This window comes from Pseudomonas entomophila, assembly GCF_023277925.1.
Taxonomy (GTDB): domain Bacteria; phylum Pseudomonadota; class Gammaproteobacteria; order Pseudomonadales; family Pseudomonadaceae; genus Aquipseudomonas; species Aquipseudomonas entomophila_D.
Window position 1 is genome coordinate 4,515,001 of the sequence record NZ_CP063832.1, and the last position, 57,671, is coordinate 4,572,671.

Annotated in this window: 39 protein-coding genes, 1 tRNA gene and 3 rRNA genes (2 of these 43 only partly in view); 23 read left to right on the plus strand and 20 right to left on the minus strand. The window is 63.6% G+C overall.

The genetic code is table 11. From position 1 onward, the window contains the following. From IM733_RS20070 to rrf (IM733_RS20080), 3 genes are all read left to right on the plus strand, one after another. A 23S ribosomal RNA gene (locus IM733_RS20070) occupies window positions 1-573 on the plus strand; it begins 2,320 nt to the left of the window's first position. A 133-nt stretch (window positions 574-706) separates the two neighbouring features. After that, window positions 707-822, plus strand: a 5S ribosomal RNA gene (gene rrf, locus IM733_RS20075). Between the two features lie 110 nt (window positions 823-932). Beyond that, a 5S ribosomal RNA gene (gene rrf, locus IM733_RS20080) occupies window positions 933-1,048 on the plus strand. 261 nt (window positions 1,049-1,309) lie between these two features. Here the strand turns inward: rrf (IM733_RS20080) and IM733_RS20085 are convergent. From IM733_RS20085 to IM733_RS20110, 6 genes are all read right to left on the minus strand, one after another. Continuing rightward, window positions 1,310-1,777, minus strand: a complete 468-nt coding sequence (locus IM733_RS20085; protein WP_248918176.1) for an SRPBCC family protein — start codon at window positions 1,775-1,777, stop codon at window positions 1,310-1,312. A gap of 31 nt (window positions 1,778-1,808) precedes the next feature. Then, a complete protein-coding gene (locus IM733_RS20090; protein WP_248918177.1) occupies window positions 1,809-5,240 on the minus strand; it encodes an amino acid adenylation domain-containing protein in 3,432 nt (1,143 codons plus the stop codon). Between the two features lie 10 nt (window positions 5,241-5,250). After that, window positions 5,251-6,180 carry a diiron oxygenase gene (locus IM733_RS20095; protein ID WP_248918178.1) on the minus strand — a complete coding sequence of 310 codons (930 nt, stop codon included), beginning with the start codon at window positions 6,178-6,180 and terminating at the stop codon, window positions 5,251-5,253. Next, on the minus strand, window positions 6,177-6,953 hold the full coding sequence (locus IM733_RS20100) for a DUF3050 domain-containing protein (protein WP_248918179.1): 777 nt from the start codon (window positions 6,951-6,953) through the stop codon (window positions 6,177-6,179). The genes IM733_RS20095 and IM733_RS20100 overlap by 4 nt, the downstream gene beginning before the upstream one ends. A 578-nt stretch (window positions 6,954-7,531) precedes the next feature. After that, entirely contained in the window at window positions 7,532-8,107 is a 576-nt protein-coding gene (locus tag IM733_RS20105; protein ID WP_248918180.1) for a hypothetical protein, read from the minus strand. 69 nt (window positions 8,108-8,176) lie between these two features. After that, window positions 8,177-8,875: a GntR family transcriptional regulator gene (locus IM733_RS20110; RefSeq protein ID WP_248918181.1), complete on the minus strand. Its 699-nt coding sequence runs from the start codon at window positions 8,873-8,875 to the stop codon at window positions 8,177-8,179. A 268-nt stretch (window positions 8,876-9,143) separates the two neighbouring features. Between IM733_RS20110 and lapG the strand changes: the two genes are divergently transcribed. Beyond that, window positions 9,144-9,845: a cysteine protease LapG gene (gene lapG / locus IM733_RS20115; protein WP_248918182.1), complete on the plus strand. Its 702-nt coding sequence runs from the start codon at window positions 9,144-9,146 to the stop codon at window positions 9,843-9,845. 10 nt (window positions 9,846-9,855) lie between these two features. Beyond that, the gene (gene lapD / locus IM733_RS20120) at window positions 9,856-11,802 is read left to right on the plus strand and encodes a cyclic di-GMP receptor LapD (protein WP_248918183.1); all 1,947 of its coding nucleotides are present in this window, start codon (window positions 9,856-9,858) and stop codon (window positions 11,800-11,802) included. A 122-nt stretch (window positions 11,803-11,924) separates the two neighbouring features. Here the strand turns inward: lapD and IM733_RS20125 are convergent, their stop codons facing one another. Together IM733_RS20125 and IM733_RS20130 are read right to left on the minus strand one after the other, a co-directional pair. Further along, complete coding sequence (locus IM733_RS20125) at window positions 11,925-12,266, minus strand: tryptophan synthase subunit beta (protein WP_248921205.1); 342 nt, start codon at window positions 12,264-12,266, stop codon at window positions 11,925-11,927. A 159-nt stretch (window positions 12,267-12,425) separates the two neighbouring features. Next, a complete protein-coding gene (locus IM733_RS20130; protein ID WP_248918184.1) occupies window positions 12,426-29,351 on the minus strand; it encodes an immunoglobulin-like domain-containing protein in 16,926 nt (5,641 codons plus the stop codon). 350 nt (window positions 29,352-29,701) lie between these two features. Between IM733_RS20130 and IM733_RS20135 the strand changes: the two genes are divergently transcribed. Genes IM733_RS20135 through IM733_RS20145 form a run of 3 tightly spaced genes read left to right on the plus strand, consistent with a single transcriptional unit; the run spans window position 29,702 to window position 34,606 of the window. Then, the gene (locus IM733_RS20135) at window positions 29,702-31,039 is read left to right on the plus strand and encodes a TolC family outer membrane protein (RefSeq protein ID WP_248918185.1); all 1,338 of its coding nucleotides are present in this window, start codon (window positions 29,702-29,704) and stop codon (window positions 31,037-31,039) included. 44 nt (window positions 31,040-31,083) lie between these two features. After that, window positions 31,084-33,240 carry a type I secretion system permease/ATPase gene (locus IM733_RS20140; protein WP_248918186.1) on the plus strand — a complete coding sequence of 719 codons (2,157 nt, stop codon included), beginning with the start codon at window positions 31,084-31,086 and terminating at the stop codon, window positions 33,238-33,240. A gap of 7 nt (window positions 33,241-33,247) precedes the next feature. Beyond that, complete coding sequence (locus tag IM733_RS20145) at window positions 33,248-34,606, plus strand: HlyD family type I secretion periplasmic adaptor subunit (RefSeq protein WP_240064090.1); 1,359 nt, start codon at window positions 33,248-33,250, stop codon at window positions 34,604-34,606. A 124-nt stretch (window positions 34,607-34,730) separates the two neighbouring features. On the opposite strand, the gene IM733_RS20150 is transcribed toward IM733_RS20145, so the two are convergent. Next, window positions 34,731-35,291 (minus strand): WYL domain-containing protein, encoded by a 561-nt coding sequence (locus IM733_RS20150; RefSeq protein ID WP_248918187.1) that lies wholly within the window; start codon window positions 35,289-35,291, stop codon window positions 34,731-34,733. Window positions 35,292-35,498: 207 nt separating this feature from the next. Between IM733_RS20150 and IM733_RS20155 the strand changes: the two genes are divergently transcribed. From IM733_RS20155 to rsd, 8 genes are all read left to right on the plus strand, one after another. Then, a complete protein-coding gene (locus tag IM733_RS20155; protein ID WP_248918188.1) occupies window positions 35,499-36,311 on the plus strand; it encodes a tetratricopeptide repeat protein in 813 nt (270 codons plus the stop codon). Between the two features lie 231 nt (window positions 36,312-36,542). Continuing rightward, window positions 36,543-36,980: a MarR family winged helix-turn-helix transcriptional regulator gene (locus IM733_RS20160; protein WP_248918189.1), complete on the plus strand. Its 438-nt coding sequence runs from the start codon at window positions 36,543-36,545 to the stop codon at window positions 36,978-36,980. Beyond that, the gene (locus IM733_RS20165) at window positions 36,977-39,064 is read left to right on the plus strand and encodes an FUSC family protein (protein ID WP_248918190.1); all 2,088 of its coding nucleotides are present in this window, start codon (window positions 36,977-36,979) and stop codon (window positions 39,062-39,064) included. Before IM733_RS20160 ends, IM733_RS20165 begins: the two co-directional genes overlap by 4 nt. Next, window positions 39,061-39,273, plus strand: a complete 213-nt coding sequence (locus IM733_RS20170; RefSeq protein WP_011531590.1) for a DUF1656 domain-containing protein — start codon at window positions 39,061-39,063, stop codon at window positions 39,271-39,273. The genes IM733_RS20165 and IM733_RS20170 overlap by 4 nt, the downstream gene beginning before the upstream one ends. Continuing rightward, a complete protein-coding gene (locus IM733_RS20175) occupies window positions 39,270-40,145 on the plus strand; it encodes an efflux RND transporter periplasmic adaptor subunit (protein WP_248918191.1) in 876 nt (291 codons plus the stop codon). Before IM733_RS20170 ends, IM733_RS20175 begins: the two co-directional genes overlap by 4 nt. Then, window positions 40,142-41,560 carry an efflux transporter outer membrane subunit gene (locus IM733_RS20180; RefSeq protein WP_248918192.1) on the plus strand — a complete coding sequence of 473 codons (1,419 nt, stop codon included), beginning with the start codon at window positions 40,142-40,144 and terminating at the stop codon, window positions 41,558-41,560. Before IM733_RS20175 ends, IM733_RS20180 begins: the two co-directional genes overlap by 4 nt. A 215-nt stretch (window positions 41,561-41,775) precedes the next feature. Continuing rightward, window positions 41,776-42,282, plus strand: coding sequence for a disulfide bond formation protein B (locus IM733_RS20185; protein WP_248918193.1), 507 nt, complete (start codon window positions 41,776-41,778; stop codon window positions 42,280-42,282). A 231-nt stretch (window positions 42,283-42,513) separates the two neighbouring features. Next, complete coding sequence (rsd, locus tag IM733_RS20190; RefSeq protein WP_248918194.1) at window positions 42,514-42,984, plus strand: sigma D regulator; 471 nt, start codon at window positions 42,514-42,516, stop codon at window positions 42,982-42,984. Between the two features lies 1 nt (window position 42,985). On the opposite strand, the gene IM733_RS20195 is transcribed toward rsd, so the two are convergent. Then, entirely contained in the window at window positions 42,986-43,645 is a 660-nt protein-coding gene (locus IM733_RS20195) for an FKBP-type peptidyl-prolyl cis-trans isomerase (protein ID WP_248918195.1), read from the minus strand. Window positions 43,646-43,869: 224 nt separating this feature from the next. Here IM733_RS20195 and IM733_RS20200 point away from each other — a divergent pair, with 224 nt between their 5' ends. Beyond that, window positions 43,870-44,796, plus strand: coding sequence for an AlgP family protein (locus IM733_RS20200; protein WP_248918196.1), 927 nt, complete (start codon window positions 43,870-43,872; stop codon window positions 44,794-44,796). Here the strand turns inward: IM733_RS20200 and IM733_RS20205 are convergent. Continuing rightward, window positions 44,772-45,251: a TIGR02444 family protein gene (locus IM733_RS20205; protein WP_248918197.1), complete on the minus strand. Its 480-nt coding sequence runs from the start codon at window positions 45,249-45,251 to the stop codon at window positions 44,772-44,774. The genes IM733_RS20200 and IM733_RS20205 overlap by 25 nt on opposite strands. Window positions 45,252-45,301: 50 nt before the next feature. Between IM733_RS20205 and IM733_RS20210 the strand changes: the two genes are divergently transcribed. The 3 genes from IM733_RS20210 to IM733_RS20220 all read left to right on the plus strand — a co-directional run bounded on the left by IM733_RS20210 (window position 45,302) and on the right by IM733_RS20220 (window position 48,584). Continuing rightward, entirely contained in the window at window positions 45,302-47,212 is a 1,911-nt protein-coding gene (locus IM733_RS20210) for an ATP-binding cassette domain-containing protein (protein ID WP_248918198.1), read from the plus strand. Next, a complete protein-coding gene (locus IM733_RS20215) occupies window positions 47,212-47,799 on the plus strand; it encodes a mechanosensitive ion channel family protein (protein ID WP_248918199.1) in 588 nt (195 codons plus the stop codon). Before IM733_RS20210 ends, IM733_RS20215 begins: the two co-directional genes overlap by 1 nt. 152 nt (window positions 47,800-47,951) lie before the next feature. Then, window positions 47,952-48,584: a LysE family transporter gene (locus tag IM733_RS20220; RefSeq protein WP_011531600.1), complete on the plus strand. Its 633-nt coding sequence runs from the start codon at window positions 47,952-47,954 to the stop codon at window positions 48,582-48,584. 89 nt (window positions 48,585-48,673) lie between these two features. Here IM733_RS20220 and IM733_RS20225 read toward each other — a convergent pair whose 3' ends face one another. Both IM733_RS20225 and IM733_RS20230 read right to left on the minus strand, forming a co-directional pair. Next, window positions 48,674-49,426 (minus strand): slipin family protein, encoded by a 753-nt coding sequence (locus tag IM733_RS20225; RefSeq protein ID WP_248918200.1) that lies wholly within the window; start codon window positions 49,424-49,426, stop codon window positions 48,674-48,676. Window positions 49,427-49,428: 2 nt separating this feature from the next. After that, window positions 49,429-50,772 carry an NfeD family protein gene (locus tag IM733_RS20230; protein WP_248918201.1) on the minus strand — a complete coding sequence of 448 codons (1,344 nt, stop codon included), beginning with the start codon at window positions 50,770-50,772 and terminating at the stop codon, window positions 49,429-49,431. A 96-nt stretch (window positions 50,773-50,868) separates the two neighbouring features. Between IM733_RS20230 and IM733_RS20235 the strand changes: the two genes are divergently transcribed. The 3 genes from IM733_RS20235 (at window position 50,869) to IM733_RS20245 (ending at window position 52,339) form a co-directional block, all read left to right on the plus strand. Next, window positions 50,869-51,327 (plus strand): aminoacyl-tRNA deacylase, encoded by a 459-nt coding sequence (locus tag IM733_RS20235; protein ID WP_248918202.1) that lies wholly within the window; start codon window positions 50,869-50,871, stop codon window positions 51,325-51,327. 60 nt (window positions 51,328-51,387) lie between these two features. After that, entirely contained in the window at window positions 51,388-51,630 is a 243-nt protein-coding gene (locus IM733_RS20240) for a DUF2789 domain-containing protein (protein WP_248918203.1), read from the plus strand. A gap of 70 nt (window positions 51,631-51,700) precedes the next feature. Then, window positions 51,701-52,339 (plus strand): NADH:ubiquinone oxidoreductase subunit N, encoded by a 639-nt coding sequence (locus tag IM733_RS20245; RefSeq protein ID WP_248918204.1) that lies wholly within the window; start codon window positions 51,701-51,703, stop codon window positions 52,337-52,339. Window positions 52,340-52,342: 3 nt separating this feature from the next. Here the strand turns inward: IM733_RS20245 and IM733_RS20250 are convergent, their stop codons facing one another. From IM733_RS20250 to IM733_RS20280, 7 genes are all read right to left on the minus strand, one after another. Next, window positions 52,343-52,780: a CBS domain-containing protein gene (locus IM733_RS20250; protein WP_248918205.1), complete on the minus strand. Its 438-nt coding sequence runs from the start codon at window positions 52,778-52,780 to the stop codon at window positions 52,343-52,345. A gap of 304 nt (window positions 52,781-53,084) precedes the next feature. Beyond that, complete coding sequence (locus tag IM733_RS20255; protein ID WP_248921206.1) at window positions 53,085-53,540, minus strand: DUF805 domain-containing protein; 456 nt, start codon at window positions 53,538-53,540, stop codon at window positions 53,085-53,087. A 27-nt stretch (window positions 53,541-53,567) separates the two neighbouring features. Then, entirely contained in the window at window positions 53,568-53,921 is a 354-nt protein-coding gene (locus IM733_RS20260) for a DUF4190 domain-containing protein (protein WP_213659106.1), read from the minus strand. A 178-nt stretch (window positions 53,922-54,099) separates the two neighbouring features. Then, entirely contained in the window at window positions 54,100-55,830 is a 1,731-nt protein-coding gene (locus IM733_RS20265; protein WP_248918206.1) for a dipeptidase, read from the minus strand. A 127-nt stretch (window positions 55,831-55,957) separates the two neighbouring features. After that, on the minus strand, window positions 55,958-56,809 hold the full coding sequence (locus tag IM733_RS20270; protein ID WP_248918207.1) for an alpha/beta hydrolase: 852 nt from the start codon (window positions 56,807-56,809) through the stop codon (window positions 55,958-55,960). 55 nt (window positions 56,810-56,864) lie between these two features. Further along, window positions 56,865-56,941 (minus strand) — tRNA-Arg (locus IM733_RS20275). Between the two features lie 235 nt (window positions 56,942-57,176). After that, window positions 57,177-57,671, minus strand: the 3' portion of a protein-coding gene (locus IM733_RS20280; protein ID WP_248918208.1) for an ABC transporter ATP-binding protein. The gene runs 369 nt beyond the window's last position; only the last 495 of its 864 coding nucleotides appear in the window; the start codon falls outside the window, past its right edge — the gene reads right to left on this strand; the stop codon is at window positions 57,177-57,179.

Consider the following 57,671-nt stretch of genomic DNA (forward strand, 5'->3'; position numbering starts at 1 on the left):
CAAAAGCGCGCTTGACTGCGAGACAAACACGTCGAGCAGGTACGAAAGTAGGTCTTAGTGATCCGGTGGTTCTGTATGGAAGGGCCATCGCTCAACGGATAAAAGGTACTCCGGGGATAACAGGCTGATACCGCCCAAGAGTTCATATCGACGGCGGTGTTTGGCACCTCGATGTCGGCTCATCACATCCTGGGGCTGAAGCCGGTCCCAAGGGTATGGCTGTTCGCCATTTAAAGTGGTACGCGAGCTGGGTTTAGAACGTCGTGAGACAGTTCGGTCCCTATCTGCCGTGGACGTTTGAGATTTGAGAGGGGCTGCTCCTAGTACGAGAGGACCGGAGTGGACGAACCTCTGGTGTTCCGGTTGTCACGCCAGTGGCATTGCCGGGTAGCTATGTTCGGAAGAGATAACCGCTGAAAGCATCTAAGCGGGAAACTTGCCTCAAGATGAGATCTCACTGGAGCCTTGAGCTCCCTGAAGGGCCGTCGAAGACTACGACGTTGATAGGTTGGGTGTGTAAGCGCTGTGAGGCGTTGAGCTAACCAATACTAATTGCCCGTGAGGCTTGACCATATAACACCCAAGCAATTTGCTCATGCGAATTGCGGTGGTGAAGACGAAACGAACCGAAAGTTCGCGACGAACCACAAGATCACATATCCGAATTGGCTGGAGTATCCATCTGGATCTTCTGGCAACAGAATTTCTTGACGACCATAGAGCATTGGAACCACCTGATCCCATCCCGAACTCAGCAGTGAAACGATGCATCGCCGATGGTAGTGTGGGGTTTCCCCATGTGAGAGTAGGTCATCGTCAAGATTCATTTCGCAAAACCCCTATCTGCGCGAGCAGGTAGGGGTTTTGTCTTTTAAGTAGAGAGTACAGAGATTCGCTGGCACGTCCCTCGGACGGACCGGCACACAGAATTTCTTGACGACCATAGAGCATTGGAACCACCTGATCCCATCCCGAACTCAGCAGTGAAACGATGCATCGCCGATGGTAGTGTGGGGTTTCCCCATGTGAGAGTAGGTCATCGTCAAGATTCAATTCCGAAGCCCCTGATCGCGATGCGGTCAGGGGCTTTGTCTTTTCCGATCCGGTGAAGATCAAACCCATTGATTGACCACGCCCTCTCTCGGAGCGGCATTAGCCGCGATCACCCGCGAAGCGAGGGGCCAGGCACCGCGTTGTCCGCATCGCGGCTGAAGCCGCTCCTACAGAGCGCAGCTCAAGGGGGCTGGGCAATTGTTAACAGGCACAAAAAAGCCGCTCCATGGGGAGCGGCTTTTTTATTGCGGATGGATCAGCTCAGCAGGTTTTTCACATTGCCCATCGCCTCATCGGCAAACCCCTGGAGAAACGCCTGGAAGCCCGGCAGCGCCTCGGGGCCACCCTCCCAGGGCTCGGCCTGAATGGTCCAGGTCGCGCGGCTGTGGTTGGCATCGATCACTTGCACCTCCATCGCTGCCCACAGGTTACCGATGTTCAGGCTGGTGTAGATCAGGCTCCAGGTCATGTGCATGGCCTGTGCATCATGTGAGTTGAGCTGCTCGATGACCACGTTACCGTCCTTGAACAGCTTCGTGCGCACTGAACGTACACCGCTGCCAGTCATGTCGATGTGCGCGAGCGCAGGGATGAACACCGGGAACCCGGCGAAGTTGCCGACGATGTTCCATACGGCGGCGGCGGGCGCGGTGATTTCCACGCTGGAGACCACCTCGCACCCTTCAGGGTTGCGGATCAAGGTATCGGGTTTGAGTGCTTGCATGCTGTGTTGCTCCTGTTGTGTGGAAAAGCGATCAGATGAAGCCGATGTCGGCCAGGTACCGGCAGCCGCGGCGCAGCAGCTCGGGGTTCTTGCTGGGGTAATGGGTGCCCATGCGCCGTACCCCGTCACGGGCGTTGGCGTGGGCGATCCCGGAGATGTCGCCGATGTCTTCCTCGAAACCGTCCAGGTAGAAACCCAGGACGTCGTACAGCGCGTTGTCACGGTCGACCCGGCGTAACTGGCGCTGCCACTGCTCGATGCTGACCAGCTCGAAGGCATGGCCCTGTTCACGAAACGAGGCCAGGTAGTCACGCCAGCGCAGTGGCTCGGGGTTGTGCAGGTTGAATACGCATTGCCCGGCTTGGTGGCGGCTGCTGTGGAAGGCGATGAAGCGCGAGAGGAAGTCCACCGGCATCAGGTCGAAGTCGATCTCCAGGCCAGGTACCTGCCCCAGTTGCAGCGAACCCTTGAGCATCAGCATCAGGCGATTGCGCTGGGGCTGGCAGGCACCGGTACGGCTGTCGAAGGTGATGTTCCCCGGGCGGAACAGGTTGACCCACACCCCCTGCGCACGGGCGCGGCTGAGGATGCGTTCGCCGATCCATTTGCTCAGGTTGTAGCCGTTGCGAATGTAGATCGGTGGAGTGCTCGCCGGGTCGTCCTCCAGTACCTGGCCCTGGCTGCCCACGGCACTGCAGGCGGAGAGGGTGGAGACGAAGTTGAAGATCTTCTTGCGCCGGCCCTCGCATAGGCGCAGGCACTCGAACAACGGCTCGATGTTGTCGGCGGCCAGTACCTGGTAATCGAGCACATGGTTGACCTGCGCGGCGTTATGCAGCAAGGCGCCGTACGTTTCATCGAGGTAGTCATAGTCAGCCTCTGCCAGGCCCAGGCGCGGCTTGCGCAGGTCGGCCTCGAACACCCTGATACGCGACAGGTCGAGGGTGATGTGGTTGTCATGCAGCGACTGGGCGAAGCGCTCGGCGGCACTCAGACCTTCGGCACTGCGTACCAGGCAGGCCACCTCGGTCGCTCCCCAGTCCAGCAATGCTTCGACCAGGTGCACGCCAAGGAAGCTGTTAGCCCCGGTGACGATCACCTTGTGCACATCACCCAGGCGCTCAACTGGCAGCACCTGGAGGCCGAGGTCGCGATTGGCATCCTGCTCAAGGCGCTCCAGCGTGTGCTGTTGCGCCGTGTCGTCACCATCGAGCAACGCCCCCAACCGCTGCAGGGTCGGTTGTTCGATGAAGCGATTGATCGCCACGCCCTGGCCGAAGCCTTCCCGCACCGCCAGTAGCAACCGCGACAGCAGGATCGAATGGCCGCCGAGGTTGAAGAAGCTGTCATCGATGGAAATGTCTGCTTCCGGCAGTTCCAGCAGTTCGCTCCACAGGCCACGCAAGCGATGTTCGGTGGCGGTGCTCGGTTGCAGGCGCTGGCTGCTGGGCAAGGCCAGTGGCCGCTGCGACAGCGCCTGGCGATCCACCTTGCCATTGGCGGTGTAGGGCATCTGCTCCAGCTCCTGATAGAACATCGGGCGCATGTAGTCGGGCAGGTGCTGCTCGGCGTGCGCGCGCAGTTGCTGTTCGGCATCTGCGCCGTGGCCATGGGCGACGAACGCAAGCACGCGGCGCTGGGCATCGATCACGACCGCCACCTGGGCGAACAACTGGCTGTCACGCAGGCAGTGTTCGATCTCTTCCGGCTCAACGCGAAAGCCGCGGATCTTCACCTGGTTGTCACGCCGACCGCACAACTCGATGCCCTGAGGGGTCCACTTGCCGATATCGCCCGTGCGGTAGGCACGCAGCGTGTGGCCATTGGGCAGGTACAGCTCAACGAAGCGCTCGGCGGTCAGCGCCGGGTTGTTCAGATAACCGAGCCCGACACCGGGGCCGGTGATGTAAAGCTCGCCTGCAGTCTGCTGCGTGACCGGCCGAAGGTCTTCGTCGAGGATCAGCACCTGGGTGTTGGCGATGGGCAGGCCGAGGTTGCGGTTGCTGTCGCCGCTGGCAAATACCCGGGTAGTTGCCAGCACGGTGGTTTCGGTCGGGCCGTAGATGTTGTGCATCCTGCATTGCCCGGATAGTCGGGCGATGACCTCCGGTTCGCAGACATCGCCGCCAGTGACAAGGTGTTTCAGACCCAGCGGCATATCGCGGGGCAGAATGCTCAATAACGCTGGTGGTAGGAACGCGTGGCTGACGTCCTGGCTGTGGATAACTCGCAGCAGCTGTTGTGGGTCGCGGCGCTGATCTTCGCTCGGCAGTACCAGTTCGGCACCGCAGGCGAAGGTAGGCAGGATATCCAGCAGGGAAGCGTCGAAGCCGATGGTGGAGAACTGCAGCACCCGGCTGTGTCGGTCCAGCGCTACATGCTCGCGGTACCAGGCGATGAAGTGCGCCAGGTTGCCCTGGCTGAGCAGCACGCCCTTGGGCTGGCCCGTGGTACCGGAGGTGTAGATCGCCACGCAGGCCTGGTCGGCGCAGGCCGGGCGCAGTGCCAGTGTGGGCAGGTGGGCGTCTTCGGCTTCCGGCAGCGCGCGTACATCCAGGTGCCTTATATCCACGGCTTCTTGGTCGTCGTGCAGCAGCACACAGGCATTGGCGTCCACCAGGATGCGCTGGCGGCGTTCGGCCGGGGTTGCCGGGTCCAGGGGCAGGTAGGTGGCCGAGCAGCCCAGGATCGCCAGCAGGCTGGCATAGAGTTCGGGCGATTTGGCCATGCACACGGCGACCACCGGAGGGGGCTCGCCGGACGATGGCAACAAAGGTAGCAGTGCACGCTGGATCGCGACTGCGCGGGCGTGTAGCTGGTGGTAGCTGCAGCGCTGACCGTCGCGACTTATGGCCGTGCGTTCGGCATGTTCGCGCAGGCTATGTTCCAGTTGCACGACCAGATCAGTCTCGGCCTGTTCCAGGAGGTCGGCGCGCAGCGTGCGGTTGAACGGATGCCGGTAAGCCAGCGCCTCCAGCCAGTGCAGGCTGTGCTCGCGCTCCTGCACGCTGGGGCTGACCGCGGGTGCCTCTTGCAGGTACTGCGGGTTGCGGGCGTAGCGGGTGACTTGCTGGGCGAGCAGGTCATTCAGGGCCTGTAGGGTGTCCTCACGCAGCTGCTGGCCGTTGCCGGAAGCTGGCGACGGCACGGGCAGGCGTTCGATCAACCGTTGGGCGCTGGCATTGCCGCACCAGCACAGGATTTCGAGGCGTGGCAGGGTTTCGGCGAAGCTGGCCCCCAGGCGCAGCCTCAGCAAGGGCGTCGCGTCCAGCGATTGCCAGTCGCTACTGTTGAGCGCCAGGCTGCCGTCCTCCACCACCAGGTGCGGCCGGGCGACCAGTTGTCGGCGCAAGGTGTCGGCGTCGTTGGCGAGGGTGATGCCATGGCCGTGTTCGTCGAGTTGCTGGGCAAGCTGCCCCAGGGCAGGGCTGTGGCCCACCAGAAGTATGTCGAGGCGTCTCATGCAGGTGTCCTTAGGGCAGGTAGTCGCGCAGGGCCTGCTGTACGCAGGCCGACTCAAGCATCGAACTGGCACGGAAGAAGCGCAGGATGTTGCCCAGCAACGGATGTTGGTGGTTGATCGGGTAGGCCAGCCCCTGAGCTTCTTCGCGCAAGGCCTGGCGTAGCGTCTCGTTCACCGGCAGTGCGGCGATCAGGGCGAAGTCGAAGGCCTGCTGGAGGTCGTTGGTCAGGTACTGGCGCAGGAACACTGGCAGCACCTCGGCGATCGTCTGGCGGTCGGCCTCGGATGCCGTCTGCCAGTAGATCCGCGTCAGGCGTGCCCAGAAAGTCGAGTGGCGACCTTCGTCGAGCAGGTGGTCGGCCATCAGCCCTTTCACCGAGGGCTTGACCGAGTTGTCGCGGGCGAACGCTGCCACATCGTCGGTCAGGGTGTTCTCGGCAATGCCCACGCAGATCAGCTCCACCGCATCGCGCAGACCCTCGGGTACCTGCGCCACGGCCGCCGGGATGGCCCGGCTGAGCTCGATCTCCTGGGGCAGGGCAATCGGTTCGACACCGGTCAGGGCAATGGTCTGCTGCAGGAAATCCATGGCCACCAAGGCGTGGTAGTCCTCATCCACCACTACGGTCATGGCGTCGTAGCGGCAGGCGAACGGGAAGCGCACGGCGAAGCGGTCCTTGGCGATGCGCCGTGCGGTCCGGTCGACGATCTCGGTCTCGAAGATCACTACGTCGTTGATGAACTTGTAGAGGCTCTGCACCAATACGAAGTCGCGTAGCTGTGGGCACTCGCGCTGGAAGGTGGCACCAAGCACCAAGGGCTGGCGGCTGAGCGGGTAGATCAGCCGCTGGTCGTCTTCGACCAGGCGCCGGGGCCGGGTGCGGATGGTGGCGCGCTCTTCCCAGGCCTCGGCGAAGGAGCGGTATTCATGGGCGTTCATGGGGTGACCTCGGCGACAGGGGTTTGCAGCGAGGCGCGCAGGCGGTCCCACAGGGCCATGCGGCTGTCCACCGCGGCGATGGCTGCGGCGTAGACGTCTTCCTGGCGCACCGGGTCGTGATCGACCAGGCGTGCCAGCAACTGCTCGGCGGCTGGGCCGTGGTCCTCGGAGTCGACCTCGATATGCCGCTGCAGGTAGTAGCGGAAGGTGGGGGCCTGCTCGCTGCCGATACCCCATTCGTCGAGGATCTGCTGGAACATCATCGGGATGACACTTTCACGGCCGTGCAGGAAGGCTGCGGCGACGCGGTGCGCGGGGGCGTGCAGGGCGACTTCGAGTGTGTCGCGCACGAAGTGCTGGGCCGCCTCGCTGGCTCCGGCGCGAGGCAGGGCGCTCAGCGCATCGACACCCTGTTGCTGAAGGCTGATGAAGCGTTCGATCGCCTGGGTGCAGGCGCCGACCTCACGCATGGCGTCCAGGTACAGCTCGAAGTGGCTGTAGTGGCCGTGGTCCAGGCGGTCGTCGGACTCCTCACCCAGCACGATCTCGTTGATCAGGCGGGCAGCGGCCGGGTCCTCGGGTGGGAGCCAGGGCAGGCTGACGCACGTCAGCTCCTGTTGCAGGCGTTTGGTCAGCGACATGAAGTCCCAGACGGCGAAAACGTGGGTTTCCATGAATCGGCGCAGGGTGTCGAGCGCGTCGATCTCGGAAAACAGCGGGTGCCGGGAAAGTGCGATCTTCTTGGCGGAAAGGGTGCTCTTCAATGTGCTCATGATCATGTCCGTTATGGGCGTTTTGGGGATTGTTATTTCACTGCAAGTTATTCGATTTGCCATATTCGAGGTGCACGATGCCCTCGAACAGAAATCGATATTGATGAACCTGCAGAGGCCAGGTGGCGTGGCGCTTCAGGGCTGTCGGCGCCTGGCGATATAAAAGTTAGAACAACTTCAAAGTTATCGGCAAATGTTTTTTTAGTTATTTTAATTTTGTAATTAATGCGGGCAAGCAGGGGCTATATAAAACTTTTTGGTAAGTTTTATTTTGGCAATAAGTGCCCCTTCCGATGATTAACTATCAGAAAAGAATACGATGGAGTGAATGCCTCACTCGGAGCACTGATAAATGGGGTCAGGGGAGGTTTGACTGTTCAGGGGCGGCTGATCGCTTGCGGTCCTTGCCCCGGTACCACGCTCCTTCTTCTGGTGGATAAAGTGCGGCCGACCAGGCCCGTTGGGTGATCAGCGGTCGGCGCGGGGTCTAGAGTGTGCCCAAAATGCTGGCACTGTCATGGCTTGTGGCAGCCATGACAACGCAAACGGATGTTTCCGGAGGGGGTAAGCGTGCTCGGCTACAAGCTGAGCAGGCCGAGGTGGGTGTTGATGATGCGCACCAGGCGCTGGTTGAGCAGAGAGGTGTCGACCGATTGCGCGGGCAGCTCGATCAGCTCAAGGCCCTGACGGGCAAGGCTGTGCCAGCCGAGCATGGCCGGCAGCGAGCCGGGGAGGTACAGCACGGTCATCGGCACTTGGAGGGCCAGGTTGGTGGTGATGTCCAGGCTGGGGGTGGGGCTGTCATAAGTGGAAACAAAGAGATGGCGGGTCTGCCCGGGATGATGGTTCTGCGCCAACTGTGCCAGTGCCACCGCCACATGCGCGCCAAGCCCCTGGCCGAAGATGGCATGGGGTTGGGCGAGGTAGGGCTGGAGTTTGTCGAGCAGCGCACGGGCGAGGGGGCAGGGGGGCTCTGCGGGGTCGAATTCATCCAGTCGGACAGAGGGAGGGACATCAGCGGCAATCAGTTCGATGGGATCGCACAGGGTCTGGGCCCAGGTGCGGTACTGCATGAGCTGCTGCCGATCGTAGGCCAGGCAGATCAGGCGGATCCGGGCAGGTTGTTCGGTTGTAGTTCCCTGTAGCGTCTGCACGTGCACTGGCGTTCCTTAATGCCGGATGACGTTCCTTGCCGACACAGCCACGACCGTGGCTGCGTGGTGTCACTGATCGGCTGTCGACTGTCGGTCGAGGTATTTCCTGATGGTGCGGGCGGCATTGTTCAGGTGGGCTTCGAGCAACCTGACGGCATCATCCACCAGTTTGTCGCTGGCCGCATCCACCAGGGCGATGTGGTCGTCCTGTGTCAGCTTGCCCAGCCCCATCGACGACAGGTGGAAACGCAGGAAGCGCTCCTCTTCGTTGAGTTCGATCTCGATCATGCGCAGCAACTTCTGGTTGTGCGCCTTGCTGTAGAGGGCCATGTGGAACAGGCGGTTGAGGCGGCCGATCTCGGCGTGACGGGTTTCGTTTTCCAGCTGCTGGATATAACCACGGGCCTGGGCGATGTCATTGGCATCGAGCAGGGGGATCGATTGACGCAGGGCCTCGGTTTCGAGGATGACACGCAATGCGTAGGTGTCGACTGCATCCTCGCCGATCAGCGGCGCGACCACGGCGCCTTTGTGCATGACCACCTGCAACAGCGATTGCGCTTCGAGCTGGCGCAGGGCTTCGCGTACCGGCATGCGGCTGACGCCGAAGAGGCTGGCCAGCTCCTGTTGGCGCAGGGCGGTGCCTGGAGGTAGGCGGCCGTCGAGGATGGCACTGCGCAGGCGCTCTTCGATGACGCTGCGGGCGAGGTGCGGCGGAACTTGCTCGCTGCCCAGCACGGAGCTCAGGAGTTTGGGTTTCTCAGCCACGCGGGTTCAGCCTCGGCAACATGAAGATTGGATCCAATAACCCTAGTGAGGGATGGGGCCGCTTGTCAAACGGCAAGTGGATGCGGGCCTGCGCCCGTTCATCGAACGCGGCTATCGTGAAGGAAGTCGGCTGCCAAGGGAAGCTACGGGCGTCCTTGCATGGCCTTTGAGGAGCAGGTTTGCCGACGGCTGGCAGCATGATCGCAAGGTGCCATTGTCTTTTGCACCGCCAGCCCGCACCATCGCTGCTTTCGAATGATCTGAACAGGTGTTCGCAGTGGCGATACCTTGGACTCTCAATACGACCCTGCGCCGCTTCGGTCTCGCCGTGCTGCTCGGCTGCCTGTTGCTGGGCGGCACGCAGGCGGATTGGGACTTCTCCCAGATCAGCCGCCGTGCCCAGGCGCTCTATGGGCCGTTGGGGGAGGGCCAGAAGCGTGTCGATGCCTGGCAGCAGTTGCTCGCTACGCAGAAGCAAGGCAGCGAGCAGGAGCAGTTACAGGTGGTCAACCGCTTCTTCAACCAGCAGTTGCGCTATGTCGAGGATATCGACCTGTGGCATGAGGTCGACTACTGGGCCACGCCGGTGCAGTCGCTGATCAAGGGGGCGGGGGACTGCGAGGACTACGCCATCGCCAAGTACTTCAGCCTGCGGCGCATGGGCATCCCGGCAGAAAAGCTGCGCATCACCTACGTCAAGGCCCTGCGCCAGAACCGTGCGCACATGGTCCTGACCTATTATTCAAGCCCACAGGCCCAGCCCCTGGTGCTCGACAGCCTGATGGACGCGATCAAGCCAGCCAGCCAGCGCACCGACCTGTTGCCGGTGTACGCCTTCAATGGCGAGGGCCTATGGCTGACCGGCGCCGCTGGCAACAAGAAAGTCGGCGACACCAAGCGCTTGTCGCGTTGGCAGGATCTGCTGAAGAAAATGCAGGCCGAAGGGTTCCCGGCCGAACCGGTTTACTGAAGGAGCACAGATGTCACTGTTCAAACAATTGCTGCTAGCCATTTGCCTGTTCCTGGTGGTCGCCTTCAGTGGCAGCTTCATGGTCAGCCTGGAGAGTTCGCGTAGCCAGTACGTCAACCAGCTGCGCTCCCACGCCCAGGACGCGGCCACCGCGCTGGCGCTGTCGCTTACGCCCAACATCGACGACCCGGCGATGGTCGAGCTGATGGTCAGCTCGATCTTCGACAGTGGCTACTACACCAGCATCAAGGTCATCGACCTGGGCTCCAATGCCGTGCTGGTCGAGCGCCATGCCGAGCCTGATAGTGGTGGCGTGCCGGGCTGGTTCATCCACCTGATCGGCCTGGAGCCGGCCGGGGGCGACGCGCTCGTCAGCCGTGGCTGGCAGCAGGCGGCGCGGGTCGAGGTGGTCAGCCACCCGATGTTCGCCCTGGCCAAGCTCTGGCAAAGTGCCCTGGGCAGCCTTGGCTGGCTGCTGCTGTGTGGCGCGGTAAGCGCGGTGCTCGGTGCGCTGCTGCTGCGCCGGCAGTTGCGGCCGCTGGATTACATGGTGGCGCAATCCCACGCGATCGCCCGCCGCGAGTTCCTCAGCCTGCCCGAGTTGCCGCGCACGCCGGAACTGCGCCGGGTGGTGCAGGCGATGAACCAGATGGTCGAGAAGCTCAAGGCGTTGTTCACCGAACAGGCCGAGCGCAGCGAGAAGCTGCGCACCGAGTCGTACCAGGACAGCCTCACGGGCCTGGCCAACCGGCGCTATTTCGAGATGCAGCTCAATGCGCGGGTCAGCAACCTGGAGGAGGCGCGTGCGGGTTACTTGTTGCTGCTGCGGGTCCAGGACCTGGCCGGCCTCAATGCGCGCCTGGGCGGCCAGCGCACCGACCAGTTGCTGCAGGCGGTGGGTGAGCAACTGCGTCGCACGTGCGCCAACTACCCGGAAACCAACGACCTGATCACCCGTAGCCGCGGTGGTGAGTTCGCCGTGCTGGCGCCGGGCATGGTCCACGACGAAGCGATCCAACTGGCTCAGGCCCTGGCCGCGACCTTGCAGAGCCTGCACGAAACGGGTGCCAGCGATGTCGACCCGGTGGCCTGTATTGGCCTGGCGCCATACAACCCGGGTGATGCCCCCCAGGACCTGCTCAAGCTCGCCGACGAGGCGCTGGCCCGTGCCGAGAGCCAGCCGCAGCCGGGCTGGGTATGCCTGGAGCAGGGGGCCGCGGCCGATGCCGCAGACAGTCACCATGCCTGGCACACCCGCCTTGACCAGGCTTTGGCCAAGGGGCAGTTCGAGTTGTTCTTCCAGCCGGTGGTGGATAGCCGGGCGACAGACCGGGTGCTGCACTACAAGGTCATCTCACGCTTGCACGACGAGCAAGGCCAGGCGCTGGCGGCGGGTCGCTTTCTGCCCTGGCTCGAGCGTTTCGGCTGGATGGCGCGGCTGGACCTGCTGGTGCTGGAGAAGGTGCTCAAGCACCTGCAGGGGCACGCTGAGTCGCTAGCGCTGAACCTGTCGGCCGCGACCCTGGCCGACCCCAAGGCGTTGCAGCGGGTCTTCGAGCTGCTGGGCCAGTACCGTGCCATCGGGCCGCGTCTGACCTTCGAAATCGGCGAGGAGCAGTTACCTGAGCAATCGATGCTCGAGCAGCTGACCCGGCGCCTGCGCGGGCTGGGCTTCAGCCTGGCGCTGCAGCGTTTCGGGGGCCGCTTCAGCATGATCGGCAACCTGGCGCACCTGGGCCTGGCCTACCTGAAGATCGATGGTGGCTATATCCGCAACATCGATCACGAGCGGCACAAGCGGCTGTTCATCGAAGCCATCCAGCGGGCGGCGCACAGCATCGACCTGCCGTTGATCGCCGAGCGGGTGGAGACGGAAGGGGAGTTGAAGGTGCTGCGAGAGATGGGTGTGCAGGGGATCCAGGGGCAATTGGTGGGTGAGCCCGCGCCTTGGCGTTAAGCGGGGCAGGCCTGTTCGCTCTGGATAGGAGCGGCTTCAGCCGCGAGCACCCGCTGAGCGGGTGCCAGACACCGCGATGCCGGCATCGCGGCTGAAGTCGCGCCTACAGCGAACAAGGCCGTTCAGATCAACCCGCCTTCCTCTTCTTCCTCGATCAGGTTGTTCAGGCTGCCCAGCGCCTTGCGCGCGGTGGAGCGGTTGAGCAGCTTGGCCTGGGCGCCGGGCGGCAGGTCGGTGATGCTGAACACGCCTTTGGCTGTCAGTACCTCGATCAGGTCTTCGAGCACCCGGATCATGTCCAGGTCGCTCTGCTTGAGCTGCTTGAGGCTGTTCTCGACAACGTTGTCGGCGAACCATTCCTGGATCTCGGCATTGTCTGCCGGGACCATCTCGGTAAAACCGTCAAACGCGGCGGCTTCCACCCGCAGCAACTGGCCCTCGGCGTCGCGTTGCACGTAGAACATGGCGGCGTCCCTCGTCACGATGAATCCTTTTTGGTAGTCAGCAGCATAGGCAAAGTTCACCGGGCATGTAAGCCCGGCGCACGAGTATGCGCGTGAAGAGATGGCTGGAAAAGCCCGCGCCCCCACGGTGGCCCTGGTGGGCCGCCGTGGGGGGAGGGATCAGCTGTTGGAGTTGTCGATCTTGATGGTCGGGTCGGCACCGCTGATCAACGAGTTGATCGTGGTGTTCGACCAGTTGACGCCTTCGAGCTTGATGGTCACGTCGGCATTGGCCAGGCCGCCAGCGGCGTTGAGCTTGCCCTCGGTGCTGACTTGCAGGGTCGACTCGCCATTGACCGTGGTGAGCTTCAGGAAGTTGTCGATGGTGCTGGCGCGCTCGCCCTGGAGCAGGTCGCTCAGGTCGAGGCGGTCACCTTCGCTGGCCTTGAAGTCCTTGATCACGTCGTTGCCCAGGTCGCCGGCCTTCCACACGAAGGTGTCGGCGCCAGTGCCACCGGTCATGATGTCGTCGCCCTTGCCGCCGATGAGCAGGTCGTTGCCGGCACCGCCGAACAGCAGGTCGTTGCCTTCGCCGCCGAGCAGGGTGTCGTTGCCGGTTCCCCCGAGCAGGATGTCGTTGCCCTTGCCGCCATCGATGTAGTCGTTGCCACCCTGGCCGAAGATGATGTCGTTGCCATTGCCTCCGAGCAGGGTGTCGGCGCCATCGTTGCTGCGTGAGACATCGAACTCGGTGTAGTGCTCGTTGATGTACTTGTGCATCGTCCGGGCATCCACGTCGCCCGCGTCCACGCCCAGCTTGCCGGCGACGAATGCCTGGATCGCCTCGACACCCGTGCCGGCGATGCCGTCGAAGGTGACCAGGTCGCCGAAGATGATGTCGTTGCCGTCTCCGCCATTGACCGTGTCGTTGCCCGGCTGGGTGACTTCGGTGTGGCCGAGGATGGCTTCGGCCAGCTTGCTCGGGTCGATGTTGGTCTGTGGCGTGCCGTCGGAGTCGAACGGTTTCAGGTCGCTGGTGTTTACACCGTTGTTGAGGCCGATCGCCTCGACGTTGGACAGACCCGACAGCAGGGTGAAGCTGCTCAGCGAGTTGTTCCAGGTGGCATCGTCGGTGTAGCTGCCACGGCCTGCCTGGTAGGACAGTTCGTAGGTGCCGTTGCCTTCCGGGTGAAGCTCGCCGGAGACGCCGTACTTCCAGTTTCTGCCGCTGAGGTACTGCACCTGCAGGTTGCCGGCATTGTCGATGCTGACGTAGTTGGTCCTGCTGCTGTCGATGTAGTCGTTGAACGCCATGCCTGGCTTGTAGTTGATCGAGGCCAGGAAGGTATCCAGGGTGATGCCCGAGGTACCCAGTGTCGGGTTGCTGTTCTCGCCGGCCTGGTAGAACGTCGGCTTGCCGTCGGTGATGAAGAACGTCTGGTTGCTGCCGGTGTTGCCGCCGTCCTTGAGGTTCTGGAACCAGTTGGCGGTGGTCTTGAACGCATCTTCGTAGTTGGTGCCGCCATTGGAGTTGAGGGTGTTCAGGGCACTGAGCAGCTTCTGCAGGCCGGCATCGTTCAGGGTTACCGAAACGCTGCTCTTGACCTGGCTGGCGAAGTCCACCAGGAGGATGTTCACGGTACCCGACTGGTCGCCCTTGACGCTGGCGGCCAGGGTCTTGAAAACAGACTCGAGGGACTTCTTCGCCGCATCGACGCCCGACGAGCCCATGCTGCCGGAGGTGTCGACGATGAAGGCGAGGTTGTAGTTCTGCCCTGGCACCACATGCAGCCCGCTGACGTCCGCCACCACCACGTCGTTGCCGTCGGTGCCGGTGATGTTGTCGCTGTCCGAGGACAGGTTGCTGGTGCTGTAGGCCTGCGGGTAGACCGTGACCTTGATGGTGCCCTCGGTGGTGGCGGTGCTGCCGCCGACGCTCTCGGTGGAAGTTGAGCTGACCTTCACGTCGAACTGGCCGTAGTAGTAGGCCGGCGGCTTGATGGTCAGGCTGCCCAGGTTCCAGCCGGTGACGTCCACAGCGGACGCGCCGACGGTGAAGGTGTGGCCGGCGTTGTCGGCGATCACCGAGCCTGCCGGGATGCCGCTGAGTTTGACGCTGAGGCTCTCGGAGCCATCGGTGTCGGTCAGGTTGGTGCTGATGCCCACCAGCTTGACCGGTGCGCCGTTCTCGCTGCCTTCGTTGAGCTTGTAGCCGTCGTAGTAGCCCTGGCCGTTGCTGCCGTGCAGGTCGGAGACGGTGACACCGGCGTTGCTCAGGTCGTTGACGCTCGGGTACATCGGGATGTTCGAGCTGTTCAGGTCCATCGCCGCGCCGTTGTTGACCCGGATGTTGACGTCCAGGCTGCCTGGGCCGGCCTGGTTGGCGTTGTAGATCTGCAGGGTGTAGTAACCGCTGGTGGTCGGGGTGAAGCTGCCGGAGATGGCGCCGCTGCCCGAGCCCCAGATGCCGCTGGCGACGTTCTTGCCGCCGACCACGATCTGCAGGCTGTCATCGGCGGTGCCGGTGAAGGCGTAGGTCTTGCCGGCTTCGAGGTAGATCAGGCCGGAAGTCTTCGAACCGCTGCCTGGGGTGACGTTGCTGGTCGAGTCAACGCCGCTGACCGTCTCGGTCTTGCTGGCATTGCCGGAGTTGGCGAACACGTTCTTCAGCGTATCGCCGGAGATACCGTTGCCGTTGCTGCCCAGGCCGGTGAGGCTGTTCCAGGTTTCCTTGACAAGGCCGATCGAGTTGACGTTGTTGTTGCCAATATTGAGGTCAGGCTTGTCGGCTACCGGCCGGATATCGACCTTCATGGTCGCTTCGCTACCCAGGTTGGCACCGTCGTTGGGCTTGTACTTGATCTGCGCGTAGTCGGCCTGCTTGTTGCCCACGCCGGTGCCGCCATAGCCGTCGATGCCCGACTGGTTGGCCAGCGGCACGAACTTGAGCTTGCCGGCGGCGATGTCGGCCTGGCTGATGTTCTGGTTCAGCGCGACATCGACCCACGCGGTGCCGTTGAAGAACTTCAGGCTGCCAAGGTCCGGCAGCTTGCTGATGGTCACCGACAGGCCGGTGTTGCCATCGGCGTCGGTGACGTTGAAGTCGCCCCAGCTGAACACGTAGTCGGTGTCTTCGTTGCCGGTCACGGCGCCACCGGTCGACACCGGCACGTGGTCGTTGTCGAGGATGGTGGTGGTGACGCTCGACTTGCTGGCGTCGACCTGCAGGTTCTCGAAGTTGCCGCCGCTGACGCCGCTGATCTTGACCGTGAAGTTCTCCGAGCCTTCGACGAGCTGGTCGTCGATGGTCTTGATGTCGAAGGTCGTGCCGTTGCTGTTGGCCGGGATCTTGACGGTGACCACGCCGGTGAAGTCCTGGCCATTGGTGGCGGTGCCACTGTAGGTCAGGGTGACGGTCACTTCGCTCTTCGAGGTGTTGCTCAGGGTCAGGGTGTAATGGGCGGTGTCGCCTTCGGTTACCGAGGTGTCGCCGCTAATGCCCACGGTGGTCAGGTCGCCCTGGCCGCTTGGCTCGTCGGTGACGCTGGTGGTGACGGTGTTGCTGCCCAGGGTCAGTTTCTCGAAGTTGTCGCCACCGGCGACCGACTCGATCTTGTTGACGATGTTCGGTTGGCCGCCGACGTACACATCATCCTTGGCGGTAATGGTGAAGGTGCCACTGGCGCTGCCGGCCGGGATGGTGACCTTGGTGCCATCGGTCAGGGTGAAGGTCAGGCCGTTGTGGCCGGTGACCGACAGGCCCTGGGCGTTGGTCAGGGTCACAGTGTAGGTGACCTGGCCGCCTTCGCTGACGGTGGTCTTGTCCGCAGTGAGGGTGGCGACGACTTCACTGGTGGTGTCGCTGATCTGCACGGTGGCCGCGCCGCCGAGCTCCAGGTTCTCGAAAGTCTTGCCGGTGACGGCGGCGTTGCTGATGCCCACGGTCAGGGAGCCGGCGTCCTTGAACACGTCGTCGCCCTGGGCCGCTGCCTTGTAGATGGCCTCGGTCTGGCCGGCGACGATGGTCACCTTGGCGCCATTGGACAGGGTGACGGTGAGGTCTTGGTCGAGCTTCTGGCTGACCTTGATGGTGAACGAGGGCTGCTGGTCTTCGGTGACATTGCCATTGCTGACGATGGTGACGGACACCTTGTCGCCTTGGTTGCCAGTGCCGGTGCCCGTGCCGCTGCCCGGTTCGTCGGTGACGGTCGTGGTGACGGTGTTGCTGCCGAGGGTCAGCTTCTCGAAGTTGTCGCCACCGGCGACCGATTCGATCTTGTTGACGATGTTCGGCTGGCCACCGACGAACACGTCGTCCTTGGCGGTAATCGTGAAGGTGCCGCTGGCGCTGCCGGCCGGGATGGTGACTTTGGTGCCGTCGGTGAGGGTGAAGGTCAGGCCGTTGTGGCCAGTGACCGATAGGCCCTGGGCATTGGTCAGGGTCACGGTGTAGGTGACCTGGCCACCTTCCGAGACGGTGGTCTTGTCGGCGGTCAGGGTCGCGACGACCTCACTGATGGTGTCGGTGATCTGAACCGTGGCGTTGCCGCCCAACTCCAGGTTTTCGAAGGTCTTGCCGGTGACGGTGGCGTCAGTGATGCCGACGGTCAGCGAACTGCCGTCCTTGAATACGTCATCACCCTGGGCCGCCGCTTTGTACTCGACTTGGGTCTGGCCAGCCGGAATGGTGACTTTGGCGCCGTTGGACAGGGTGACGGTCAGGTCCTGGTCAAGCTTCTGGCTGACCTTGACGGTGAAGCTTGGCTGCTGGGCTTCGTTGACGTCGCCATTGCCGACGATGGTGACGGAGACCTTGTCGCCCTGGTTGCCGGTACCGGTACCCGTGCCGCTGCCTGGCTCGTCGGTGACGGTGGTGGTGACGGTGTTGCTGCCGAGGGTCAGCTTCTCGAAGTTGTCGCCACCGGCGACCGACTCGATCTTGTTGACGATGCTCGGCTGGCCACCGACGAATACGTCGTCCTTGGCGGTGATGGTGAAGGTGCCGCTGGCGCTGCCCGCAGGCACGGTGACCTTGGTGCCATCGCTCAGGGTGAAAGTCAGGCCGTTGTGGCCAGTGACCGACAGGCCCTGGGCATTGGTCAGGGTCACGGTGTAGGTGACCTGGCCACCTTCGCTGACAGTGGTCTTGTCGGCCGTCAGGGTCGCGACCACTTCGTTGGTGGTGTCGGTGATCTGTACGGTGGCCGAACCGCCGAGTTCCAGGTTTTCGAAGGTCTTGCCAACCACCGAGGCGTCGGTGATGCCCACGGTCAGCGGACCTGCATCCTTGAAGACGTCTTCACCTTGGGCCGGCGCCTTGTATTCGACCTGGGTCTGACCGGCTGGAATGGTGACTTTGGCGCCGTTGGACAGGGTGACGGTGAGGTCCTGGTCGAGCTTCTGGCTGACCTTCACGGTGAAGCTTGGCTGCTGGGCTTCGTTGACGTCGCCATTGCCGACGATGGTCACGGAGACCTTGTCGCCCTGGTTGCCGGTACCGGTGCCCGTGCCGCTGCCCGGTTCGTCGGTGACGGTCGTGGTGACGGTGTTGCTGCCGAGGGTCAGCTTCTCGAAGTTGTCGCCGCCGGCGACCGACTCGATCTTGTTGACGATGCTCGGCTGGCCACCGACGAACACGTCGTCCTTGGCGGTGATGGTGAAGGTGCCGCTGGCGCTGCCCGCAGGCACGGTGACCTTGGTGCCATCGGACAAGGTGAAGGTCAGGCCATTGTGGCCGGTGACCGACAGGCCCTGGGCGTTGGTCAGGGTGACGGTATAGGTGACCTGGCCACCCTCGCTGACAGTGGTTTTGTCGGCGGTCAGGGTCGCGACGACCTCGCTGACGGTGTCGGTGATCTGTACGGTGGCGCTGCCACCCAGTTCCAGATTCTCGAAGGTCTTGCCTTGGACGCTGGCGTCGGTGATGCCGACGGTCAGGGAGCTGCCGTCCTTGAACACGTCATCGCCCTGGGCGGCGGCCTTGTAGGTGGCCTCGGTCTGGCCGGCAGAGATCACGACCTTGTCGCCATTGGACAGGGTGACGGTCAGGTCACGGTCCAGCGGCTGGTTCACTTTGACAGTGAAGGTCGGCTGTTGGGCTTCGTTGACATCGCCATTGCTGACGATGGTGACGGACACCTTGTCGCCTTCGTTGCCAGTGCCCGGGGTGCCGGTGCCTGGCTCGTCGGTGACAGTAGTGGTGACAGTGTTGTCGCCGAGGGTCAGCTTCTCGAAGTTGTCCGCGCCGGTAACCGATTCAATCTTGTTGACGATGCTCGGCTGGCCGCCGACGTACACGTCGTCCTTGGCGGTGATGGTGAAGGTGCCGCTGGCGCTGCCTGCTGGCACGGTGACCTTGGTGCCATCGGACAGGGTGAAGGTCAGGCCGTTGTGGCCGGTGACCGACAGGCCCTGGGCGTTGGTCAAGGTGACGGTGTAGGTGACTTGGCCGCCTTCGCTGACGGTGGTCTTGTCCGCAGACAGGGTCGCGACCACTTCACTGATGGTGTCAGTGATTTGCACAGTGGCGCTGCCACCGAGCTCCAGGTTCTCGAAGGTCTTGCCTACAACCTGTGCGTCAGTGACGCCAACGGTCAGCGAGCCACCGTCCTTGAACACATCATCGCCTTGGGCGGCGGCTTTGTACTCGACCTGGGTCTGGCCAGCCGGAATGGTGACTTTGGCGCCGTTGGACAGGGTGACGGTCAGGTCCTGGTCAAGCTTCTGGCTGACTTTGACGGTGAAGCTTGGCTGCTGGGCTTCGTTGACGTCGCCATTGCCGACGATGGTCACGGAGACCTTGTCACCCTGGTTGCCGGTGCCAGGCGTGCCCGAGCCTGGTTCGTCGGTTACGGAGGTCTGTACCTCGCCCTGACCCATGGTCAGTTTCTCGAAGTTGTCGGCGCCGCTGACATTCACCAGCTTGTTGCTGATGGTGGCTTGGCCGCCTACGAAGACATCGTCCGGTGCGGTGATGGTGGCGGTGCCGGTGGCGCTGCCGGCCGGGATGCTGACCTTGGTGCCGTCGGAGAGGGTGAAGGTCAGGCCATTGTGGCCGGTGACCGACAGGCCTTGGGCGTTGGTCAGGGTGACGGTGTAGGTGATCTGGCCGCCTTCCGACACTGTGGTCTTGTCGGTAGTCAGGGTCGCGACGACCTCACTGACGGTGTCGGTGATCTGCACGGTGGCGCTGCCACCCAGTTCCAGATTCTCGAAGGTCTTGCCTTGGACGCTGGCGTCGGTGATGCCAACGGTCAGCGAGCTGCCGTCCTTGAATACGTCATCGCCTTGAGCGGCGGCCTTGTAGGTGGCCTCGGTCTGGCCGGCAGAGATCACGACCTTGTCGCCATTGGACAGGGTGACGGTCAGGTCACGGTCCAGCGGCTGGTTCACTTTGACAGTGAAGGTCGGCTGTTGGGCTTCGTTGACATCGCCATTGCTGACGATGGTGACGGACACCTTGTCGCCTTCGTTGCCAGTGCCCGGGGTGCCGGTGCCTGGCTCGTCGGTGACAGTAGTGGTGACAGTGTTGTCGCCGAGGGTCAGCTTCTCGAAGTTGTCCGCGCCGGTAACCGATTCAATCTTGTTGACGATGCTCGGCTGGCCGCCGACGTACACGTCGTCCTTGGCGGTGATGGTGAAGGTGCCGCTGGCGCTGCCCGCAGGCACGGTGACCTTGGTGCCGTCGGAGAGGGTGAAAGTCAGGCCATTGTGGCCGGTGACCGACAGGCCCTGGGCGTTGGTCAGGGTAACGGTGTAGGTGATCTGGCCACCTTCGCTGACGGTGGTCTTGTCGGCGGTCAGGGTCGCGACGACTTCGCTGACGGTATCGGTGATCTGTACGGTAGCGCTGCCACCCAGTTCCAGATTCTCGAAGGTTTTGCCCTGGACGCTGGCATCGGTGATGCCCAAGGTCAGCGAGCTGCCGTCCTTGAACACGTCATCGCCTTGAGCCGCAGCCTTGTAGGTCGCTTCGGTCTGGCCAGCAGTGATGACCACCTTGTCACCATTGGACAGGGTCACGGTCAGGTCGCGGTCCAGCGGCTGATTCACCTTCACGGTGAAGGTCGGTTGCTGGGCTTCGTTGACGTCGCCATTGCTGACGATGGTCACGGACACCTTGTCGCCTTCGTTGCCAGTACCCGGGGTGCCGGTACCTGGCTCGTCGGTGACAGTAGTGGTGACAGTGTTATCACCGAGGGTCAGCTTCTCGAAGTTGTCGCCACCGGCAACCGATTCGATCTTGTTGACGATGCTTGGCTGGCCGCCGACGTACACGTCATCCTTGGCAGTGATGGTGAAGGTGCCGCTGGCGCTGCCAGCTGGGATGCTGACCTTGGTGCCGTCAGACAGGGTGAAAGTCAGGCCATTGTGGCCGGTGACCGACAGGCCCTGGGCGTTTGTCAGGGTAACGGTGTAGGTGATCTGGCCACCTTCGCTGACGGTGGTCTTGTCGGCGGACAGGGTCGCGACGACTTCGCTGACGGTGTCGGTGATCTGTACGGTGGCGCTACCACCCAGTTCCAGATTCTCGAAGGTCTTGCCTTGGACGCTGGCGTCGGTGATGCCAACGGTCAGCGAGCTGCCGTCCTTGAACACGTCGTCGCCTTGAGCCGCAGCCTTGTAGGTCGCTTCGGTCTGGCCAGCAGTGATCACGACCTTGTCACCGTTGGACAGGGTGACAGTCAGGTCGCGGTCCAGTGGCTGGTTCACCTTCACAGTGAAGGTCGGCTGCTGGGCTTCGTTGACGTCGCCGTTGCTGACGATGGTGACAGACACCTTGTCGCCCTCGTTGCCGGTGCCCGGGGTACCGGTGCCTGGCTCGTCGGTGACGGTGGTGGTGATGGTGTTATCGCCGAGGGTCAACTTCTCGAAGTTGTCTGCGCCGCTGACCGACTCGATCTTGTTGACGATCGAAGGTTGGCCACCGACGTACACATCATCTTTGGCGGTGATGGTGAAGGTACCGCTGGCGCTGCCTGCCGGAATGCTGACTTTGGTGCCATCGCTCAGGGTGAAGGTCAGGCCGTTGTGGCCGGTGACCGACAGGCCCTGGGCGTTGGTCAGGGTCACGGTGTAGGTGACTTGGCCGCCTTCGCTGACGGTGGTTTTGTCGGCGGTCAGGGTCGCGACGACCTCGCTGACGGTGTCGGTGATCTGTACGGTGGCGCTGCCACCCAGTTCCAGGTTCTCGAAGGTCTTGCCGGTGACGGTGGCGTCGGTGATGCCGACGGTCAGCGAGCTGCCGTCCTTGAACACGTCATCGCCTTGAGCGGCGGCCTTGTAGGTGGTTTCGGTCTGGCCGGCAGTGATCACGACCTTGTCGCCATTGGACAGGGTGACAGTCAGGTCGCGGTCCAGTGGCTGGTTCACCTTGACGGTGAAGGTCGGCTGCTGGGCTTCATTCACGTCGCCGTTGCTGACGATGGTCACGGACACCTTGTCGCCTTCGTTGCCGGTGCCTGGCGTACCGGTGCCTGGCTCGTCGGTGACGGTGGTGGTGATGGTGTTGTCGCCGAGGGTCAGCTTCTCGAAGTTGTCTGCGCCAGTAACCGACTCGATCTTGTTGACGATCGAAGGTTGGCCGCCGACGTACACGTCGTCCTTGGCGGTGATGGTGAAGGTGCCGCTGGCGCTGCCCGCAGGCACGGTGACCTTGGTGCCGTCGGAGAGGGTGAAAGTCAGGCCATTGTGGCCGGTGACCGACAGGCCCTGGGCGTTGGTCAGGCTGACGGTGTAGGTGATCTGGCCGCCTTCGCTGACGGTGGTCTTGTCGGCGGTCAGGGTCGCGACGACTTCGCTGACGGTGTCGGTGATCTGTACGGTGGCGCTGCCACCCAGTTCCAGATTCTCGAAGGTCTTGCCTTGGACGCTGGCGTCGGTAATGCCCACGGTCAGCGAGCTGCCATCCTTGAACACGTCATCGCCTTGAGCGGCAGCTTTGTAGCTGGCTTCGGTCTGGCCAGCGGTGATCACGACCTTGTCGCCGTTGGACAGGGTGACAGTCAGATCACGGTCCAGCGGCTGGTTCACCTTCACAGTGAAGGTCGGTTGCTGGGCTTCGTTGACGTCGCCATTGCTGACGATGGTGACGGACACCTTGTCGCCTTCGTTGCCAGTGCCTGGGGTGCCGGTGCCTGGCTCGTCGGTGACGGTGGTGGTGATGGTGTTATCGCCGAGGGTCAACTTCTCGAAGTTGTCTGCGCCGGTAACCGATTCAATCTTGTTGACGATGCTCGGCTGGCCGCCGACGTACACGTCGTCCTTGGCGGTGATGGTGAAGGTGCCGCTGGCGCTGCCCGCAGGCACGGTGACCTTGGTGCCGTCGGAGAGGGTGAAAGTCAGGCCATTGTGGCCGGTTACCGACAGGCCCTGGGCGTTGGTCAGGGTAACGGTGTAGGTGATCTGGCCACCTTCGCTGACGGTGGTCTTGTCGGCGGTCAGGGTCGCGACGACTTCGCTGACGGTGTCGGTGATCTGTACGGTGGCGCTGCCACCCAGTTCCAGGTTCTCGAAAGACTTGCCGGTGACGGTGGCGTCGGTGATGCCGACGGTCAGCGAGCTGCCGTCCTTGAACACGTCATCGCCTTGAGCCGCAGCCTTGTAGGTGGCTTCGGTCTGGCCAGCGGTGATCACGACCTTGTCGCCGTTGGACAGGGTGACAGTCAGATCACGGTCCAGCGGCTGGTTCACCTTCACGGTGAAGGTCGGCTGCTGGGCTTCGTTGACGTCGCCATTGCTGACGATGGTCACGGACACCTTGTCGCCTTCGTTGCCAGTGCCCGGGGTGCCGGTACCTGGCTCGTCGGTGACAGTAGTGGTGACAGTGTTATCACCGAGGGTCAGCTTCTCGAAGTTGTCGCCACCGGCAACCGATTCGATCTTGTTGACGATGCTTGGCTGGCCGCCGACGTACACGTCATCCTTGGCAGTGATGGTGAAGGTGCCGCTGGCGCTGCCAGCTGGGATGCTGACCTTGGTGCCGTCAGACAGGGTGAAAGTCAGGCCATTGTGGCCGGTGACCGACAGGCCCTGGGCGTTGGTCAGGGTCACGGTATAGGTGACCTGGCCACCCTCGCTGACGGTGGTCTTGTCGGCCGTCAGGGTCGCGACCACTTCGCTTGTGGTGTCGGTGATCTGCACGGTGGCCGAACCGCCGAGCTCCAGGTTTTCGAAGGTCTTGCCAGCGACTACGGCGTCAGTGATGCCGATGGTCAGCGGACCTGCATCTTTGAATACGTCCTCGCCCTGGGCCGGCGCCTTGTACTCGACCTGGGTCTGGCCAGCCGGAATAGTGACCTTGTCGCCGTTGGACAGGGTGACGGTCAGGTCCTGGTCGAGTTTCTGGCTGACCTTGACGGTGAACGAAGGCTGTTGGGTTTCGTTCACATCGCCGTTGCCGACGATGGTGACGGAGACTTTGTCGCCTTCGTTGCCGGTGCCTGGCGTACCGGTACCTGGCTCGTCAGTAACGGTGGTGGTGACAGTGTTGTCGCCGAGGGTCAGCTTCTCGAAGTTGTCCGCGCCGCTGACCGACTCGATCTTGTTGACGATGTTCGGCTGGCCACCGACGAACACATCATCCTTGGCGGTGATGGTGAAGGTACCCGAAGCGCTGCCGGCCGGGATGGTGACCTTGGTGCCGTCGCTGAGGGTGAAGGTCAGGCCGGTGTGGCCGGTGACCGACAGACCCTGGGCGTTGGTCAAGGTGACGGTGTAGGTGACTTGGCCGCCTTCCGAAACGGTGGTTTTGTCGGCGGTCAGAGTCGCGACGACTTCACTGATCGTGTCGGTGATCTGCACGGTGGCCGAACCGCCGAGCTCCAGGTTCTCGAAGGTCTTGCCTTGGACGCTGGCGTCGGTGATGCCAACGGTCAGCGAGCTGCCGTCCTTGAACACGTCGTCGCCTTGAGCCGCAGCTTTGTAGGTCGCTTCGGTCTGGCCAGCAGTGATCACGACCTTGTCACCATTGGACAGGGTCACGGTCAGGTCGCGGTCCAGCGGCTGGTTCACCTTGACGGTGAAGGTCGGCTGCTGGGCTTCGTTGACGTCGCCGTTGCTGACGATGGTCACGGACACCTTGTCGCCTTCGTTGCCGGTGCCTGGCGTACCGGTACCTGGTTCGTCAGTGACGGTGGTGGTGATGGTGTTGTCGCCGAGGGTCAGTTTCTCGAAGTTGTCTGCGCCGGTAACCGATTCAATCTTGTTGACGATGCTCGGCTGGCCACCGACGTAGACATCATCCTTGGCGGTGATGGTGAAGGTGCCGCTGGCGCTGCCCGCAGGCACGGTGACCTTGGTGCCGTCGGAGAGGGTGAAAGTCAGGCCATTGTGGCCGGTGACCGACAGGCCCTGGGCGTTGGTCAGGGTGACGGTGTAGGTGACCTGGCCGCCTTCGCTGACGGTGGTCTTGTCGGCGGTCAGGGTCGCGACGACTTCGCTGACGGTGTCGGTGATCTGTACGGTGGCGCTGCCACCCAGTTCCAGATTCTCGAAGGTTTTGCCCTGGACGCTGGCATCGGTGATGCCCACGGTCAGTGAGCTGCCGTCCTTGAATACGTCATCGCCTTGAGCGGCGGCCTTGTAGGTGGCCTCGGTCTGGCCGGCAGTGATCACGACCTTGTCGCCATTGGACAGGGTGACAGTCAGATCACGATCCAGCGGCTGGTTGACCTTCACAGTGAAGGTCGGTTGCTGGGCTTCGTTGACGTCGCCGTTGCTGACGATGGTGACGGACACCTTGTCGCCTTCATTGCCAGTACCCGGGGTGCCGGTACCTGGCTCGTCGGTGACAGTAGTGGTGACAGTGTTATCACCGAGTGTCAGCTTCTCGAAGTTGTCCGCGCCGGTAACCGATTCAATCTTGTTGACGATGCTCGGCTGGCCGCCGACGTACACGTCGTCCTTGGCAGTGATGGTGAAGGTGCCGCTGGCGCTGCCAGCTGGGATGCTGACCTTGGTGCCATCGGACAGGGTGAAGGTCAGGCCGTTGTGGCCGGTGACCGACAGGCCCTGGGCGTTGGTCAGGGTCACGGTATAGGTGACCTGGCCGCCTTCCGAAACCGTGGTCTTGTCCGCAGACAGGGTTGCGACGACCTCGCTGACCGTGTCAGTGATCTGCACGGTGGCATTGCCGCCGAGTTCGAGGTTCTCGAAGGTTTTGCCCTGGACGCTGGCATCGGTGATGCCCACAGTCAGCGAGCTGCCGTCCTTGAATACGTCATCGCCTTGAGCCGCAGCTTTGTAGGTCGCTTCGGTCTGGCCAGCAGTGATCACGACCTTGTCACCGTTGGACAGGGTCACGGTCAGGTCGCGGTCCAGCGGCTGGTTCACTTTGACAGTGAAGGTCGGTTGCTGGGCTTCGTTGACGTCGCCGTTGCTGACGATGGTCACGGCGACCTTGTCGCCTTCATTGCCAGTGCCCGGCGTGCCAGTTCCAGGCTCGTCCGTCACTTCGGTCTTCACTTGGTCCTGACCCAGGGTCAGCTTCTCGAAGTTGTCAGCGCCAGTAACGGATTCAAGCTTGTTGGTAATGGTCGGTTGGCCGCCAACATAGACGTCATCTGGCGCATTGATGGTGAAGGTGCCAGTGGCGCTGCCTGCCGGAATACTGACTTTGGTGCCATCGCTCAGGGTGAAGGTCAGGCCGTTGTGGCCAGTGACCGACAGGCCCTGGGCGTTGGTCAGGCTGACGGTGTAGGTGATCTGGCCGCCTTCGCTGACGGTGGTCTTGTCGGCGGTCAGGGTCGCGACGACTTCGCTGACGGTGTCGGTGATCTGTACGGTGGCGCTGCCACCCAGTTCCAGATTCTCGAAGGTCTTGCCTTGGACGCTGGCGTCGGTAATGCCCACGGTCAGCGAGCTGCCATCCTTGAACACGTCATCGCCTTGAGCGGCAGCTTTGTAGCTGGCTTCGGTCTGGCCAGCGGTGATCACGACCTTGTCGCCGTTGGACAGGGTGACAGTCAGATCACGGTCCAGCGGCTGGTTCACCTTCACAGTGAAGGTCGGTTGCTGGGCTTCGTTGACGTCGCCGTTGCTGACGATGGTGACGGACACCTTGTCGCCTTCGTTGCCGGTGCCTGGCGTACCGGTACCTGGTTCGTCAGTGACGGTGGTGGTGATGGTGTTGTCGCCGAGGGTCAGTTTCTCGAAGTTGTCCGCGCCGCTGACCGACTCGATCTTGTTGACGATGCTCGGCTGGCCACCGACGTAGACATCATCCTTGGCGGTGATGGTGAAGGTGCCGCTGGCGCTGCCGGCCGGGATGGAAACCTTGGTGCCATCGGACAAGGTGAAGGTCAGGCCGCTGTGGCCGGTGACCGACAGGCCTTGGGCGTTGGTCAGGGTGACGGTGTAGGTGACCTGGCCGCCTTCGCTGACGGTGGTCTTGTCGGCGGTCAGGGTCGCGACGACTTCGCTGACGGTGTCGGTGATCTGTACGGTGGCGCTGCCACCCAGTTCCAGATTCTCGAAGGTTTTGCCCTGGACGCTGGCATCGGTGATGCCCACGGTCAGTGAGCTGCCGTCCTTGAATACGTCATCGCCTTGAGCGGCGGCCTTGTAGGTGGCCTCGGTCTGGCCGGCAGTGATCACGACCTTGTCGCCATTGGACAGGGTGACAGTCAGATCACGATCCAGCGGCTGGTTGACCTTCACAGTGAAGGTCGGTTGCTGGGCTTCGTTGACGTCGCCGTTGCTGACGATGGTGACGGACACCTTGTCGCCTTCATTGCCAGTACCCGGGGTGCCGGTACCTGGCTCGTCGGTGACAGTAGTGGTGACAGTGTTATCACCGAGTGTCAGCTTCTCGAAGTTGTCCGCGCCGGTAACCGATTCAATCTTGTTGACGATGCTCGGCTGGCCGCCGACGTACACGTCGTCCTTGGCGGTGATGGTGAAGGTACCGCTGGCGCTGCCTGCTGGAACGGTGACCTTGGTGCCATCGCTCAGGGTGAAGGTCAGGCCGTTGTGGCCGGTGACCGACAGGCCCTGGGCGTTGGTCAGGGTGACGGTGTAGGTGATCTGGCCGCCTTCCGACACTGTGGTCTTGTCGGCAGTCAGGGTCGCAACGACTTCGCTGACGGTATCGGTGATTTGCACGGTGGCCGAGCCACCGAGCTCCAGGTTCTCGAAGGTCTTGCCCGTGACGTTGGCGTCGGTCACACCCAAGGTCACCGAACCACCATCCTTGAACACGTCGTCGCCCTGAGCCGGCAGGCTGTAGGTCGCCTGAGTCTGGCCCGCTGCGATAACCACTTTGTCGCCGTTGGACAGGGTGACAGTCAGGTCATGGTCGAGTTTCTGGCTGACCGAAACGGTAAAGGTCGGCTGCTCGGCCTCGGTCACGTTGCCATTGCTGGCGATGCTGACCGTGACGGTGTCGACGCTGTCGCTGACGACGGTTTGCGCTGGCGTCGGGTTCGGCACCAGGTTCTCGAAGTTACCGCCTGTAGCACCCGTGATCGTGGTGCTGACGGTGCTGCCGTTGACGAACACGTCGTTGGCGGGCGTCTGGAAATCGACGCTGGCGGACGACTTGCCCGCTTCGATGGTGACGGTCTGGCCGTTGGACAGGGTGACGGTCACCGGCGTCTGCGCCGGGTTGGTCAGGGTCACGGTGTAGGTAATCACACCGCCTTCGGTCACGCTCGGGGTGGCGGTGAGGGTAGCGGTGGTGGTGTCGACCGAGTCATTGATGACGGTCTGCGCTGGCGCCGGGTTCGGTACAAGATTCTCGAAGTTACCGCCTGTTGTGCCCGTGATCGTGGTGCTGACGGTGCTGCCGTTGTTATAGACGTCATTGGCCGGGGTTTGGAAGTCGACGCTGCCGGAAGACTTGCCCGCCTCGATGGTGACGGTCTGGCCGTTGGACAGGGTGACGGTCACCGGCGTCTGCGCCGGGTTGGTCAGGGTCACGGTGTAGGTAATCACACCGCCTTCGGTCACGCTCGGGGTGGCGGTGAGGGTAGCGGTGGTGGTGTCGACCGAGTCATTGATGACGGTCTGCGCTGGCGACGGGTTCGGCACCAGATTCTCGAAGTTGCCGCCTGTTGCCCCCGTGATCGTGGTGCTGACGGTGCTGCCGTTGTTGTAGACGTCGTTGGCCGGGGTCTGGAAATCCACGCTGCTGGAAGACTTACCGGCTTCGATGGTGACGGTCTGGCCGTTGGACAGGGTGACGGTCACCGGCGTCTGCGCCGGGTTGGTCAGGGTCACGGTGTAGGTGATCACACCGCCTTCGGTCACGCTCGGGGTCGCGGTCAGCGTCGCCGTGGTGGTGTCGATGGTGTCGGTGACCTGGGTCACGGCCGGCGTGGTGTCAGGGGTGACGATCAGGCCGTTGCCGCCGGTGGTGCCGGTGATGGTGGTGGAAATCTGGCCGCCATCGTTGTACGGCGTGTCGTTCGCCGGAAGGGTGACGTTGACCGTACCGGTGGTCTGGCCGGCCGGGATCACGATCACCGCGCCGTTGGACAGGGTGACGGTGAGGTTGCTCAGCGGTGCTTGGCCGACGGTCGCGGTATAGACGATCACGCCCCCCGCCTCGGTGATCGAGGGGGTGGCGCTGAGGGTGAGGCCAGTGCTGATCGGCGTGTTGGCTGTGGTGTCGGTGCTCGTCGTGTCCAGCCCGCCGATTTCCTGGTTGCCCAGCCCGCTGGCGAAGCCGATAGGGCCGGTGGGGAAACCGATGTTCGGGTCGACCACCCCGGCAGTTTCCTCAAGCAGCACGAAGCTGTGGCCGCCGCCGACCGAGCCGCCGCCTGCCGCGGCCGGGCCGGCTGCGGTGGCTTCCAGTTCGGTGGTCGGGTCGGCACCCGCCGCGATGGCCTGCTGCAGTTCTTCGACCGAGGGCGCTGCCTGGGCGGTGGCCTGGCTCAGGTCGGTGCTGCTGTCGGGCGCGTCGGCGCTCCATTGTGTGTCGCGGCCCAGGTCGAGCAGGCGGCCGTCCGCCAGCTCCAAGGTGACCGCGCCGCCAGCCCCGGTGTCTACCTGTTCGCCGGCGAACAGGCGGTCGCCTTCGATGAGTACGCGCCGGATGCCTTCTGGGGAAACTGCGATGACTTGGCCAACAATGCTTTTGACGATGGCAACAACAGTGCTCATTGGACTCTCCGGACTACCCGTTCAGTTGGCTTCCATGCCTGGCCGGCATGTAAAGGCGGCGACTGATGGAATGTTTCTAAAATGTTTTTGACACACCAAAGTGTCAATTTTACGTCTATAACTATTGGCGATTTACTTTATGCCAAACTATTGACCTTCTGGCTGCCATCCTAAACAATCGCCAACGTAATGTCACATTGATATTTGGCCATCCACAGCCCTTTCTTTCGTATTAATCGCACTGCCTATTCGGAAGCTTCCTACACACAGGATCGGGGTTTGCCATTTTCCAAGGCAGGCACAGCTTCGGCTGTGATTTGGGACAACAGCTCTCTCGGGAACCAGTAAAAATGCGTGCGTCACTGTTCACCGCTCTTCCATTCGCGCTTGCCGCCACCTTCGCTCAAGCACAGACCCTGCCCGAAGCCATGCAAAAGGCTCTCGAGGTGCACCCGGAAATCCAGGCCGGCGTGAATGCCCGCGTGGCTGCGGACTATCAACTGCGTGCCGCCAAGGGCGGCTATTTGCCGCGGGTCGATGTGACCGCCGGTTACGGTCGCGAGGGCACCGACAGCCCCAGCACCGGTAACCGCTGGGAAACCCTCAACCGCGGTGAGTCGGCCATCCGCCTGCGGCAGATGGTCTTCGATGGCTTCGCCACCTCCAGCGAAGTCGGCCGCCAGCAAGCCACCGTCAACGCCCGCGCCTATTCCCTGCTGGGTACTTCCGAACGCACCGCGCTGACCGTGGCCCAGGTCTACCTGGACGTGCTGGCTCGCCGCGAAATGGTGCGCCTGGCCGAAGACAACCTGCGCAACCACGACCGAATTCTCGATCAGATCAAGCTGCGCACCAGCCGCGGTGTGGGCCGCATGGCCGACCTCGACCAGGCCGAAGCGCGCCAGGCCCAGGCCCGCAACAACCTGATCACCGAGCAGACCAACCTGGCCGACGCCAATACCAACTACCTGAGCGTCGTCGGGCAAATGCCGGACGAGTTAAGCACGCCAGCGCCATTTGTCGACCTGTTGCCGGCCACCCTCGACGAAGCCCGCCACCAACTGATCGAAGATAGCCCGATCCTGCGCTCGGCCGAGTCCGATATCGCCGCCGCCGAAAAGCAATATGAAGCCGCGAAGTCTACGTTCTATCCACGCTTCGATGCCGAACTCGGACGAACGGCCGACAACAACCTCGACGGCGCGGTCGGCCACAACAACGAATGGCAGGCGATGCTGCGCATGAACTTCAACCTGTACGCCGGTGGCAGCAACAAGGCGGACCTGGAGTCGAAGTCGTACCTGGCCAACCAGGCCCTGGACATTCGCAACAACGCCTTGCGCCAGCTCAATGAGGAGTTAGGCTTGGCATGGAATGCTCTGGACAACGCCAACGCCCAGGTGCCGATCGCCCAGCAGTATGTCGATCACAGCCAGCGCGTGCGCAGCGCCTACCAGCAGCAGTTCGGCCTGGGCGAGCGCACCCTGCTCGATTTGCTCGACAGCGAGAATGAAACCTTCACCGCCCAGCGCCGTCTGGTAGAGGTGAAGAACACACAAATGTTTACTCAGTACCGAATCAAGGCGACCATTGGTCAACTGCTCAAGAGCCAGGGTGTCGTAGCCCCCATGGCATCCGTTGTGCAGAACGACCTGAAACCCAAGGTGAACCTGCCAGGCATGAACTGACAGGCGCACCTTGCCCCTACCCGCAAGGATGAAGAGAGCGCCGCGTGGAATCCGAAGTCAGTCGAGTCCAACTCAGCCACGATCCACGCAGTCAGCATGACGACCCGTTGCTGGACAGTCTGCTGACCCTGTGTGTCATGCACCAGAAGCCCGCCAGCCGGGCCATGCTGACCACCGGGCTGCCCTTGCCCTCGCAGCGCCTGACCGCCGAGCTGCTGCCCCGCGCCGCCGCCCGGGCGGGCCTGCAGGGGCGCCTGCTGCAGCGCAAGCTCGAGCAGATCCCAAGCATCGCCATGCCAGCGATGGTGCTGCTCAAGGAGGGCCGCTGTGCGGTCCTGCTCGGTTGGGAGAATGAAGACACCGCCCGCCTGCTGCTCAGCGAGAGCGACGGCGGCGAGGTGCACGTCACCCGTGAGGCGTTGCAGAGCGACTACAGCGGCAAGGTGTTCTTCGCCCAGCCGCAGCACAAGTTCGACGTCAACCACGGCAACCTCATCCCGCGTGCCCGCTCCTGGTTCCGTGACACGCTGCTGCGCAGCAAGTGGCTGTACATCGACGCCATCGCCGCCAGCCTGGTGATCAACCTGATCGCCCTGGCCGCGCCGCTGTTCGTGATGAACGTGTACGACCGCGTGGTCCCCAACCAAGCCACCTCGACCCTATGGGTGCTGGCCATCGGCATTGCCGGGGCCTATGTCTTCGACCTCATCCTCAAGGGGCTGCGCAGCCTTTGCCTGGACCTTGCCGGCAAGAAGACCGACCTGATCATCTCGGCGACGCTGTTCGAGCGAATCGTGGGGATGTCGATGAAGTACCGCCCGGCGCGGGTCGGCAGTTTTGCCCAGAACATCCATGAGTTCCAGGGGTTGCGCGACTTCCTCGCCTCGCTGACCCTGACCAGCCTGATCGACCTGCCGTTCACCCTGCTGATCCTGATGGTCATCGCCATCATCGGCGGGCACCTGGTGTGGATTCCAATCCTGGCCTTCCCGTTGGCCCTGGGTATTGGCTACGCCCTGCAGAAACCGCTGATGGCGACCATGGAGCGGACCATGGCCCTGGCCTCCGAGCGTCAGTCGAGCCTGATCGAAACCCTCGCCGGGCTGGACGCGGTCAAGGTCAACAACGCCGAGAGCGAACGCCAGTACATGTGGGAGCAGACCCTCGGCACCCTCAGCCGCCTGGAGCTGCGGGTCAAGGTGCTGTCGGGCCTGGCCATGAACATCACCCTGCTGATCCAGCAGTTGGCCGGCGTGGCGATGATCTGCGTCGGCGTGTACCTGATCATCGACGGCAACCTCAGCATGGGCGGCCTGGTGGCCTGCTACATGCTCAGTGGCCGCGCCCTCGGCCCGCTGGGCCAGCTCAACGGCCTGCTGGCCCGCTACCAGCAAGCCAAGGTGACCATGGTCGCCACCGACCAGATGATGGAACTGCCGCAGGAACGCAACTTCGAGGAGCGCCCGTTGAGCCGCCAGGTGCTGCAGGGCGCGGTCGAGTTCCGTGGGGTCGAGTTCACCTACCCCAACCAGCAGAACCAGGCACTCAAGGGCATCAACTTGACCATCCGCCCGGGCGAGAAGGTCGGCATCATCGGCCGCAGCGGCTCGGGCAAGAGCTCGCTGGCCAAGCTGATCGTCGGCCTCTACGAGCCGGACAACGGTTCGCTGCTGGTCGACGGCGTGGATATCCGCCAGATCGATGTCAGCGAGCTGCGCCACAACATCGGCTATGTGCCCCAGGACATTCAACTGCTGGCCGGCACCCTGCGCGACAACCTGGTCAGCGGCGCCCGCTACATCGAGGACGAGCTGATCCTGCAGGCCGCGGAGCTGGCGGGTGTGCACGAGTTCGCCCGCCTGCACCCGGACGGTTACGAGCTGCAGGTCGGCGAGCGCGGCCAGAACCTCTCCGGCGGCCAGCGGCAGAACGTCGCCCTGGGCCGTGCCTTGCTGCTAAACCCGCAGATCCTGCTGCTCGACGAGCCCACCAGCGCCATGGACAACACCGGCGAAGAGCGCCTCAAGCAGCGCCTGGCCGCGGTGATCGAAGGCAAGACCGTGCTACTGGTCACCCACCGCGCCTCGTTGCTGTCGCTGGTGGACCGGTTGATCGTCATCGATCGTGGACAGATCGTCGCGGATGGCCCGAAAGCCGCCGTCATGGATGCGCTGAAGAAGGGGCAGATCAGTGTTGCATAAGCTGGATATGGGGCGTTTCAAGGACAACCTGCGCCGTTACTTCAAGGGCTCCGAGTCCCTGGCCGGGCAGCCGCTGCCCGAGGTCAACAAGGCGCTGATCGAGGATGCGCCGCGCATCGTGCGCCTGACCATCTGGGGGGTGATCGCGTTTTTCCTGTTCATGATCGTCTGGGCCAGCGTCGCGCCCATCGACGAGGTGACGCGTGGGGAGGGCAAGGCCATCCCGTCGTCCAAGGTGCAGAAGATCCAGAACCTCGAGGGCGGCATCGTCGCCGAGATCTTCGCCAAGGAAGGCGAGATCGTCGAGGTCGGCCAGCCGCTGCTGCGCCTGGACGAGACCCGCTTCGCCTCCAACGTCGATGAAACCGAGGCCCTGCGCCTGGCCATGGCCCTGCGCGTGCAGCGCCTGACCGCCGAAGTCGAGGACAAGCCGCTGCAGATCGATGAAGAGCTGCGCAAGGCCGCTCCCAACCAGGCCGCCAACGAGCAGTCGCTGTACCAGAGCCGTCGCCAGCAGTTGCAGGACGAGGTAGCGGGTTTGCAGCAGCAACTGGTGCAGAAGCAGCAAGAGCTGCGCGAGTTCAACTCCAAGCGTGCCCAGTACGCCAACAGCCTGCAGCTGCTGCGTCAGGAGATCGCCATGTCCGAGCCACTGGTGGCCCAGGGCGCGATCTCCCAGGTCGAGGTGCTGCGCCTGCGCCGCGCCGAAGTCGAAAACCGTGGCCAGATGGATTCCACCAGCCTGGCCATCCCCCGTGCCGAAGCGGCGATCAAGGAAGTCGAGAGCAAGATCGAAGAAACCCGCGGCAAGTTCCGCAGCGAGGCGCTGACCCAGCTCAACGAGGCGCGCACCGAGCTGAACAAGGCCACTGCCACCAGCAAGGCGCTGGATGACCGGGTGAACCGCACCGTGGTCATCTCGCCGGTACGGGGCATCGTCAAGCAGCTGCTGGTCAACACCATCGGCGGGGTGATCCAGCCGGGCAGCGACATCATCGAGATCGTGCCGCTGGACGACACCCTGGTGATCGAGGCGAAGATCCTGCCCAAGGATATCGCCTTCCTGCACCCAGGCCAGGAAGCCACGGTCAAGTTCAGCGCCTACGACTACACCATCTATGGCGGGATGAAGGCCAAGCTCGAGCAGATCGGTGCCGACACCATCACCGACGAAGACAAGAAGACTACCTACTACCTGATCAAGCTGCGCACCGACAAGAGCCACCTGGGCACGGACGAGAAGCCGCTGCTGATCATCCCGGGGATGGTGGCGACGGTGGACATCATGACCGGCAAGAAAACCATCATGAGCTACCTACTCAAGCCGATCATCAAGGCGCGCTCGGAAGCCCTGCGCGAACGTTGATTGGCGCGTTTGTCGTGGGTGCGGCCTTGTGTCGCGAAAGGGCCGCGCAGCGGCCCTGGCAATCTGTAGGTGCCAGCCGTGCTGGCGAACGGGCCTTGCTCGGCCCCCCTGGCAAGTCTGGCGCCTACAGGCCTTGATACTGTGCGGCGGCGGCTGCCAGTGTGCGGGCGATCTCCTCGCGCAAGGCGCTCGGCAACTCCACCACCAACCCTTGCCCCTGGCCCAGCAGCCACCAGCGCAGCGGCCAGCCGTCGACCACCGTGGCCCGTAACCGATGCCCTTGTTCCAGCGCGGTCAGCTGCATGTCCCCGGTCAACGGTGCCTCGCGCAACTGGCGGGCCAGGTTGTCGCTCACCCAAGCTTGCAGTTCGAGCCCGTCCCCCGCGACTGGCTGCAGTGAATCGCCACGCAGGTAGCCCTGCAGATCGAAATTGCCACGCAATTCGCTACCGGCGCTGGCTGACCAATGCCAGCCAAACGGGATGCTCTTGTCATTGCGCTCCAGTGGGAAGATCAGCGACAGCTCGTTCAGGTCCCGTTCCACCGTGCGCTTGCTGACACTGAAGCCCACGTCACGCAGGCGCCACACCAGCTCGGCACTGGTGATCCCGGGGGAGCGGCTGGGCAGCTGGCGCAGCAAGGCCCATTGGCGGCTGAGGGTGGCGCGGGTGGTGGCGAACGGCAAAAGGAAACGTCCTTGTCTAGGCTATGCCGCCATAGGATGGCGACACGGGTGGGGCATGGCAATTGGCCACGGCCTGCTCAGATCAAGGAACAGGCAAATGGTTGCCAGGGATCGAATCGTTCGCGACAGGTTTTGTCGTGGCATCGCGCAGAATCACGCCTCATCACAGTCGTGGTCGGTGCTGTGGGTCGTTCAATGAGGATGAACATGTCTGCTGCCAGCAATATCCATTCGCTGCTCGCGCGGCTTCTACCCGAGCGGATCGTCCCGGCGCCGGCGCGCCCGGGGCAGCGCCACCGGCTGTTCGCCGGGATCGGCATGCCGAGCCAGCAGGCATTGGCGGGCGAGCGCTTCGGCCTGGTCGACCGCCTGGATGAAGCGGTCGACATGCAGGCGATCTATGCCGACCTGTGTCGCCAGGCACTGCTGGGCAACGTGGCGGTGCTCAACGACCTGGGCTGGATCTGGCTCAACGGCAAGTACTGGCGCGGCGATACGCTGCTGGCGGGGCACCTGCTGCGCATGGCGGCGTTGCAGGGCAATGCCGCGGCCTGGTTCAACCTCGGGCAGCAGCACTACTTCGGCAAGGGTGTGGATATCTCCTATGCCAACGCCGCCGAGTATTACCGGCATGCCTTCGAGCGCGGCATGCCCCTGGCCGCCGCAGCGCTGGGCGACCTGTACGAGGAAGAGGTCTGTGATGGCGGCCAGGAATGGCAGGTCGACCCCTGCGCAGCCTACCAGTGGTTCCTGCGTGGGGCCCGGCAGGGTGAGACGCGTTGTCGATTCGAGGTGGGTTATCGGTTGCTGCATGGGTTGTATGTGGAGCCAGACACCAAGGCCGCGCTGTACTGGCTCGAGCTGGCGGCGGCGACCGGGGTGATGCAGGCGGCTGAAGAGTTGGCGGTGCATTTCAGCAGCCGTGACGCGGCGCGCTACCTGGGGTGGCGGGACCAGGCGATCAAGCTGGGCAGCAACCTGGCATTGACCATGAAGCTGGAAGATCAGATCCAGCCCTGAATACGAACATAAACCATTGATCTGGAGAGTCCTCTGTAGGAGCGGTTTCAGCCGCGATCACCCGCGAAGCGGGTACCAGACACCGCATTGCCTGCATCGCGGCTGAAGCCGCTCCTGCAAGGCTCATGAACAACCTTTCATCCAAACCTGCCATCGCCTCCGGTTGACGACAGGGGGAGGGCAGGGCGTATATTGATAGTTAGCAAACTATGAATATCCTCGGTCTCCCTTATGTCCCTTGACGCACTGCACCTGAAAATCAGCAGCGGCATGGTCGTGGCCGCCCGGCATTGGCGTCGCCTGTGCCAGGGTGCGCTGACCGGCTATGGCATTTCCGAAGCCTGCGCCGTGCCGTTGCTGATGATCGTGCGCCTGGGCGACGGCGTGCACCAGGTGGCGGTGGCCCAGGCAGCCGGGTTGGAAAGCCCATCGCTGGTGCGCTTGCTCGACCAGTTGTGCAAGGCGGGCCTGGTGTGCCGCAGCGAGGACCCGCTGGACCGCCGCGCCAAGGCCCTGAGCCTCACCACCGAAGGCCGCGCCCTGGCCGAGTCCATCGAAGGTGAACTGGTGCGCCTGCGCCGCGAAGTGCTGCACGGCCTCGACCAGGCCGACCTGGAAGCCACCCTGCGGGTGATCCAGGCCTTCGAAACGGCGGGCGCGCTGCCATGAGCGGCTTCTTCAGCTCGGTGCCCCCGGCCCGCGACTGGTTCTATGGCGTGCGCACCTTCGCCGCCTCGATGATCGCCCTGTACATCGCCCTGCTTATGCAGCTGCCGCGCCCGTACTGGGCAATGGCCACGGTGTATATCGTCTCCAGCCCATTCCTCGGCCCGACCACGTCCAAGGCACTGTATCGTGCCCTTGGTACGCTGCTAGGCACCGGTGGGGCGATCTTCCTGGTGCCACCGCTGGTGCAGTCGCCTCTGCTGCTGAGCATCGCCATCGCCCTGTGGACTGGCACCCTGCTGTTCCTCTCGCTGAACCTGCGCACGGCCAATAACTACGTGCTGATGCTGGCCGGCTATACCCTGCCGATGATCGCCCTGGCCGTGGTCGACAACCCGCTGGCGGTGTTCGATGTGGCCTCTTCCCGTGCCCAGGAGATCTGCCTGGGGATCGTTTGCGCGGCGGTGGTCGGCGCGGTCTTCTGGCCCAGGCGCCTGGCGCCCGTGGTGGTCGGTGCCACCGGCAGCTGGTTCAACGAAGCGATCCGTTACAGCGACACCTACCTCGCCCGCGAGGCCAGCGCCGACAAGCTCGGCGGCATGCGCGGCGCGATGGTCGCCACCTTCAACTCGCTGGAGATGATGATTGGCCAGCTCGGCCACGAAGGCGCCGGCCCGCACACCTTGAAAAATGCCCGCGAGCTGCGCGGCCGCATGATCCACCTGTTGCCGGTGATCGATGCGCTCGACGATGCCCTGGTTGCCCTCGAAGGCCGAGCTCCCGCCCAGTTCGCCCAGCTGCAACCGGTGTTGGACAGCACCCGCGAATGGCTCAAGGGCACTGCCGAGAGTGCCTCGGTGGCGCGTTGGACCGCCCTGCATGAGCAGATCGACCGCCTGCAACCTGGTGCCGCGGCCATCGACCAGCGCGCCGAGTTGCTGCTGTCCAACGCCCTCTACCGGCTGACCGAATGGGCCGACCTTTGGCAGGACTGCTGCACCCTGCAGCATGCCTTGCGCACGGATGACGCCAAGCCCTGGCGCGCGGTGTATCGCCACTGGCGCCTGGGCCGCCTGACGCCGTTCTTCGACCGTGGCCTGATGCTCTACTCGGTGTTCTCCACGGTCACCGCCATCGTCGTCGCCTGCGGCTTGTGGATCGGCCTGGGTTGGAACGACGGCGCCAGCGCGGTGATCCTCGCTGCCGTGTCGTGCAGCTTCTTCGCCGCGATGGACGACCCGGCGCCGCAGATCTACCGGTTCTTCTTCTGGACGCTGATGTCGGTGATCTTCTCCAGCCTGTACCTGTTCCTGGTGCTGCCCAACCTGCACGACTTCGCCATGCTGGTGCTGGCCTTCGCCGTGCCGTTCATCTGCGTCGGCACCCTGACCGTGCAGCCGCGATTCTACCTGGGCACCTTGCTGACCATCGTCAACACCTCGACCTTCATCAGCATCCAGGGCGCCTACGACGCTGACTTCTTCACCTTCATCAACGCCAACCTGGCCGGCCCGGTGGGCCTGCTGTTCGCCTTTATCTGGACCCTGGTCGTACGTCCGTTCGGTGTGGAGCTGGCGGCCAAGCGCATGACCCGCTTCGCCTGGCGCGACATCGTCGAGATGACCGAGCCGGCCACGCTGGCCGAACACCGCCAGGTGGGCGTGCAAATGCTCGACCGCCTGATGCAGCACCTGCCGCGCCTGTCGCAGACGGGGCAGGACAGCGGCGTGGCCCTGCGCGACCTGCGTGTGGGCCTGAACCTGCTCGACCTGCTGGCCTACATGCCCCGTGCCGGCAGCCAGGCCCGCGAGCGCCTGCGCACCGTGGTCGAGGAAGTCGGCGGCCACTACGCCGCCTGCCTGCGCGCCAACCAGCGGCTGCACGCCCCGGCGGCGCTGCTGCGCAACATGGAGCGCGCGCGCCTGGCGCTGAACCTGGACGAACTGTACGAACGCGGCGATGCCCGCACTCACCTGCTGCACGCCCTGGCCGGCCTGCGCCTGGCACTGCTGCCAGGGGTCGAGGTGATGCTCGAGCCCGCCGAACAAACGCAATTGCCCCCCGGCCTCGATGGAGCGCCCCTGTGATCGGTGAACTGGATATCAGCGGGGTGTTCCTGCCCACGCTGCTGGTGATGATGTTTGGCACCTACCTGTTGTACCTGGGCGTGCACGCCGTGCTGGTACGCCTGCATTTCTACCGCCTGGTCTGGCACCGGGCGTTGTTCAACGTTGCCCTGTATGCCGTGCTGCTTGGCGCGGTGGACCATTTTTGCCGAAGCCTGATGCTGCCATGAAAAAACCTTTGCTGACCCTGGGCCGCGTGGTCCTGACCTTGCTGGTAGTGACCTTCGCCGCCGTGCTCGTGTGGCAGATGGTGGTGTACTACATGTTCGCGCCGTGGACCCGCGACGGGCATATCCGCGCCGACGTGATCCAGATCGCCCCCGATGTATCGGGGTTGATCCAGAAGGTCGAGGTGCGCGACAACCAGACCGTCAAGCGCGGCGACGTGCTGTTCACCATCGACCAGGACCGCTTCACCCTGGCTCTGCGCCAGGCCAGGGCGACCCTTGCCGAGCGCCAGGAGACCCTGGCCCAGGCCTCGCGCGAGGCCCTGCGCAATCGCAAGCTGGGCAACCTGGTGGCGGCCGAGCAACTGGAAGAGAGCCAGTCCCGCGAGGCCCGTGCGCGCTCGGCGGTCAATGAAGCCCAGGTACAGGTGGACGTCGCCCAGCTCAACCTCGACCGCTCGGTGGTGCGCAGCCCGGTGGACGGCTACCTCAATGACCGCGCCCCGCGTGCGCACGAGTTCGTCAGCGCCGGCCACCCGGTGCTGTCGGTGGTCGACAGCGCTTCCTACCATGTTGACGGCTACTTCGAAGAAACCAAGCTGGGTGGCATCCACATTGGCGATGCCGTTGAGATCCGCGTGATGGGCGACAACACCCGGCTGCGCGGCCGCGTGCAGAGCCTGGCCGCCGGCATCGAGGACCGCGACCGCAGCAGCGGTGCCAACCTGCTGCCCAACGTCAACCCGGCGTTCAGCTGGGTGCGCCTGGCCCAGCGGATCCCGGTGCGGATTGCGTTCGACGAGGTGCCGGAAGACTTCCGCATGATTGCCGGGCGCACCGCCACGGTGTCGATCATCGAGGACAAGCGCCCATGAAACACCTGATCTTGGTGGGGCTCAGCCTGTCCTTGGGTGCCTGCATGATGGTCGGCCCGAACTACCAGGTGCCCAAGGACGCGGCCGTGCAGCGCGCCGACCTCAACGGCCCGCTGCGCCAGGACGCCGACAGCGTGGTGTCGGCACCGGTGGCCGAGGACTGGTGGCAGCTGTATCAAGATCCGCGCCTGGACGCGCTGGTGCGTCAGGCGTTGAGCGCCAACACCGAGTTGCGCGTGGCCGCCGCCAACATCGCCAAGGCCCGTGCCCAGGTCGAAGTGGCCGAGTCCCAGGGCGGCTTCAATGGCGGTATCAAGGCGGGCGCCCAGCGCCTGCAGGAGTCCGGCGAGGCCTTCCTGCTACCGGAGAAAGTGCCGGTGGCCAACATCGGCGAGGCGATCATCAGCGCCAGCTACCAGTTCGATTTGTGGGGCACCTTCAAGCGCGGTACCGAGGCCGCCAAGGCCAACGCTGATGCGGTGCAGGCGGCTGCCGACACCGCGCGCATCACCCTGGTGGCCGATGTAGTCAGGGCCTACACCCAAGTGTGCTCGGCCAACGAGGAATACCACATCGCCCGCGAGTCGCTGGACCTGCAGGAGCAGAGCGTGCAGCTGACCCGGCGCCTGCGTGACGCCGGCCGCGGCGACGAGACCCAGGTCACCCGTTCGCAAACGCAGTTCAAGTCGCTGCGTGCCGAGTTGCCGCGTTTCAAGGCCGAGCGTGAGGCTGGCCTGTACACATTGGCCGCATTGCTGGCCAAACCCGTCGAGCAACTGCCTGCGGGCACCGCCGATTGCACCGAGCTGCCGCAGCTGGCGCAACTGATCCCGGTGGGTGACGGTGCCGCGCTGCTCAAGCGCCGCCCCGACGTGCGCCAGGCCGAGCGCCAGCTGGCGGCGGCGACCGCCTACATCGGCGTGGCCACGGGCGCCCTGTACCCGGACATCAGCATCGGCGCGCAGGTGGGTACCATCGGCCTGCTGAAGAACCTCGGCGAGCCCTCGACCAACCGTTGGGGCTTCGGGCCACAGATCAGCTGGAACATCCCCACCAATGGCACCCGCGCGCGTATTCGCGAGGCAGAGGCCTCCACCCAGGCGGCGTTGGCGCACTTCGATGGCGTGGTGCTCAACGCCATTCGCGAAACCCAGACCCGCCTGGCCCAGTACAGCGCCTTGCTCGACCGCCGCGATGCCCTGGCCGACGCCGAGCGTTCGGCCAAGGAATCGGCGGACCAGACGCACCTGCGTTACCAGGTAGGGCGTGAGTCGTTCCTCGCCGACTTGCAGGCAACCCGTACCTACACCGATGTGCGGGCACAACTGGCGGCGGCGAACAGCCAGGTGGCGATGGGGCAGATTGGCGTATTCCTGGCCCTGGGTGGGGGCTGGAAAGGCGCGACGCAGCAATAGCGAAATACTTATCCACAGGCTCCAGCGCGGGTTGGAGCCTGCCTTACAGCGTCGCGTCGAAAATTCCCCTTGCTCCATAGGAATGCTCCTACTTGCATTAGAAGCGTTTCCCTGCCAATCAGCGACTTGTCCGCGTCGTAGCGCCTTGATACAAAGCGCCTCTTTCCTCTACCGTTTCCAATCACTTCTCCCAACTTCGCGGACATTCATCGCCCATGTCGCTGGCCTGCTTGCGCAGCTTTTTCCTTCCCGCCCTGCTGGCCTCGATGGCTGTGCTGGTGGCGTCGTTTCAACTGGAATCGGTCGTCGGTCTGGTGCCCTGCGCGCTGTGTTTCAGCCAGCGCCTGATGCTGGGGGCATACGCCCTGGTGTGCCTGGTTGCGCTCGTGCATTCGCCCACTGAGCATGGGCGGCGGGGTTATGCGTGGCTGGCGCTTGCCGGCGCACTCGGTGGCGCGTTGCTGGCCGGCCGGCATGTCTGGCTGCAAGGTGACCTCCTGCTGGCCGACGGCTGCCCTCTGCCGGTAGATCAAATCTTGCAGCGCCCCATGGGCGAGATCTTGCGGATGTTCCTGCTGGGCAGCCCGGATTGCGTCTCCATCAGCTGGAGTTTTCTCGACCTGACCTTGCCCGAATGGAGCCTTCTGGCGTTTTTGCTGCTAGCCGCGATGCCCTTGTCCTGGCTGGTGGCGTATCGATTCCGCAAACGTGTGATGGCTTGATCCAGAGCAATGCTGCAGGGATTGCTCGACCAGTGGCAGGTAGGAACGGGATTAAACGCTTGTATGAACTTTGTCCACTGCGTACCTTGAAGGCCAGGTCGCGCGGGAATAATCTCGCAGCACGCATACCCAAAACACACCTGTTCGATGCCGTCCTGCTGATGTCACCTTTGTGCCACGGTGTTGTGTCGCGAGGTGCAGCGGCATCTATCCAGAAGGGAAGAGATCGCCATGCTCGATAGTTGCCAGAACGCCCAGGAACGCTGGGGCGGTGTTCACAAGCTGATCGATCGTTGGCTGGAGGAGCGCCAGGAGCTGGTGCAAGCCTTCCGCACATTGCGCGATGCCAAGCCGGCCTTTGCCGATAAGGACAAGAACCGCGATTTCTGCGCACTCCTGGTCGATTATGTCTCGGCCTGGCACTTCGAAGTCAGCGAGCAGCTGGTCAGCGAAGCCAAGGCCTTTGGCGATACCAAGGCCCTGGAGCTGGCCACGCAGATCAATCCCCGTATCGATGACAGCACCCAGATCGCGCTGGCCTTCAACGACCATTGCGAGAAGGGCGCGTGCACCGACCCCGAGCGCTTTGCGGACAAGCTGGGCAAGTTGGGCGGCCTGTTGCGCGAACGCTTCGAGCTGGAAGACTGCCTGATCGAAGTGCTGCACACCGCGCACAAGGAAGAGGACGCGGTGCAGGCCTGACTCAGTCGGCTACCGCCAGCAGTTCGATCTCGAACACCAGCGGGGTGTAGGGCGCGATCAGGTCGCCCGCGCCGTCGGCGCCATAAGCCTGCGCCGACGGTATCACCAGCCGCCATTTCGACCCCGCCTTCATCCTGGGCAGCGCCACCTGCCAGCCTTCGATCACCGAGTCCAGCTTGAACCATTGCGGTTGCTGGCTCTGGTCGAACACCGAGCCGTCCGGCAGTTTCCCCACATAACGTACTTGCACGCTGCCGGTGGCCTTGGGCTGTGCGCCGTTGCCGCTGGCCAGTTCGCTGTAGAGGATGCCTTCGGGCAGTTCATGCACACCGGCGCGTGCGCGCTCGGCGGCCATGAAGCGCTTTTCCGCGCTCAGCAGGGTGTCCACGCGCACCTGTTCGGCGGCGGCATTGGCCTGCTCTTCATGCTTTTGCAGGATCGCCTCCATCTGTGACTTGGCGATCCGTGGCGGCTGGCCCTGATAGGCCTGGCGCAGGCCTTCGACCAGGGCATCGAGCTGCAGGCCAGGCACCTCCTGGCGCAGGCGCTCGCCCAGGCTGGCACCCAGGCTGTAGGCCAGGTCGCTGTCGGGTGGCGACTCGGGGTTGGCCAGCGCCAGTGGGGCCACCAGGCACAGGCCAAGAATCAGGTAACGAGGCATGGTCGACTCCTGCTGCAAAGAGCGCGAAGTATGCCAGCGTTGCCGAAGAAAGATGCGCAATTGTCGGCAAGCTATTAACGGGCAACTACACTTACTTCCAGCTGCAAGACAACAACTTTGCCCAGGCATGCAACGCGGCGCTACTGATACTGTCAACATGCCCTAGCGGCAGTAGCAGCAGAAGCATAGTATGAGTCGCACTCTCGTCAGCCAGGAGGTAATCCATGTCGGCCAAAAAGAAAGCAGTCAGTACGCCGTTGCACCTGCTCCAGCAACTTTCGGGCAGCCTGCTCGAACATTTGGAAGATGCCTGCTCCCAAGCACTGGCGGATGCCGAGAAACTGTTGGCCAAGTTGGAAAAACAACGTGGCAAGGCGCAGGAGAAACTGCACAACGCACGCCTGAAGTTGCAGGACGCGGCCAAGGCTGGCAAAGCCAAGGCGCAAGGCAAGGCGCAGAAGGCTGCCGGTGAACTTGAAGCACTGCTCGACGCACTCAAGGACCGCCAGGCGCAGACCCGCACCTATATCCAGCAGCTCAAGCGTGACGCTCAAGAAAGTTTGAAACTGGCCCAGGGCGTGGGTAAGGTTCGTGAAGCTGCGGCCAAGGCGCTGCACTTGCGCACCGAGACACCGAAGGCTGCTGCAAAACCTGCGGCCAAACCGGCCGCCGCCAAAGCCCCGGCCAAGACTACCGCAGCCAAACCAGCCGCCAAGGCTCCGGCCAAGACTGCCGCAGCCAAACCTGCAGCCAAACCGGCTGCCGCCAAGGTTCCGGCCAAGACTGCCGCAGCCAAACCTGCAGCCAAACCAGCCGCCGCCAAGGCTCCGGCCAAGACTGCCGCAGCCAAACCTGCAGCCAAGCCAGCCGCCGCCAAAGCCCCGGCCAAGACTGCCTTAGCAAAACCTGCAGCCAAGCCAGCCGCCAAACCAGCGGCCGCCAAAGCCCCGGCCAAGACCGCCGCAGCAAAACCTGCGGCCAAGCCGGCCGCCAAACCCGCCACCGTCAAGGCCCCAACCAAGCCTGCCGCCGCAAAACCAGCAGCCAAGCCAGCCACTCCGGCTGCCAGCGCTAGCCCGGCCCCAGTGGCGGCTCCAGCAGCACCGGCCCCGGCCAGCACCCCGGCTCAGTCGCCTTCCTCGGCCTCCTGAAGCCTCCGGGCCACGGCGCGCAGCGTATGCAGCGCGTCGTGATCCCGGGCCTGGTCCGGTGCCAGCCGGGCCAGCCAATCTTCCGTCTCATTCTGTTCGGCGGGCCACTCGCGGGCCAATGCGTCCAGGCGCTCAAGCAGAGTACGTTCAGCCTGTAGCTCCAGGTTCTTCACCTGCTCACGCAGCACGCTCAAGTTTGGGTCGGCCAGCGCCTGCTCGCGCCACTGCTGGCGCAGTGTGCGCAGCGGGGAGACCACGTCCCGCTGCCAGGGGCTGGCTAATGCTTGAAGGGCCTGTATCCGTTGTTCATTTGGAGCTACCTGGCGTGCCAGCAGCCAAGTGCCGCAGAGCAGCAGGCAAACATCGCCGCCCAACGCCTGGAGGGCCAGGCAGGCGCCTTCGACACCTGGCCGTGCGTACAGGGCCATGGCATGGTTCCACAGGTCGGTGTGCATGGTTTCACTCGCGCCAGTGGTCGGGGAAGCTGGTAGACTCCGCGACCATCATGATCAGACTATCGAACCTCACTTTACAGCGTGGTCCACAGCGCCTGCTAGAAGGCGCCGAGATGACCCTGCACACCGGTCACAAGGCCGGCCTGATCGGTGCCAACGGCGCCGGTAAATCCAGCCTGTTCGCGCTGCTGCGTGGTGAGCTGTCGCCCGATGCCGGCGACTGCCTGCTGCCAGGCGACTGGCGCATCGCCCACATGCGCCAGGAGGTCGACACCCTCGACCGCATCGCCGTGGACTATGTGCTCGATGGCGATGCCCGCCTGCGCAAGGTCCAGGCCGACCTGGCCGCCGCCGAGCAGGCCCACGACGGCACCGCCCTGGCGCGCCTGCACAGTGAGCTGGACAGTGCCGACGGCTATACCGCCGACGCGCGCGCGCGCAAGCTGCTGGCCGGCCTTGGGTTCACCAACGAGCAGATGGACCGCCGCGTCGGCGACTTCTCCGGTGGCTGGCGGATGCGCCTGAACCTGGCCCAGGCGCTGATGTGCCCGTCCGACCTGCTGCTGCTCGACGAGCCCACCAACCACCTGGACCTCGACGCCATCCTCTGGCTCGAGGACTGGCTCAAGGGCTACCCGGGCACGCTGCTGCTGATCTCCCACGACCGCGATTTCCTCGATGCCGTGGTCGACCATGTGCTGCATGTCGAGCAGCGCAAGCTCAATCTCTACAAGGGCGGTTACAGCGCCTTCGAGCGCACCCGCGCCGAACGCCTGGCGCAACAGCAGCAAGCCTACGAGAAGCAGCAAGCGCAGCGCGCGCACATGGAAAAGTACATCGCCCGCTTCAAGGCCCAGGCCACCAAGGCCCGCCAGGCGCAGAGCCGGATCAAGGCCCTAGAACGCATGGAGGAGCTGTCGGCGGCCCACGTCGACTCGCCGTTCGACTTCGTCTTCCGCGAGTCGGAGAAAATTTCCAGCCCCTTGCTCGACCTGTCCGAAGGCCGCCTGGGCTATGGCGACAAAGCCATCCTCGAGAAGGTCAAGCTGCAGCTGGCGCCGGGCGCGCGCATCGGCCTGCTTGGCCCCAACGGCGCGGGCAAGTCGACCCTGATCAAGAACCTCGCCGGTGAGCTGCAGCCGTTGTCCGGCCGCCTGGTGCGGGGTGAGAACCTCGCTGTTGGCTACTTCGCCCAGCACCAGCTCGACTCGCTGGACGACAAGGCCAGCCCGTTGCTGCACTTGCAGCGCATCGCCCCCGGCGAGCGCGAGCAGACCCTGCGCGACTTCCTCGGTGGCTTCGACTTCCACGGCAACCGCGTCGACGAGCCGGTGGTCAATTTCTCCGGTGGCGAGAAGGCGCGCCTGGCCCTGGCGCTGATCGCCTGGGAACGGCCGAACCTGCTGCTGCTCGACGAACCGACCAACCACCTGGACCTGGAGATGCGCCTGGCGCTCACCATGGCCCTGCAAGAGTTCGCCGGCGCCGTGGTGGTGGTATCCCACGACCGTCACCTGCTCAAAAGCACCACCAACGACTTCCTGCTGGTGGCCGACGGCAAGGTCGACACCTACGACGGCGACCTGGACGATTACAGCCGCTGGCTGGTCGAGTACCGTCAGCGCAACGCGCCGGCCAGCAGTACGCCAGTCAACCCGGACAAGACTGACAAGAAAGCCCAGCGCCAGGCCGCCGCGGCCTTGCGCCAGCAGTTGGCGCCGCACAAGAAGGCGGCCGACAAGCTGGAAACCGAGCTCAACCAGGTCCACAAGGAACTGGCCGAGATCGAAGCAGCCTTGGGCGACAGTGGCTTGTACGAGGCCTCGCGCAAGGACGAACTGCGCGACCTGCTGGCCCGCCAAACCAAGTTCAAGCAGCGCGAAGGCGAGCTTGAAGAGGCCTGGATGGAAGCTCTGGAAACGCTGGAAAGCATGCAGGCTGAGCTCGAGGCGCTGAGCTGATGGAGGAACTGCGTTCGCTGCTGCCAGGGCAATGGATGGACACGTTCTGGCTGGGGCTGCAGATCCTGCTGATCCTGATTGCCGCGTTCATCCTGCAGCGTATGGTCGCCCGAGGGCTGAGAAGCCTGGGCGAGCGTTATCCGCTGCCCCACGAGTTGATGGTGCCAGTGCGCGGCGCCTTGCGCTGGCTGATCATGGGCAGCGCGCTGTTGTTCGTGCTGGAACGGATGGGGGTATCGGCCACGGTACTGTGGACGGCGCTCTCCGGTTTCGTCGCGGTGGCGGCGGTGGCCTTCTTCGCCATCTGGAGCGTGCTGTCGAACCTGCTGTGCGCGGTGCTGATCTTCACCGTGGGGCCGTTTCGCATCGGTGATGTGGTCGAGCTGGTCGATACCCTCGACAAGCCGGGAGTCAAAGGCCGGGTGATCGCCATCAACCTGCTTTACACCACGCTGATGGAAACGCCTGAGGCGGGTGGGGCGCTGGTGCAGGTGCCGAACAGCCAGTTCTTCCAGAAGGCGGTGCGGCGTTGGCGGGGGGCTGAAGTGCCGATGCCTGTCAAAGACCCAGCCATCGAGGCAGATTGAAGCCTGATGTCATCCGCACTGGCCGGTTCGCCGGCAAAGCCGGCTCCTACAGGTACAGCGCAGTGCCTGTAGACGGTGTAAAAACCACTGGTTATTTTTTCGCCAGCACCGTAGCTTAACGTTTTGCAATAAATGTTCGAGCGAGGTGTGCGATGTCGATGGAAACGTGGTTGGCGTTCTTTGCCGCGTGCTGGGTGATCAGCCTGTCGCCGGGTGCCGGGGCCATCGCCTCGATGTCCAGCGGGCTACAGTATGGCTTCTGGCGCGGCTACTGGAATGCCTTGGGCCTGCAACTGGGCCTGATCGTGCAGATCGCCATCATTGCCGCTGGCGTTGGCGCCATCCTCGCCGCTTCGGCAACCGCCTTCCAGATCATCAAGTGGTTCGGTGTCGTCTACCTGGTCTACCTTGCCTACAAGCAATGGAAAGCCTTGCCGATGGACATGAGCGACGAGTCCGGCGTGCGCCCGATTGGTAAGCCGTTGAGCTTGGTGTTCCGGGGCTTCCTGGTCAACGTCAGCAACCCGAAGGCGCTGGTATTCATGCTCGCGGTGCTGCCGCAGTTCATCAACCCGCATGAAGCGCTGCTGCCGCAGTACGTGGCGATCACCGTGACCATGATCAGCGTCGACATGCTGGTGATGGCGGGCTACACCGGGCTGGCGTCGCGGGTGCTGCGCCTGTTGCGCACCCCTAAACAGCAGAAGCGCCTGAACCGCACCTTCGCCGGGCTGTTCATCGGTGCCGCGACATTCCTTGCGACCCTGCGTCGGGCGCCGATCTGAACTTCATACCGTTCATCCTGTAGGAGCCAACGTGCTGGCGAATGGCCCTGTTCGCCAGCACGCTGGCTCCTACAGGGGATCGTGTGGCCTCAACGCTGTTTGTCCATCAGCCCCTTGAGCAGGTCCACCGGCAAGGGGAAGACGATGGTCGAGCTCTTGTCCCCGGCAATCGCCCCCAGCGTCTGCATATAGCGCAACTGCATCGCCCCAGGCTCCTTGCCCAGCATCTGCGCCGCCTGCATCAGTTTCTCCGACGCCTGCAGCTCGCCTTCGGCGTGGATCACCTTGGCCCGCCGTTCGCGCTCGGCCTCGGCCTGGCGGGCGATGGCGCGGACCATCGACTCATTGAGGTCGACGTGCTTGATCTCGACATTGGCCACCTTGATGCCCCAGGCGTCGGTCTGCGCGTCGAGCACGGCGCGGATGTCGGCGTTGAGCTGCTCACGTTCGGCCAGCAGTTCGTCAAGCTCGTGCTTGCCCAGCACCGCGCGCAGGGTGGTTTGGGCCAGCTGGCTGGTGGCGCTGAGAAAGTCCTCGACCTGGATGATCGCCTTCTGCGGGTCGAGCACGCGGAAGTACACCACGGCGTTAACCTTCACCGAAACGTTGTCGCGGGTGATCACGTCCTGGGGCGGCACGTCGAGCACCACCGTGCGCAAGTCGACCCGCACCATTTGCTGGATACCCGGGATCAGGATGATCAGCCCCGGCCCCTTGACCTGCCAGAAGCGCCCGAGCTGGAACACCACCCCGCGTTCGTACTCGCGCAGGATACGCAAGGCCGACAGCAGCAACAGGGCCAGCAGCACCAGCAGGGTGCCGAAACCGAACTGCATGAACATCTTCATTCTCCTAGCGCCGTGGGCGCGGTGGCGCTGACTTCGAGCGTCAGGCCGTTACGGGCCAAGACCCTGACGTGCTGGCCGGGTTGCAAGGGGGTCGCGCACTGCGCCTGCCACTGTTCGCCCTGGGCCTGTACCGAGCCGAGGAACGGGTTGTCCTGGTGTACCACGGTCACGGTGACCAGGCTGCCCACCAGCCCGGCGTCGCCGCTGACCAGCGCCCGCCGCCGCGCTCTGAGCGCCATGCCCAGCACGCCGCCGAGCAGCAGCGCCGAGACCATGGCAAGGCTGATGATCAACGCCAGGGGGATACCAAAGCCTGGAGCATTGGTGTCCATCAGGATCAGTGCGCCAACCACGAAGGCGACAATGCCGCCGAAACCGATCACGCCGAAGCTGGGCAGGAACGCTTCGGCAATCATGAAAGCGATCCCCAGCAGGATCAGCGCCACGCCGGCATGGCTGACGGGTAACAGTTGCAGGGCATACAACGCCAGCAACAGACTGATGCCGCCGACCACGCCTCCCGCGCCGGTGCCGGGGTTCATGAATTCGAACAATAGGCCGTACACCCCGATCATGATCAGGATCAGCGCCACGCTGGGGTTGGTGATCACCGCCAGCAGGCGAGTGCGCCAGTCGGGCAGGTGTTCCACCACGGCGGCGTCGGCGGTGCGCAGTTGCACGGGCAGGCCAGCGACCTGGACGGTGCGGCCATCGAGCTGGCGCAGCAGTTCCGGCAGGTCGCTGGCGACCAGGTCGATCACCTTCAGGCGCAGGGCTTCGCTGGCCGAGAGACTCACGGCCTCGCGCACCGCTTTTTCCGCCCAGTCGGCGTTGCGCCCGCGCAACTCAGCCAAGCCTCGGATATAGGCGGCGGCATCGTTGACCTGCTTGCGAGCGAGGGTGTCGTCTTCGTTGTTGGCGGGAGGTTTGTCGCCCATGCCAGGCGCGCCGATCTGCACCGGCGTCGCCGCGCCCAGGGTGGTACCAGGCGCCATCGCCGCCACATGGCTGGCATAGAGGATGTAGGTGCCGGCGCTGGCTGCCCGGGCGCCGCCGGGAGCGACGAAGGTGACCACCGGCACGGGGCTGGCGAGGATGGCCTTGATGATCTGGCGCATGGCGCTGTCCAGTCCACCGGGGGTGTCCAGGCGGACCACCACCAGTTGCGCACCCTGCGCCTGTGCTTGTTCAAGGCCGCGCAGCAGATAGTCGGCGCTGGCCGGGCCGATGGCATCGTCGACGCTCAGCAGCCAGGCATCGCCGCCTGGCGCGGCCTGGCCGCCCGGAGCGAGGCCAAGCAACAGTGACAGCAACAACACGCGCCAGCCGTGAGCGATCACCTGTCGTCACCTCGTGCGGACCTGTTCCTGAAGTTTAGTCGTGCCCGACCGACCACGGCCTAAACTTGAGGGTGGGGGCTAAACCGGAGGTGCATCATGCGAATGGCCAAGACCCTTCAGCAGCGCCTGGACCAGGCCAACTGCGACTACGACATCGTTCCCCATCCACATTCGGCCACCAGCCTGGAGTCGGCGCGCACGGCCGGCGTACCCGCAGAGCGGGTCGCCAAGTCGGTGATGCTCGACGATCGCCATGGCAACTACATCATGGCCGTGCTGCCGGCCAACCGGCACCTGGACATGACCGAGGTGCGCATGACCGGCGCCTGGCAGCTGACCCGCGAGAGCGCGCTGCCCAGCCTGTTCGGCGATTGCGAGCGTGGCGCGATCCCGGCGCTCGGCGATGCCTACAACATCCCGATGCTGCTCGACCGCACACTCACCCGCCAGGGTGATGTCTATCTTGAGGCGGGTGACCACGATCACCTGATCCACATGAGCATGGAGCAATACTTGAAACTGGTGCCGCGCGCCGAAGTGCGCGAATTGAGCTGATGCTCGCAAACCACACCGGGCTGGCGTCGTGGACGACCGGCCCGGCCAGAGGAGTGAACCATGGAAGCGCCGATCCACAAGTTTTCCGAACTGTTCAAACAGCTAGGGTTAGCCGATGATCCTGTCGGTATTGACCAGTTCATCACTAGCCATTCCCCCCTCAAGGGGGACGTGAAGTTGGTCGACGCGCCCTTCTGGAACGATGCCCAGCGGGGGTTCCTGAGGGACAGCATCAATGAAGATGCCGATTGGGCGGAGCTGTTCGACCAACTCAACGAAGCCTTGCGTCGCCCCCGACAATAAAGCGCCGAGCGGCACCTGATGGGTGATCGGGCCGTTGCTATGCTCAGGAAAAACAACAGGGGATGGCGCGATGAAAGATCCCTATGCACCAGGTTTCTGGTGCTCCGTGACGATCCTGGGCACCCTGACCGCCGGCTACTTCTATGGTATCCGGCACACCCAGCAGATGAACCAGGCCGTGCAGTTTCTGTATGCCGCCGCCGCCGTGACCGCGGGGGTGGCATTGTGCGGGCTGGCATGGATCGCCTGGCAGCAGTTGCACCTGAACCGCCGCGAAGTGGCGCAGGGGCGAACGCTGCTGACCATCTGGAACACCAAGGTCGCCCTGCGCCGGGTTGAGACGGTGTTCGACCGTTATTTCTGGGGTAGCTACTGGCACTCCGGGCGGACGTTCGAAGAGGTCATGGGCGAGCTCAAGGGCACACCCCTGGAGCAAAGCCTGGATGCCCTCAAGCGCCAGTGCCGGGAGCTCGACCGGGAAGTGCATGATCACCATCATCACTGGCTGGCCAATGCCCGCGACCTGTCCAGCGTGGCCACGGCCATGGCCCGCGAGCGCTATCAGCTGGACCTGTGCGATGCGCCAATACGCGACGGTGGCAACACCGCAGTGCTCAACCGTGACCTGGAAGTGCTGGTGTACACCTGGTCGGCGCGGCTGCGCAGCTTCGATCATCAGCTGGACGAGCTGGAGCGCGCCTACCACTGAGGGTTATTCACCGCGAATGTACTGCTCCAGCTGGAGGATGAGGTTGGCCTGCTCGGCGATGGTCTCTTTCACCAGGTCGCCGATCGACAGCAGCCCGAGCAGTTGGCCATTGTCCACCACCGGCAGGTGACGCAGGTGGCGGTTGGTCATCAGGTTCATGCAGTACTCGAGGTTCTGCTTGGGCTCCACGGTGACCACCGGCGAACTCATGATCTCGCGTACGGTGGTGAAAGGTGAAGAACGGCCCTTGAGCACCAGCTTGCGAGCATAGTCACGCTCACTGACGATCCCGACCACCTGGTCGTTCTCCACCACCGGCAGGGCGCCGATGTTTTTCTCCGCCAGCAGTTTCAAGGCATCGAGCACCGAATCATCAGGGGCGATGGTATAGACGGCCTGAGGTTGCGACTTGTTTTTCAGAATCTGTTCGACGTTCTTCATACGGGCCTCAGTGGGTGGGACGGCAATGTGTCGGAGTAAATAAAGCATCCGGCACGGCGCTCTGCACGGCAATGCAGGAAACGGCATGGAGGCGATTGAAAAACGTCATGCACGGGCAGCATGAAAAAAGGCGGCCCGAAGGCTAATGCCAGTCAGTTAAGAGAAAACGGCGCTTCCCCTCACTGGGAAAGCGCCGTTTTTTCGTTAGCCTCGTCATCGGTTTGAGGAAGAGGCCGCTTGTTCAGAGGCTTAACTGACTGGCATTAGCCCGAAGGCCGTCTTTCGATTCCCGCGCAGGCTGCGCCTACACCAGGCCCTTGGGGCTCGGGCCGAAGCGGTTGTTGCCTGGGGTGCCGTCCTTGATCAGGAACACCAAGCCGACGATAGGCACCAGCAACCACCAGCCGCTGTGGTCATTGTCGTGCACACGACGTACGGCAACGGCGATGCTCGGGATCATGATCGCCAGGTTGTACACCAGGCCCAGCAGCGGCTTGGTGCCGATAGCATTGTCGACGATACCGATCGCGATCGTGATCAACAGGTTGAACAGCACGAACATCCAGTATTCCTTGCGGCGCGCGCGGCCCTTGAATACGGCGTACTTCTTCATCACTTCGATGTAGGCATTGCCACTGCTCACGGCAGTGGTACCCGCGATTGTGCCGTTGCCGGCAGTGGCGGCCTGGGGTGCGCCGCAGCCCGGGCAGCTCAGGGCCGATTGATGGATCTGTTTGGCGCAGCCGCGGCAGAACACCATGCTCATTTGTTTTCCCTCACGTTTTAATTAGCTAGCAGATAGGCCGATGAAGCACAGCAGTGAAATGACTGCCATGACCACGCCGGCGATGGCCATGCCGTTACCGGGCTTCTTCTGACTGATGCTGACGATGCCCAGGACCAGGCCCGCCATTGAAAGCATGACCATCCCAAGGAGGGTTTCACCGTCCCAGTCAGCGTCATCGAACAGCGTCAGTACACAGAGGATGCCGAGAATCAGGGAGACGATGCCCATCCACGGCGATTCGCCGCTGACCGGGTTCGTGGGGGAGATTGCGTGCTGTGGAGCGCCGCATTGTGGGCAAGTGGGTGCCGTTTCGTGCAGCTGTCTGGCACAGCCGCGGCAATAGACCATCGCCATCGCAATTCCTTTTGTAGCGTTCGTCGAACGCGTCCCTGTTCGCATAACGTGTCACCCGAACGGGTGGCCGGCGCGAAGGTTACCAAACATTTCATGGGTGGCGAAACAGTGGCGCCAGAAAATCCACACGCAAACGAGAAAGGCGCCCGCAGGCGCCTCCCGTCTTTACACGCGTGCCTCAGAGTTTTGGCATCTGCCCGATCCGCGCCACCATCTCGCTGACGATCTGCAGGTCGAGCATGAACTGCTCCACGGTCTTGAACTCGTTGTCGTTGTGGCCGGTGTACTTCACATCAGGCATGGCCAGGCCGAACTGCACGCCGTTGGGCAGGTCGTGCACCGAGGTGGCGCCGGCGGAGGTGCCGAACTCATGCTTCATGCCCAGGTTCTCGCTGGCCACGGCCAGCAGTGCCTTGACCCACTCGCCTTCGGGGTTGCGGTACATCGGCTCGTCGAGGGTGTAGTCGAAGGCCACCGAGGTGTGGCTGGTACGCGCCCACTCGCCGAGCTTGTCGGAGAGCTCGGCCTTGAGCGTCTCGAGCGACTTGCCCTTGGGAATGCGCAGGTTTACCGCCAGCTTAAGCGCCTTGTCATCCAGGCCGACGAAGGTCAGCGAGGTGGTCAGCGGGCCCATGAAACTGTCCTTGAAGCCCACACCGAGCTTGTTGCCCAGGTAGTCCAGGCCCCAGTTGTCGGCGGCGTAGCGGGCAGCGTCGGTGATGTGGTTGTGCTTGAGCGGCACCTGCTTCTGCACGCCGTTGAGGAAGTCGAGCATGCGCGCCACCGGGTTGACCCCGGACTCAGGCTCGGAGGAGTGGGCCGACACACCGGTCACGGTCAGCAGCACCTGCTTGCCGTCGGCCTTGGCGTCGATGCTGAAGTCGCCGCCATGTTGCTTGACGTACTCGGCGCCGGCTTTTTCCAGGGCCTTGGCCACGTCGGCTGGCTTGTCGCTGATCAGCGTCGCCACCGAGCTGCCCGGGATCTGGTTGGTGGCCAGGCCGCCGGTCAGTTTCACCACCTCGGCGCCATTACCGGTACCAGCGCGCTTGGCGAAGGTGGCCATGACCGTGCCGTAGCCTTTCTCGGCGATCACCACTGGGTAGCCGCCGTCCAGTGCCAGGTTGTAGTCGGGGGTGGCGTTGCGTTCGAAGTAGTAGGGGATGGCGTCGCCGGTGGTTTCCTCGGTGGTGTCCACCAGCAGCTTGAACTGGCGCGCCAGCGGCAGCTTCTCGTCCTTGGCCACTTTCAACGCATAGAGCGCGACGACGATGCCGTTCTTGTCGTCCTCGGTGCCACGGCCGTACATGCGGTCGCCCACCAGGGTGACCTTGAACGGATCGAGTTTGGTGCCGTCCTTGAGCTTCCAGTTTTCCGGGGTCACCGGTACCACGTCGGCGTGGGCGTGGATACCGATCACTTCCTTGCCTTCGCCGAGGGAGATCTCGTAGACACGGTTGTCGACGTTACGGAACTGCAGGCCGAAGCCCTCGGCCAGGGCCTTGATCTTGTCGGCGATCTTGAGGAATTCCGGGTTCTCGTGTTGCGGCACGCCCTCTTTGCGCACCGTCGGGATCTCCACTAGTTCGCGCAGGGTCTGCTTGGCGGCCTCGCCGTACTTGATCCGGGTGTACAGGCCCAGCAGGCGGTTGATCTCGTCTTGCTGTTCGCTGCTCAGCGGTTTGCCGGCCAGGTACAGCTTGAGGGTGTCAGCGAGCTTGTCGGCCTTGGCCAGGTCGCTGCCGGCCAGTTTGCCGAGGAACTGCTTGAAGTCGGCGGGGTTGCTGCCGTCGTAGGCCTTGACGATGGCGGCGGACTGTTGCTGGGAGAGGTTGGCGTGGGCCGGGATCGACAACATCGCCAGGCTGGCCAGCATCACGGAAGCGGCGGAAAGCTTGGAAAATGGCATGGGTGTGCGCATTCCTTTGCAAGGGTGGGTGGTGCCCGTTTACGCAAACGGGAAGAGGCCCACGCTAACACCAATGCAGGCCTGCTTGGGAGAGCTAACACCGTGCATTCATGCACAATTTCGCCAGTTAGTGTTCGCGCCCGCAGCGCGCCGGTTCGGCGAGCAGGCCTGGCCAGCGCGCCGCCCAGTCACCCCCATGGCCCATCCCGGGAACCCCGCGTACTTGCGTGCAGTCGCCGGCCACAGCCTGGGCGAATCGTTCGGCGATCACGCCAGGCACGACGCGGTCGGCGCTGCCATGGAAGTGAATCTGTGGCAGCGCGCGCAGCCTGGCAGCCTGGTCGATCGGGTTGAGAGACTCGGGCATGGGGGTGGTCCTGTGCAACCGGTTGAACTCGGCGACATCGAGATTGCCCGCCACGGTGCGCAGGCTGGCGATGTCCACCCGGCGCGCCGCCAGCAGCGCGGCGATGGCGCCACCGCCGGAGTAGCCGATCAGGTGCAGCGGTTGCCCGGGCACTTGCCGGGCATAGTGATCGACCGCCTGGTCCATGGCCTGCACCACGTCTTCGGCGAACCGCCTGCCGGTCCAGTACGTCACGGCGCAGCGCGGGTTGTCGGCCATTCGGGCGAATTGGCAGGGGCGGGCGAGGTAGAGCACATTGGCGGACGAGTCCGCGGCCGCCAACGCCAGCCCCACTGGGTTGAGCGGCGTGGGGTCGTCCGAGGGCTGCGAGCGGCTGCGGAAGGCCAAGCCGTCGCCTTCGATGTATACCGTCAGCGGCAGGTCCGGGCGCTCGATGCGCACGTAACTGGCCAGCAGGAAGGTATCGGTGCGTACCTGCTCGCGCATCAAGTTCACGGTGCTGGCCAGCGCGTCTGCCTGTTGGCTGCGCTGCTGCGGCAAGGGCAAGGTCGCGCAGCCATGCAGGCCAAGGCAGACAAGCAGCGCCACAGTGGTCCCGCAGTTGGCTTTCACGCTACCGGTGCCCTGAAACGAAAAAACCCCGGAAGCATTCCGAGGTTTTTGAAAATGGCGCACTCGGCGGGATTCGAACCCACGACCCCTGCCTTCGGAGGGCAGTACTCTATCCAGCTGAGCTACGAGTGCAACGGGCCGCATCATACCCATCAATGCCGATGGCGTCCATTGCCTTGATATGCGGCTGTTTTTCCCTGTGGCTTGCTTTGACTAAATGACCTGCCACGCCCTCAGGTAGGCGCGGCTGCAGCCGCGATCATCCGCGAAGCGGATGCCAGGCACCGTGATGCCCGCATCGCGGCTGAAGCCGCTCCTACAGGGCAGGGGCAAGCGATTCTTCCCGGCTGCGCAGTGGCGCTGATCGCTACAGCGCGATGAGCTCCGCACGCAACCCCTCCACGCGCAAGGGCGCAGGCTTGATGTAGGGCTGGCCACCGGTGATCTGATGCAGGACCTTCTCCCGCAGCGCGTGCAACGCCACGCCGGTACGCCGGCGTGGATGCGGCAGGTCGATCGGCACCACGGACTTGATGCGCCCGGGGCGTGGCTCCAGCACCACCACCCGGTCGGCCAGGTAGGTGGCCTCCTCGGCATCATGGGTCACCAGCAGGGTGGTGATACCCGAGCGTTCGCGAATGGCCAGCAGTTCGTCCTGCAGTTGCTGGCGGGTCAAGGCGTCCAGTGCGCCGAACGGCTCGTCCAGCAACAAGATCCGCGGGCTGGCCACCAAGCCGCGGGCGATGGCCACGCGCTGGGCCATGCCGCCGGACAACTGGTGCGGGTAGGCCGACTCGAAACCTGTCAGCCCCACCAGTTGCACGTATTCATGCACGCGTCGGGCGCGCTCGCCTTGGGTGAG

Excerpts from the sequence above, each read along its gene's own strand:
- IM733_RS20225 (WP_248918200.1), bottom strand. The coding sequence starts at position 49,426 with ATGTTCATGCAGTTCGGTTTCGGCACCCTGCTGGTGCTGCTGGCCCTG.
- IM733_RS20255 (WP_248921206.1), bottom strand. The coding sequence starts at position 53,540 with ATGGTGTTCTGCCGCGGCTGCGCCAAACAGATCCATCAATCGGCCCTG.
- IM733_RS20165 (WP_248918190.1), top strand. The coding sequence starts at position 36,977 with ATGAGCGGCTTCTTCAGCTCGGTGCCCCCGGCCCGCGACTGGTTCTAT.
- rsd (WP_248918194.1), top strand. The coding sequence starts at position 42,514 with ATGCTCGATAGTTGCCAGAACGCCCAGGAACGCTGGGGCGGTGTTCAC.
- IM733_RS20265 (WP_248918206.1), bottom strand. The coding sequence starts at position 55,830 with ATGCCATTTTCCAAGCTTTCCGCCGCTTCCGTGATGCTGGCCAGCCTG.
- IM733_RS20090 (WP_248918177.1), bottom strand. The coding sequence starts at position 5,240 with ATGAGACGCCTCGACATACTTCTGGTGGGCCACAGCCCTGCCCTGGGG.
- IM733_RS20240 (WP_248918203.1), top strand. The coding sequence starts at position 51,388 with ATGGAAGCGCCGATCCACAAGTTTTCCGAACTGTTCAAACAGCTAGGG.
- IM733_RS20125 (WP_248921205.1), bottom strand. The coding sequence starts at position 12,266 with ATGTTCTACGTGCAACGCGACGCCGAGGGCCAGTTGCTGCGGGTGGAA.
- IM733_RS20220 (WP_011531600.1), top strand. The coding sequence starts at position 47,952 with ATGTCGATGGAAACGTGGTTGGCGTTCTTTGCCGCGTGCTGGGTGATC.
- IM733_RS20100 (WP_248918179.1), bottom strand. The coding sequence starts at position 6,953 with ATGAGCACATTGAAGAGCACCCTTTCCGCCAAGAAGATCGCACTTTCC.
- lapD (WP_248918183.1), top strand. The coding sequence starts at position 9,856 with ATGTCACTGTTCAAACAATTGCTGCTAGCCATTTGCCTGTTCCTGGTG.
- IM733_RS20185 (WP_248918193.1), top strand. The coding sequence starts at position 41,776 with ATGTCGCTGGCCTGCTTGCGCAGCTTTTTCCTTCCCGCCCTGCTGGCC.
- IM733_RS20195 (WP_248918195.1), bottom strand. The coding sequence starts at position 43,645 with ATGCCTCGTTACCTGATTCTTGGCCTGTGCCTGGTGGCCCCACTGGCG.
- IM733_RS20250 (WP_248918205.1), bottom strand. The coding sequence starts at position 52,780 with ATGAAGAACGTCGAACAGATTCTGAAAAACAAGTCGCAACCTCAGGCC.
- IM733_RS20175 (WP_248918191.1), top strand. The coding sequence starts at position 39,270 with ATGAAAAAACCTTTGCTGACCCTGGGCCGCGTGGTCCTGACCTTGCTG.
- IM733_RS20135 (WP_248918185.1), top strand. The coding sequence starts at position 29,702 with ATGCGTGCGTCACTGTTCACCGCTCTTCCATTCGCGCTTGCCGCCACC.
- IM733_RS20130 (WP_248918184.1), bottom strand. The coding sequence starts at position 29,351 with ATGAGCACTGTTGTTGCCATCGTCAAAAGCATTGTTGGCCAAGTCATC.
- IM733_RS20205 (WP_248918197.1), bottom strand. The coding sequence starts at position 45,251 with ATGCACACCGACCTGTGGAACCATGCCATGGCCCTGTACGCACGGCCA.
- IM733_RS20180 (WP_248918192.1), top strand. The coding sequence starts at position 40,142 with ATGAAACACCTGATCTTGGTGGGGCTCAGCCTGTCCTTGGGTGCCTGC.
- IM733_RS20085 (WP_248918176.1), bottom strand. The coding sequence starts at position 1,777 with ATGCAAGCACTCAAACCCGATACCTTGATCCGCAACCCTGAAGGGTGC.
- IM733_RS20155 (WP_248918188.1), top strand. The coding sequence starts at position 35,499 with ATGTCTGCTGCCAGCAATATCCATTCGCTGCTCGCGCGGCTTCTACCC.
- IM733_RS20200 (WP_248918196.1), top strand. The coding sequence starts at position 43,870 with ATGTCGGCCAAAAAGAAAGCAGTCAGTACGCCGTTGCACCTGCTCCAG.
- IM733_RS20145 (WP_240064090.1), top strand. The coding sequence starts at position 33,248 with ATGGGGCGTTTCAAGGACAACCTGCGCCGTTACTTCAAGGGCTCCGAG.
- IM733_RS20245 (WP_248918204.1), top strand. The coding sequence starts at position 51,701 with ATGAAAGATCCCTATGCACCAGGTTTCTGGTGCTCCGTGACGATCCTG.
- IM733_RS20260 (WP_213659106.1), bottom strand. The coding sequence starts at position 53,921 with ATGGCGATGGTCTATTGCCGCGGCTGTGCCAGACAGCTGCACGAAACG.
- IM733_RS20215 (WP_248918199.1), top strand. The coding sequence starts at position 47,212 with ATGGAGGAACTGCGTTCGCTGCTGCCAGGGCAATGGATGGACACGTTC.
- IM733_RS20235 (WP_248918202.1), top strand. The coding sequence starts at position 50,869 with ATGCGAATGGCCAAGACCCTTCAGCAGCGCCTGGACCAGGCCAACTGC.
- IM733_RS20210 (WP_248918198.1), top strand. The coding sequence starts at position 45,302 with ATGATCAGACTATCGAACCTCACTTTACAGCGTGGTCCACAGCGCCTG.
- IM733_RS20095 (WP_248918178.1), bottom strand. The coding sequence starts at position 6,180 with ATGAACGCCCATGAATACCGCTCCTTCGCCGAGGCCTGGGAAGAGCGC.
- IM733_RS20160 (WP_248918189.1), top strand. The coding sequence starts at position 36,543 with ATGTCCCTTGACGCACTGCACCTGAAAATCAGCAGCGGCATGGTCGTG.